The organism is Candidatus Amarolinea dominans (assembly GCA_016719785.1).
Classification (GTDB): Bacteria; Chloroflexota; Anaerolineae; order SSC4; family Amarolineaceae; genus Amarolinea; species Amarolinea dominans.
In genome coordinates this window covers 1-57,671 of record JADJYJ010000008.1, presented here as the reverse complement: position 1 = coordinate 57,671, position 57,671 = coordinate 1, and the positions used below count along the sequence as shown (strand labels likewise).

Annotated in this window: 54 protein-coding genes and 2 pseudogenes (1 of these 56 running past the window's edge); 18 read left to right on the top strand and 38 right to left on the bottom strand. The window is 59.1% G+C overall.

Annotated features, from left to right (window positions below):
* Positions 1-189, top strand: the end of a protein-coding gene (locus tag IPM84_11515; GenBank protein ID MBK9093386.1) for a glycerol-3-phosphate acyltransferase. It extends 426 nt beyond the left edge of the window; only the last 189 of its 615 coding nucleotides appear in the window; its start codon lies beyond the left edge, outside the window; its stop codon occupies positions 187-189.
* A 525-nt stretch (positions 190-714) separates the two neighbouring features.
* Here IPM84_11515 and IPM84_11510 read toward each other — a convergent pair.
* The 19 genes from IPM84_11510 to IPM84_11420 form a co-directional block, all read right to left on the bottom strand.
* Positions 715-1,011 carry a hypothetical protein gene (locus IPM84_11510; GenBank protein MBK9093385.1) on the bottom strand — a complete coding sequence of 99 codons (297 nt, stop codon included), beginning with the start codon at positions 1,009-1,011 and terminating at the stop codon, positions 715-717.
* A 166-nt stretch (positions 1,012-1,177) separates the two neighbouring features.
* Positions 1,178-2,758 (bottom strand): LuxR family transcriptional regulator, encoded by a 1,581-nt coding sequence (locus IPM84_11505; GenBank protein ID MBK9093384.1) that lies wholly within the window; start codon positions 2,756-2,758, stop codon positions 1,178-1,180.
* 49 nt (positions 2,759-2,807) lie between these two features.
* Entirely contained in the window at positions 2,808-4,376 is a 1,569-nt protein-coding gene (locus IPM84_11500) for an ABC transporter permease subunit (protein ID MBK9093383.1), read from the bottom strand.
* A complete protein-coding gene (locus IPM84_11495) occupies positions 4,373-5,242 on the bottom strand; it encodes an ABC transporter ATP-binding protein (protein MBK9093382.1) in 870 nt (289 codons plus the stop codon). The genes IPM84_11500 and IPM84_11495 overlap by 4 nt, the downstream gene beginning before the upstream one ends.
* 42 nt (positions 5,243-5,284) lie before the next feature.
* Positions 5,285-5,716, bottom strand: coding sequence for a hypothetical protein (locus IPM84_11490; GenBank protein ID MBK9093381.1), 432 nt, complete (start codon positions 5,714-5,716; stop codon positions 5,285-5,287).
* A gap of 32 nt (positions 5,717-5,748) precedes the next feature.
* Complete coding sequence (locus IPM84_11485) at positions 5,749-6,747, bottom strand: NAD(P)-dependent alcohol dehydrogenase (protein ID MBK9093380.1); 999 nt, start codon at positions 6,745-6,747, stop codon at positions 5,749-5,751.
* A 99-nt stretch (positions 6,748-6,846) separates the two neighbouring features.
* Entirely contained in the window at positions 6,847-7,020 is a 174-nt protein-coding gene (locus tag IPM84_11480; protein ID MBK9093379.1) for a hypothetical protein, read from the bottom strand.
* A gap of 32 nt (positions 7,021-7,052) precedes the next feature.
* The gene (locus IPM84_11475; protein MBK9093378.1) at positions 7,053-8,042 is read right to left on the bottom strand and encodes an NAD(P)-dependent alcohol dehydrogenase; all 990 of its coding nucleotides are present in this window, start codon (positions 8,040-8,042) and stop codon (positions 7,053-7,055) included.
* Positions 8,043-8,090: 48 nt separating this feature from the next.
* Positions 8,091-8,363: a hypothetical protein gene (locus tag IPM84_11470; protein MBK9093377.1), complete on the bottom strand. Its 273-nt coding sequence runs from the start codon at positions 8,361-8,363 to the stop codon at positions 8,091-8,093.
* Between the two features lie 88 nt (positions 8,364-8,451).
* Positions 8,452-9,186 (bottom strand): DUF4386 domain-containing protein, encoded by a 735-nt coding sequence (locus tag IPM84_11465; protein ID MBK9093376.1) that lies wholly within the window; start codon positions 9,184-9,186, stop codon positions 8,452-8,454.
* Between the two features lie 239 nt (positions 9,187-9,425).
* Positions 9,426-12,179: an AAA family ATPase gene (locus IPM84_11460; GenBank protein MBK9093375.1), complete on the bottom strand. Its 2,754-nt coding sequence runs from the start codon at positions 12,177-12,179 to the stop codon at positions 9,426-9,428.
* Between the two features lie 201 nt (positions 12,180-12,380).
* Complete coding sequence (locus IPM84_11455; GenBank protein MBK9093374.1) at positions 12,381-14,243, bottom strand: aminotransferase class V-fold PLP-dependent enzyme; 1,863 nt, start codon at positions 14,241-14,243, stop codon at positions 12,381-12,383.
* Between the two features lie 148 nt (positions 14,244-14,391).
* Complete coding sequence (locus IPM84_11450; protein ID MBK9093373.1) at positions 14,392-15,093, bottom strand: DUF4386 domain-containing protein; 702 nt, start codon at positions 15,091-15,093, stop codon at positions 14,392-14,394.
* A 113-nt stretch (positions 15,094-15,206) separates the two neighbouring features.
* Positions 15,207-15,869, bottom strand: coding sequence for a DUF4386 family protein (locus IPM84_11445; GenBank protein ID MBK9093372.1), 663 nt, complete (start codon positions 15,867-15,869; stop codon positions 15,207-15,209).
* Positions 15,870-15,899: 30 nt separating this feature from the next.
* Complete coding sequence (locus IPM84_11440) at positions 15,900-16,622, bottom strand: DUF4386 domain-containing protein (GenBank protein ID MBK9093371.1); 723 nt, start codon at positions 16,620-16,622, stop codon at positions 15,900-15,902.
* Positions 16,603-16,815, bottom strand: a complete 213-nt coding sequence (locus IPM84_11435) for a hypothetical protein (protein ID MBK9093370.1) — start codon at positions 16,813-16,815, stop codon at positions 16,603-16,605. Before IPM84_11435 ends, IPM84_11440 begins: the two co-directional genes overlap by 20 nt.
* A 58-nt stretch (positions 16,816-16,873) precedes the next feature.
* Positions 16,874-17,302, bottom strand: coding sequence for a hypothetical protein (locus tag IPM84_11430; GenBank protein ID MBK9093369.1), 429 nt, complete (start codon positions 17,300-17,302; stop codon positions 16,874-16,876).
* 45 nt (positions 17,303-17,347) lie between these two features.
* Entirely contained in the window at positions 17,348-17,644 is a 297-nt protein-coding gene (locus IPM84_11425) for a hypothetical protein (GenBank protein ID MBK9093368.1), read from the bottom strand.
* Positions 17,645-17,857: 213 nt separating this feature from the next.
* Positions 17,858-20,587, bottom strand: a complete 2,730-nt coding sequence (locus tag IPM84_11420; protein ID MBK9093367.1) for a LuxR family transcriptional regulator — start codon at positions 20,585-20,587, stop codon at positions 17,858-17,860.
* A 291-nt stretch (positions 20,588-20,878) separates the two neighbouring features.
* Here IPM84_11420 and IPM84_11415 point away from each other — a divergent pair, with 291 nt between their 5' ends.
* Together IPM84_11415 and IPM84_11410 are read left to right on the top strand one after the other, a co-directional pair.
* Entirely contained in the window at positions 20,879-21,349 is a 471-nt protein-coding gene (locus tag IPM84_11415) for a hypothetical protein (GenBank protein ID MBK9093366.1), read from the top strand.
* 169 nt (positions 21,350-21,518) lie between these two features.
* On the top strand, positions 21,519-24,215 hold the full coding sequence (locus IPM84_11410; protein ID MBK9093365.1) for a cation-transporting P-type ATPase: 2,697 nt from the start codon (positions 21,519-21,521) through the stop codon (positions 24,213-24,215).
* Between the two features lie 81 nt (positions 24,216-24,296).
* Here the strand turns inward: IPM84_11410 and IPM84_11405 are convergent, their stop codons facing one another.
* Positions 24,297-25,262, bottom strand: coding sequence for a fasciclin domain-containing protein (locus tag IPM84_11405; protein MBK9093364.1), 966 nt, complete (start codon positions 25,260-25,262; stop codon positions 24,297-24,299).
* 211 nt (positions 25,263-25,473) lie between these two features.
* On the opposite strand from IPM84_11405, the gene IPM84_11400 reads away from it, so the two are divergent.
* The 3 genes from IPM84_11400 to IPM84_11390 are packed head-to-tail and all read left to right on the top strand — an operon-like array spanning position 25,474 to position 28,398.
* Positions 25,474-26,499 (top strand): hypothetical protein, encoded by a 1,026-nt coding sequence (locus IPM84_11400; GenBank protein MBK9093363.1) that lies wholly within the window; start codon positions 25,474-25,476, stop codon positions 26,497-26,499.
* Positions 26,500-26,527: 28 nt separating this feature from the next.
* The gene (locus IPM84_11395; protein ID MBK9093362.1) at positions 26,528-27,190 is read left to right on the top strand and encodes a glycerol-3-phosphate acyltransferase; all 663 of its coding nucleotides are present in this window, start codon (positions 26,528-26,530) and stop codon (positions 27,188-27,190) included.
* 47 nt (positions 27,191-27,237) lie between these two features.
* Positions 27,238-28,398 carry a glycosyltransferase gene (locus IPM84_11390; GenBank protein MBK9093361.1) on the top strand — a complete coding sequence of 387 codons (1,161 nt, stop codon included), beginning with the start codon at positions 27,238-27,240 and terminating at the stop codon, positions 28,396-28,398.
* A gap of 42 nt (positions 28,399-28,440) precedes the next feature.
* Here the strand turns inward: IPM84_11390 and IPM84_11385 are convergent, their stop codons facing one another.
* From IPM84_11385 to IPM84_11355, 7 genes are all read right to left on the bottom strand, one after another.
* Complete coding sequence (locus IPM84_11385; protein MBK9093360.1) at positions 28,441-29,004, bottom strand: NAD(P)H-dependent oxidoreductase; 564 nt, start codon at positions 29,002-29,004, stop codon at positions 28,441-28,443.
* A gap of 417 nt (positions 29,005-29,421) precedes the next feature.
* Positions 29,422-29,709 carry a hypothetical protein gene (locus IPM84_11380; protein ID MBK9093359.1) on the bottom strand — a complete coding sequence of 96 codons (288 nt, stop codon included), beginning with the start codon at positions 29,707-29,709 and terminating at the stop codon, positions 29,422-29,424.
* Positions 29,691-29,969, bottom strand: a complete 279-nt coding sequence (locus tag IPM84_11375; GenBank protein MBK9093358.1) for a hypothetical protein — start codon at positions 29,967-29,969, stop codon at positions 29,691-29,693. Before IPM84_11375 ends, IPM84_11380 begins: the two co-directional genes overlap by 19 nt.
* Positions 29,970-29,980: 11 nt before the next feature.
* Positions 29,981-30,349: a DUF5615 family PIN-like protein gene (locus IPM84_11370; protein ID MBK9093357.1), complete on the bottom strand. Its 369-nt coding sequence runs from the start codon at positions 30,347-30,349 to the stop codon at positions 29,981-29,983.
* Positions 30,328-30,720 (bottom strand): DUF433 domain-containing protein, encoded by a 393-nt coding sequence (locus IPM84_11365; protein MBK9093356.1) that lies wholly within the window; start codon positions 30,718-30,720, stop codon positions 30,328-30,330. Before IPM84_11365 ends, IPM84_11370 begins: the two co-directional genes overlap by 22 nt.
* Before the next feature lie 51 nt (positions 30,721-30,771).
* A complete protein-coding gene (locus tag IPM84_11360; GenBank protein MBK9093355.1) occupies positions 30,772-31,431 on the bottom strand; it encodes a hypothetical protein in 660 nt (219 codons plus the stop codon).
* Between the two features lie 30 nt (positions 31,432-31,461).
* The gene (locus IPM84_11355) at positions 31,462-31,635 is read right to left on the bottom strand and encodes a hypothetical protein (protein MBK9093354.1); all 174 of its coding nucleotides are present in this window, start codon (positions 31,633-31,635) and stop codon (positions 31,462-31,464) included.
* A gap of 22 nt (positions 31,636-31,657) precedes the next feature.
* On the opposite strand from IPM84_11355, the gene IPM84_11350 reads away from it, so the two are divergent.
* From IPM84_11350 to IPM84_11340, 3 genes are all read left to right on the top strand, one after another.
* Positions 31,658-32,419, top strand: coding sequence for a hypothetical protein (locus IPM84_11350; GenBank protein MBK9093353.1), 762 nt, complete (start codon positions 31,658-31,660; stop codon positions 32,417-32,419).
* Positions 32,416-32,622, top strand: coding sequence for a hypothetical protein (locus IPM84_11345; protein ID MBK9093352.1), 207 nt, complete (start codon positions 32,416-32,418; stop codon positions 32,620-32,622). Before IPM84_11350 ends, IPM84_11345 begins: the two co-directional genes overlap by 4 nt.
* A 221-nt stretch (positions 32,623-32,843) precedes the next feature.
* Entirely contained in the window at positions 32,844-33,491 is a 648-nt protein-coding gene (locus IPM84_11340) for a GyrI-like domain-containing protein (protein MBK9093351.1), read from the top strand.
* Positions 33,492-33,624: 133 nt separating this feature from the next.
* On the opposite strand, the gene IPM84_11335 is transcribed toward IPM84_11340, so the two are convergent.
* The 7 genes from IPM84_11335 to IPM84_11305 all read right to left on the bottom strand — a co-directional run bounded on the left by IPM84_11335 (position 33,625) and on the right by IPM84_11305 (position 45,404).
* A complete protein-coding gene (locus IPM84_11335) occupies positions 33,625-37,989 on the bottom strand; it encodes a DUF11 domain-containing protein (GenBank protein ID MBK9093350.1) in 4,365 nt (1,454 codons plus the stop codon).
* Between the two features lie 278 nt (positions 37,990-38,267).
* On the bottom strand, positions 38,268-41,075 hold the full coding sequence (locus IPM84_11330) for a hypothetical protein (protein MBK9093349.1): 2,808 nt from the start codon (positions 41,073-41,075) through the stop codon (positions 38,268-38,270).
* 76 nt (positions 41,076-41,151) lie between these two features.
* Entirely contained in the window at positions 41,152-41,595 is a 444-nt protein-coding gene (locus tag IPM84_11325) for a hypothetical protein (GenBank protein MBK9093348.1), read from the bottom strand.
* Positions 41,596-41,605: 10 nt separating this feature from the next.
* Complete coding sequence (locus IPM84_11320; protein ID MBK9093347.1) at positions 41,606-42,067, bottom strand: nucleotidyltransferase domain-containing protein; 462 nt, start codon at positions 42,065-42,067, stop codon at positions 41,606-41,608.
* A gap of 110 nt (positions 42,068-42,177) precedes the next feature.
* Positions 42,178-43,824, bottom strand: a complete 1,647-nt coding sequence (locus IPM84_11315) for a right-handed parallel beta-helix repeat-containing protein (GenBank protein ID MBK9093346.1) — start codon at positions 43,822-43,824, stop codon at positions 42,178-42,180.
* Positions 43,825-43,971: 147 nt separating this feature from the next.
* The gene (locus tag IPM84_11310; protein MBK9093345.1) at positions 43,972-45,162 is read right to left on the bottom strand and encodes an ATP-binding protein; all 1,191 of its coding nucleotides are present in this window, start codon (positions 45,160-45,162) and stop codon (positions 43,972-43,974) included.
* A 68-nt stretch (positions 45,163-45,230) separates the two neighbouring features.
* On the bottom strand, positions 45,231-45,404 hold the full coding sequence (locus tag IPM84_11305; GenBank protein ID MBK9093344.1) for a hypothetical protein: 174 nt from the start codon (positions 45,402-45,404) through the stop codon (positions 45,231-45,233).
* Positions 45,405-45,516: 112 nt separating this feature from the next.
* On the opposite strand from IPM84_11305, the gene IPM84_11300 reads away from it, so the two are divergent.
* Entirely contained in the window at positions 45,517-45,678 is a 162-nt protein-coding gene (locus tag IPM84_11300) for a type II toxin-antitoxin system Phd/YefM family antitoxin (protein ID MBK9093343.1), read from the top strand.
* A 19-nt stretch (positions 45,679-45,697) separates the two neighbouring features.
* On the opposite strand, the pseudogene IPM84_11295 reads toward IPM84_11300, so the two are convergent.
* The 3 genes and pseudogenes from IPM84_11295 to IPM84_11285 form a co-directional block, all read right to left on the bottom strand.
* A pseudogene (locus IPM84_11295) lies at positions 45,698-46,499 on the bottom strand (ATP-binding protein).
* On the bottom strand, positions 46,486-47,163 hold the full coding sequence (locus IPM84_11290; GenBank protein MBK9093342.1) for a hypothetical protein: 678 nt from the start codon (positions 47,161-47,163) through the stop codon (positions 46,486-46,488). The pseudogene IPM84_11295 and the gene IPM84_11290 overlap by 14 nt, the downstream one beginning before the upstream one ends.
* Positions 47,150-47,950, bottom strand: a complete 801-nt coding sequence (locus tag IPM84_11285) for a transposase family protein (protein MBK9093341.1) — start codon at positions 47,948-47,950, stop codon at positions 47,150-47,152. Before IPM84_11285 ends, IPM84_11290 begins: the two co-directional genes overlap by 14 nt.
* Positions 47,951-48,308: 358 nt before the next feature.
* Between IPM84_11285 and IPM84_11280 the strand changes: the two genes are divergently transcribed.
* From IPM84_11280 to IPM84_11245, 8 genes and pseudogenes are all read left to right on the top strand, one after another.
* Positions 48,309-48,650, top strand: a complete 342-nt coding sequence (locus IPM84_11280; GenBank protein ID MBK9093340.1) for a nucleotidyltransferase domain-containing protein — start codon at positions 48,309-48,311, stop codon at positions 48,648-48,650.
* Positions 48,651-48,715: 65 nt separating this feature from the next.
* Positions 48,716-49,891, top strand: a complete 1,176-nt coding sequence (locus IPM84_11275; GenBank protein MBK9093339.1) for an AAA family ATPase — start codon at positions 48,716-48,718, stop codon at positions 49,889-49,891.
* A 92-nt stretch (positions 49,892-49,983) separates the two neighbouring features.
* Positions 49,984-51,720: a site-specific DNA-methyltransferase gene (locus IPM84_11270; GenBank protein ID MBK9093338.1), complete on the top strand. Its 1,737-nt coding sequence runs from the start codon at positions 49,984-49,986 to the stop codon at positions 51,718-51,720.
* A gap of 556 nt (positions 51,721-52,276) precedes the next feature.
* A complete protein-coding gene (locus tag IPM84_11265) occupies positions 52,277-52,552 on the top strand; it encodes a hypothetical protein (GenBank protein ID MBK9093337.1) in 276 nt (91 codons plus the stop codon).
* An 854-nt stretch (positions 52,553-53,406) separates the two neighbouring features.
* The gene (locus IPM84_11260) at positions 53,407-53,781 is read left to right on the top strand and encodes a GxxExxY protein (protein ID MBK9093336.1); all 375 of its coding nucleotides are present in this window, start codon (positions 53,407-53,409) and stop codon (positions 53,779-53,781) included.
* A gap of 198 nt (positions 53,782-53,979) precedes the next feature.
* Positions 53,980-56,689: pseudogene (locus IPM84_11255) on the top strand (DEAD/DEAH box helicase family protein).
* A 23-nt stretch (positions 56,690-56,712) separates the two neighbouring features.
* Entirely contained in the window at positions 56,713-56,868 is a 156-nt protein-coding gene (locus tag IPM84_11250; protein ID MBK9093335.1) for a hypothetical protein, read from the top strand.
* Positions 56,869-56,880: 12 nt separating this feature from the next.
* Entirely contained in the window at positions 56,881-57,291 is a 411-nt protein-coding gene (locus IPM84_11245) for a winged helix-turn-helix domain-containing protein (protein MBK9093334.1), read from the top strand.
* On the opposite strand, the gene IPM84_11240 is transcribed toward IPM84_11245, so the two are convergent.
* Positions 57,203-57,671, bottom strand: a 469-nt coding sequence (locus IPM84_11240) for a hypothetical protein (GenBank protein ID MBK9093333.1), incomplete at its 5' end; no start/stop codon positions are given. The genes IPM84_11245 and IPM84_11240 overlap by 89 nt on opposite strands.

Here is a 57,671-nt window from a genome sequence, read left to right as displayed (position 1 = left end):
GTGGCTACACTGACCGCGTCCGTCGGCAGCCTCGCGGCGCTGACGATCGTCCTGCTGGCCTTTCCCCGCCTGGCCCATTGGGAGCATCTAATCTACGGCTTCCTCACCGCGCTGGCCTGCGTGTGGTCGCTGCGCCCCAACATCCAGCGCCTGCTGGCTGGCACCGAACGCCGCGTGACGCGCTGGTAAGAGAGTTGATCCCGCTCCAGATCGAGAGAACCGTTGATTGCATTCATCTATCGAATACTTCCCGTGCGTTAGCGACTATGATCCGGCCCGGCTGCGGCGGCGTGCGCCAGCGCCGATCAGGCGTGCGGCCGGTTGGGCGTAATCGAGCACCGCCTGGGCCGTTCCCGTCGCGCTTCCCGAGCGGCCAATGCCGAGATGATCTTCGCGCAACCGCCCTCACGCACATACTGCGCGTGGTCGGCGACATCCTCAAACTTGCGCCCAACGATGCTGGCGCACTCAAATTCATAATCGGCGCTTGCCAGAAAGCGATCCATCTCTTCCGAACTGGCGCTGAGATCGAAACTCAGCTCCCAACGCCGAGATTTTCTTCGCTTGAGTGATCATCGTTTTGTCTCCTTGTGGTGTATTTGGGCTTTAGTGGATTTTGACCAGCACTGTGTGGTCACGCGGCGCCGGTTTGGGAACATCCGCCAACCGCAGCACTTCCGGCGGGCCGTAGCGATTGAACGATCTGGTTGAGTCTTACGACTTGACATCTGGCACGTCGGCCTGGCCCGACCCGAGCGTAGTCGGGGGCTTTGGTTTGATGGGGCAGACCGAGACTAAAGGTATGCCCAGATCACGCACTTTCTTGAGCAGGCCGTGCAGCGCAGCCTGATCAACCACCGAGCCGGTGAGGAGCGTATCGCCGTCCTCTGCCAGCGTGATGGTCAGGCCGCCAAACCACCCGGCCCAATCGGCGCCCAAATGGCCCTTGAGCCTGATCTGATAGACCACGGGCTGACCCGGATCAGTTGTTGGTTCGAGTTCGTTCGACATGACCTTGCACCTGTTGTGTCCGATGTTCGCCGGTTGAGCTGCTCGCTCAAGGCACAGGTAATATACAGGCGCCGCGGTGTTGTTGTATAGACACTTTGGTGTTGGTGGGAGGTGTTGTTTTGGATGACTGAAGGAGGAGAGTGTCGAGGGGTACGAACACTTGCGGTTACAACAAGCCCAGCTCGCGGGCGCGGGCGATGGCTTCGGTGCGGCTTTGCACCTGGAGTTTGTCGAAGATGCGGCGGTTGTGCCCTTTGACGGTGTCCAGGGCCAGGAAAAGCCGTTCGCCGATCTCCCGGTTCGAGAGTCCCCGGGTGATCAGCACCAGGATTTCCAACTCGCGACCGCTCAGCGGCTCGAATGAAGGATGAAGGATGAGGGATGAAGGATGAAATTCTTCCTGATGACCGAAGGCGGCGAGCAGTTTGTGGATATACTCCTTCACGCGAAGCGTTCCGCCCTCATCCTTCATCCTTGTCAACAGTTCCGCCATCGGCGGCCCTTCATCAATGAACAGACGGATGAAGCCGCCTGGTTCGGCCAGCGCCAGGGCCTCGGCCAGCAGTTGCGCCGCCTTGTCCTCATCGCCATGCGCATGGAGCGCGACCGTCTGCAGAACCATCGCCTTGAGCCGTTCATCCTGCCAGCCCTTTTCTTCCGTCTGCCGACGCCAGGGCTCCAGTGCCGCCAGCGCCTTGACCGCATCCCCTTGGGCCAGTAACACCCGCGCCCGGCTGATGGGGAGATCGTGCGTCTGTACGAGACGAGCGGCTGCCGCCACATCGCCCTGGCGCAGCAGCGTCAGCACTTGCGCGGCCGCAACCTCGGGCATGCGCTGCACGAAGTTGCTTTGGCGCACGGACTGCTCGGTCTCCGCCAACATGGCGGCCGCCTCGGCCACATCGCCCCGGGCCAGTTTCAAGCGGGCAAGAAACACCTCACAGATAACGAATCTGTCAACCGCGCGATCATACTGCCGCGCCAGCTGCAGACTCTGCTGTGCGTACTGCTCGGCGGTATCGAGATCGTTCCATTCGTAGTAGATGCGGGCCAGGCCAAGGAACTCTTCGCTTGCATTTGGAGGTCCCTGATCACTAAGCAGTTGCACGGAGCGTTGGTAGGTTTCGGCGGCTTGACAAAGCTGGTTTTCAGATTCCTGTATTTGGCCCAGGCCTGTTGTAGCCAATATAGTTAGGTAGATATTCCCGGACGCCTGTCTGATGGATATGGCTTCGGTATAGACCTGACGGGCCGCGGCGCGGTCCCCCTGGAGCTGGTGAGCAAACCCCAGCGTCCAGATCGCTCTGCTGCGGAAAGGCAGGTTGTCGGCGTGCAGGGTCTCCAGGGCGCGGCGCGCCTGAACGATCGTTTCCTCCGGCTGGTAGCGGAGGAGCGCCAGCGTGGCCCTGATCGCGGCAATTTGTCCGATCAGGTCGCGGGTCTTGTCATCGGGATCGGCATTTTGCATGGCTTTTTCAGCCGCTTGCAGTTTCTCTTCGACGCCGGTTGTCCGTCCAGCCATGAGCGTTGACGTGGCAGACCTTACCCACAACCTGGGCCTGACATCCAATACGGTCTTGGGCAGCGAATCCAGCCAGTCGAGAATGGCGGTCACCACGCCGAGTGAGTGCAGGGGTATGCGCCCTCCCTCGATCAGGCGTTCGGCGCGTTCGATGTCATTGGCGGCAGCCGCATGGTGGAAGGCTTCGGTCTCCAGGCCATTGGCCTCATACCATACGGTGGACATGGAACAATTATACAACGCCCCTCAAACTTCAAAAAGTATCCCCCCCAGGCTATGTTCGGATTTGCCTCGTGCGACCTATCAATGCAAGGACGATTAACACGATGGAAAATGGGATGAAGAATTCGGGACGTCCATTTCCATGAGAGCCAATGTAATCCAGCTCCAAAATTTTGTTCAAAGGGCCGAGATACCAGATGAGCATATACAGGATCTCAAAGAGTTTGCTGGTTCCGCTCCACACACCGCAGGCTAATGCCAGAGATGGGATGAAAAAAGCACCTGAAAACAATGCCAGCAAGCCAGTTGTATCACCGTCCATTGTAAGGCGGATGATCGCGCCGATGCTGACCAGCAGGGTGACGATGAATCCAGCCAGCCATTGCGCGGGGAGTTGCCTTAGCAGCGGGGAGGCGGAGGAGAATGCCATCTGCTGGACGTTATTATGAATCTCACGGTTGCCGATGGCTGACCAGATCAGGATGGGCCAGACCCATGCAATCGGAAGCACAATCTCACGCACGGTAGCGGATGGATTGACCAGGCAGGCGACGATGATCCCAGCCATGACGACATACCACCACCAGCGCTGTCCTTTGAGCAGAAGTTTTATTTCAGCCATTAAGACATTGAAGAAACTGAATCGGTTGGCGGTTTTGTTTAGAGGAGTCAGATGAACGGCAGATAATGCCTGGGATGTTGAAGCAGGTGCAGGCACCGAGTCTGATGCGGCGCGCTGCGCTTTAATCCGCCGTGGTTTTCTGCGCGAGGGATCAAACCTATCAAAGAAAAGGGCGGCGAAAAAGATCAATAAAATGGAAAGAGCAAGCAACGAGAAACGGGCTAAGATTAATTCAGTCGTCCAATGGATGCCGTTCCATGTGAATACTTTGGTTGCAGAAACAAATCCACCGCCGAGGGTAAAGTCACCGTTGTATTCGGGATAGATCGCGGTGACCGCTTTGCCCATTTCGCTTGCCAATATTCCCAGACCTGTTGGTTCAAATGCCTGGTATTGTTTGAGTGTAGGGTTTTCCATGAAAAGCGGCAGGAAGAGGATGAAAGCGAAGAAATAGACGATGTTTCCGAAGCCGCCCTGTAAAAAAGAAACTGCTTCAAATAATACTGCAAATGCCGCAACAAGCGCGATGAGCGGCATGACGATGAAGACGAAGGGTGACAGGAATGCGAACAGATTGATCTGCGTATTTTCGCCCTGCAAAAATTGAATGACAATGGCGCCCAGCGCCAACACCGTGACCATTGACATGAGGACGGCGAAGTTGCTTAACCATTTGCCGATCAAATAAAGGGAACGGGTCAGTGGTGTGGTTGCCATGATCTGCCCAACACCGGTCTCTCTGTCGCGCGCCACCGAGCCTTTGACGAGATAAAAGCCGAACCAGCCGATGAAAAAGGTCGCGATCAGCGACATCATGGCGCCGACCCACGCGGAATTAAACTCGCCGCGATACAAACCAAGTTGCAACGCCATGTTGCCAATGGCGGTTTGGTAGCCGAGGAATACCGCCAATCCCAGCATGACCAGAAAGCTATAACGGCGTACGCGTTCCAGAAAATCGGCGCGCGCTAAATAATAGATGACGTGTACGGATCTCATTTTTTGCCGCCGATGAAAAACAGATAGGCGTCTTCGAGATTTGGCGAAACATTTTGCGCGTTGGCATCAGGCTTGTCCGCGCTGACCACGCGCACCTGCACGCCGTCACTGCGGCGGATGGTTCCACTGATAATATGCTTTTGTTTGAGGGCGGTCAGGTCATCGCTGTGCACTGTCCACTCCCAAACTTTATGTTCAAGTTCATTCAATAGTTTTTCAGGCGCATCTTCGCGCAAGAGTTGACCTTTGTTGACGAGTGCGATATGTGTGGCGGTCGCTTCCACATCTGAAACAATGTGCGTGGACAAGATCACGATTCTTTCTCCCGATAGATCTGAGAGCAGATTCCTAAACCTGACTCTCTCTTCGGGGTCCAGCCCGACGGTGGGTTCGTCCACGATGAGCAATTGCGGATCGTTGAGCAAAGCCTGAGCGATGCCCACACGCTGTTTCATGCCGCCCGAATATCCGCCCAGCGGGCGTTTCGCAGCTTCGACCAGGTTCGTGAGTTGAAGCAGTTCGTCAATACGTTTCTTTGCGGTTGCAGCGTCGAGTCCTTTGATGGCAGCCATGTATTCGAGAAATTCAACTGCATTGAGATTCGGGTAGACACCGAAATCCTGCGGTAAATAGCCAAGCACGTTGCGCAAAACATCAGGAGATTTGACGACATCAGTGCCGTTCCATGTGATCGTCCCATTTGTAGGCTTTGTGATCGTGGCGAGCATGCGCATGAAAGTGGACTTGCCTGCGCCGTTTGGTCCGAGCAATCCCAAAATACCAGGTTTGATATCAAGAGAAAAATCCTTGAGTCCCCAAAAATCACGTTTGTATTGCTTGCCGAGATTCTGAACGGTAAGTTGCATTAGTGTTCTCTTGTTAAAGTTGGATGGTTTGCCTAGCTTGTATTATGTTCTGGGCGCGGTAGACTGCGGCTCTGATTTTGAAAGCGAAACCAAAATACAAGCCACGAGCAGCAAGAAGGAAATTGGACCAAACAGCATCTTTTCTCCACTGCTCAGTGAAGCCAGAATGCCCAGGAAGTTGAGGGCGGAAAACGCAGTGATCAGCCAGGACAAAACTTTGATAAGTAGCGTGATAGGCGCATCACTAACAAGTCCCGCACGGCGGCGGATGACATAGATAAAGAAGAATAGGAGAGCCGCAGATGCCAGGCTGGCAAGTCTCAAGTTCGTTGTCAAAACAGGCTCCCGCCCTCCCCAAGCCATTGTGATCGGTAGGATTCCAGAGGCAAGTAAAAGTTGCAGAATAATCGTTAGAGCGTACAACACAGTTGCGGCATTCCCTGCAATTCTCGGGGTCTTTTGGATTGGGTTCATTTTCTTTCTCCTTGTTATCAGTAGTCAAATTTCTAGATTTTGGTATTTTTGCCTATCGTAATGACGACATTTCCCTTTTTTTGCCCTGTGTCAACATACCTGTGAGCCTCAGCGGTCTGTTCCAATGGATAACGTCTATCAATCACCGATTTTATCGCCCCCGCCTCAATAAGCTCTTTGAGGAAAGCTAAATCTTCGACCTTTTGGATGGCGGCCCCAATGATCACTTTCTTGCTACTTCTCATTGAAATCCATCGTCCTCGAACGATCTGGGTCAGTCCGGGATTCCCAATGAGATAGCGGCCATTTTGCTTTAGTGATTTTATGCTGCCTGAAAAGGAACTCTTGCCCATTATGTCAAAAATAACATCATAGGTCTCTCCATTTTTAGTAAAATCCTCTCGGGTGTAATCAATAACATGGAGTGCACCAATCGAGCGCAGCATGTCCAATTTCTTCGTGCTGTCCACGCCAGTCACTTCTGCCCCAAAGTGCCTGGCCAGTTGTACTGCGAAAGTACCGATACTTCCACCTGCGCCAATAATCAGAACCTTTTGTCCATGCTGGATATTTCCTTTTCGAAGAAAATGCAATGCTTCCAGTCCCCCGGTAGGAACGGCAGCGGCTTCCTCATAAGTCATATTCACCGGTTTTTTGGCCAGCACCCCCATTTTCGTTTCTTCGGGCAGACAGATGTACTCGGCATACCCGCCAAAACTAAGCCCAGTGGATGCGAAAACTTGGTCACCTTTCTTGAACAGCCTGACATCTTTGCCGGTTGTTTCAATTTCCCCGGACAGCTCCTGTCCTAGTATGGTTATTCTCTTTGGTTTTAAGAGACCGTTATAGATTCGCACGGGAAGCCGAAATAAGACAGGGATTTTTAGGCTTCGCAGCTCACAGTCTCCTGTTGTTACGGTTGTCGCAGCGATTCTTATCAGAACTTCATTATCCCTCGGAACAGGTTTATCGCTCTCTCTGAGCTGAAGACCATCCGGTGGGCCATATTTTGTCCACATAATTGCTTTCATAAAGTATTCCTCCAGGGTTGTTTTGATTTGACGATATGAAATTTTGTTGGACAATTGATGCATTTGCCTGGCTAGGATTATTGGCACGATTGACTGAGATCAATGGCATTCCCAAATCTCGCACTTTTTTAGCAATCCATGCAACGCGGCCTGATCGATCACCGGTCCAGTCAGGAGCGTATTGCCGTCCTCTTCCAGCGTGATGGTCAGTCCCTCAAACCAGTCCGTCCATTGATGACTCAGATGTCCCTTGATCCTGATTTGATAGACCATTGGTTGACTTGGGTCAGTTTTTGGGTTGTGTTTTATTTTTCATTCCTCTGTGCCACAGTTATGACTACTTTTCCTTTGGCGTGCCCTTCTTCAAGATAGCGGATTGCGTCAGGAACCTCACTCAACGGGTAACATCTATCAATCACAGGCTTTACCTTGCCTGCTTCAAGCAGCTCTTTCATAAGAGCCAAATCGTTTTGGTTTGGTTTCGCGACTCCCATATTGCCCATTTTCTTGCTCCCAGTCATTGAAATCCATGGTCCCTGAAGCATAGCTTGGGTCATTTGAGCCATCGAACCTCCGGTCTGAACATAAATCCCCTTGGGACTTAATGCACGCCTATAATCTGAAATCGAGCGGTCTCCGTTAGCGGCAATGATCAGGTCATACAGCTGTCCGGTCTTGGTGAAATCTTCTTTGGTATAGTCAATGACATGATCTGCCCCGATCGAGCGCGCCATGTCCAAATTTCTGGTGCTGCACACGGCGGTCACTTCAGCCCCGCTCGATTTGGCAAGTTGTACTGCAAATGTACCCACACCACCAGACGCGCCATTGATCAAAACCTTTTGCCCGGGTCGAATCTGTCCGGCGTAGCGAATACCTTGCAGTGCAGTGACTGCCGCCATGGGTACCGCCGCGGCTTCCTCGAACGATAGATTGGTTGGTTTCAACGCGAATGCATTTTCACGAGCACATGCATACTCGGCAAACCCACCCCAACCACATGCGGAGATGTCTCCGAATACTTCATCACCCACCTTAAACTGCTTTACGTTACTACCAACTGCTTCGACCCGTCCCGCAATGTCAGATCCGAGTATCTCGTTTTTTGGTTTTAGAAGTCCAGAGGATAGACGGATCAGAAAAGGGTCAGCTCTTAAAAGATGGAGGTCAGCCGCATTTACAGATACTGCATATATTTTTATGAGAATTTCATTGTCTTTGGGGGTAGGTTTGGCTACCTCCTTGAGTTGAAGAACATCTGGTGATCCGTATTCTGTGTATACAATTGCTTTCATTTGATTCTCCGTTTTAGAATGTGTTCAATTCCAAGTAGCTTGTCTCTATTACTGCTTGTCCTCTGACGCATTTTTCTGGTCAGGTTTAATGCGATTGACCGAGATCAATGGCATTCCCAAATCACGCACTTTTTTTAGCAATCCATGCAAGGCAGCCTGATCTATCACCGGGCCAGTCAGGAGCGTATTGCCTTCATCTTCCAGCGTGATGGTCAGTCCCTCAAACCATTCTGTCCATTGATGACTCAAATGACCTTTGAGTCTGATCTGATAGACGATTGTTTGAATTGGATCAATGATTGGATTGCGTTTATTTGACATTCTTCTATTCCACAGTGATGACTATTTTTCCTTTACCACTCCGCACAACACGGCGGCTCGTCTCATGAGCCGCCGTGTGCAATAGCGTTTACACCGTTGCGGCGGCAAGGATGTTCTTGCCTGGCTTCACGTTCCTCACGCCAACTATGAGCAGGTATCCGAGCAGCCAGACCTCCGCGATGATCACGATGAGAATGAACGGTTGGATCTGCTTATGGAAGTCGGGGACTAGGAACGCGGTGATCAGGTGTACCAGGTAGCAGACGGTGGCCGCGACGAGAGTGACGCCCAGCGCCTTGGGGAACAGTCCCGATTTGTAGGCAAGATACCCGAGCGGCGCCAGCCACAGGCCGAAGAAAACCTGCGCGCTGAGAGTCCCGTAGTGCTGGATGTCGAGCAGGAGCAACACGAGCGCATTCGACCCAGCGGCACCGAAGGCGTCTACGTAGGAACTGTTGGTTGCGACCTGCAAGCCCTCAAACTGGAAGACCGCATTTAGGGTAGTGATGCCAGCCGAAAGAGCGACGCAGATGAGCATCGCCATCGCCACGCTTTTGTTCACGTGTTGAAGCAGGATGTAGAAGGCCATAGCTGTGAGGATGAAGAAGACCGCATTCACCAAGTGGGCGACGACGATCATGCGGACAAGTCCGGGATCCGCGAGCACGTTCGCAGCTGTGGCTGCCGCATTGCCGGCCACGTACATCTTGGGGTCTCCAAAGCCTTCGGCAAAACCGCCGAAGAGGGCGACGAGCAGGTAGAAGACGCCGGCAATTCTCGCGAGGCGCTTGGGTGAAGATGTACTTTCTGTTTTTACATTCATTTCTCTATCTCCTTTTTTGAACCATACGGATAAGTGTCAAAGTTTGGCACCAAGCATAACTGTCTGTTTGGCTTCAACTAGATACACTATACAAATGAATGTGGGGAGTTGTCATCCCCACATGTGCGGATATATGTACGGATATGTTGAAAGGGGATGTCAGGGAAACAAAAAACCCTGCCCAACGAGCGATGAAACGCTGTTTATTGGGCAGGGTTAAGAGCAATGCTATTTGATGGCTATATCAAACCCAGTTCGGCTGCCCGTTTGACAGCCGCCCGTCGATTATTAACATCAAGTTTTCTGTAAATACTCTCAGTATGTGTGCGGATCGTACTTAAGGCGATCACGAGTTGATTGGCGATCTCCGGTCCCGAAAGTTCGGTTTTGAACAAGCGGAGAACTTCCAACTCACGCTGGCTGAGCGGCTCGATCAGGGATTGAGAAGCGGGAGATGCAAGGATCGGAAATACACTTGTACTCCTCTGTCTTTGCGCTTCGAATGCCCCCAGCAGCTTGCCTGTATAGTTGGGCATGATCCCTCGTGTAGCAGCTTCGCGAAGTAGTTGAACCATGTCTGCGCCTTCATCCAAAAATATGCGGACATAGCCCTCTGGTTGTGCCAGAGTCAAGGCGCGTTCCAGCGATGCAAAAGCCAGGGATGTGTCTCCCTTCGCCTGATAAACGAGCACTTGTGTCACCAATATCTCAAGCACGCTACCCAATCTCTTTCCATCTTCTGCTGCCTTCAAAAGGCGTTCCAATAAGCTCAACACCTTAAGAATAACTTGTTCATCCCGATTGTTCTGATGCTCGGCCAGCAGAACACGTGCCAAGGTAATATGTTCGAATTCGCGCAAATAGCTAAGTTCATCATCAACCGAAAGTCCTTGTTCGCGTGCCCACTCCCTCGCTTTGGACAATCGTTCTTGCTTAAGATAAATTCTCGCCTTCAACGCCTCGATGGGACGAGTATATGGAATCAGAGACCTGACATACAGGCGTTTGGCTTCATCCAGAAGCCGAAAAGCAGCGTCCAAGTCTCCGTCATGCTCCTTCAGTCGAGCTTGGGCAAGACACCTGCGATAGGGCCAGTCCATCAAGGTGGACTGCTCACCTAATACAAGACTTTTTTGAAAGTACTGTGCGGCAGCTTCATCATCCCCCATCTCATGGTACAGCATCGCCAACCCCAAATGATGATGCGCTGTGATCCGCTGTGCCTCCTTTTCATGCTCTGAAGCAAGCTGCAATGATTGCTGATAGGTTGTTAACACTTCGCGGAGATGCCCCTGCGCAGTGAGGATGTCCGCCTTTCCAGAGGCACCAGCAATGGCAAAAATGAAATTGCCAACTTCTTGTGAACTATCGATCCAGTCGCTCATAGACTTACAAGCTGCGTCCAAATCACCATTTGTCCAGTACGTACTCCCCAGAATTGCAGCGGCTTGGGCATGTAGGAAATGGTTTTTTTCGGGAGTAAGTTTGAACACCAGTTCCGCATACTTCACCGTGGAAACGTAATCACACTGAGACTGAGCATTGTAAGCGCGGGCAAATGCGATCCTGGCAGGCAGTGTACGATATTGCTCTTCATCCACGATAACCATCTCATCCGATGGACCTTCCAGACACCGTTCTGCATCCCGCAGGCGGGATTCGCTGGCATCCACTTCACTAGCCTCCATAAACCCCCAGGCAATCTGTGTACATAGCACAGGACGAGAGCGGATCAACTCCTCGGGTAGTTGCTTCACCCAACCCAGCCAGGCAGCAGATTGAGAACTTTGATTCATACCCTGCCAGGTTGTTTCAGCCAACGCTGCTGCCCGGCTGAAATCTCTGGCCGTGATGGCATGGTGAAACGCTTCAGCCCTATCGCCATTCTTTTCAAACCATTCGCTGGCGCGCATATGGGTTTGCGCTATCTCTTCGGGTGTCTTGCTTTGTCCCAGCCGCTGGCGCAGTAAGCTTCCAAAGAGGTGATGATAACGGTACCAACGTCGTTCGTTGTCCAAGGGGATGATGAAGAGGTTAGTGTGTTCAATATACTCGAGGGTTTTTTGCCCTGAGGCAGAGGTATTGAGCAAAACAGCATCACAAAGCGGACCGCACATGCGATTGAGGATGGATGTGCACAACAGGAAGTTCTGAACACTTTCGGACTGCTGTTGCAAGACCTCTTCGACCAGGTAATCCACGATATATCGGTGATCTCCGGCGAATGCCTGGATGAATCCGGAAACATCTTGGTGACCCTGCATCGAAAGTGCAGCTAACTGCAAACCGGCAATCCAGCCTTCAGTTCGGGCTTCCAATATAGCAACCTCTTCAGCAGAGAGGTTAAGATCCATCACCTGTTTGAGAAATTCGGCAGCTTCGGATGGAGTAAAGCGCAAATCCGCGGCGCGCAGTTCGGTTAATTGGCTGCGTACGCGCAAGCGGGCCAGGGGCAGATTCGGATCCTCGCGGGTGGTGATGACCAGGTGCATCTGCGGCGGCTGGCGCTCGAGCAGGGTGGCGAGCGCCTGATCCACTGGTTTTGCTTCGATCAGGTGATAGTCGTCAAGGACGAGGATGAAATGGTCCGGGATGGCGGTGATTTCATTGAGCAGGGTCGTCAGGAGCGGCTCGATGGGCGGCGGCTGCGGAGAATCGAGCGCGGCCATCGCCCCGGCGCCGATCCCGGCAAAGAGAGTCTGCAAAGCCGCCACGAAGTAAGCCAGGAAGCGCGTGGGGTCGCTATCCCCGGCGTCCAGCGACAACCAGGCGACCCTCACCCCTTTCCCCTCTCCCAGCGGGAGAGGGGAAGGAGTGAGGGCGGCGACCCATTCGCTGACCAGCGTGGTTTTGCCAAAGCCGGCCGGGGCAGAGATGAGGGTCAGCTTGCCGTGCAGGCCCTCGTTCAGCCGCTCGATCAGGCGGGGGCGGGGGACCACTTTAGGGCGAGGTGGGGGGAAATAAAGTTTGGTGGTTAAGATGGGCGTGGACATGGATCAATTATACAACACGCCCCCCCAAACTCAAACAGCGTCGCAAACCAGGCCGCCTACGGTTGAAACCGTAGTCTGTCACAGTTCAAACCCGTTGAAACGGGTTGCCGCCCTTCGCACAGTGCGTTTCAACGCACTTGGCATACCAGACGGTGATTTCAATCACCGGTCGGAATGGCCGATGGTGTGTCAATCGACCCACTAGAGTTGCGCATAGACTCTTTGGGCCGCGGCCCTGGCGAAATCGTCCATCCTCCGCTGGATATCCGTCGTTTTCGATGCAAAGGGGTTATCTTCCGCCGCGGGTTGTCGGGCGATCTTATCCAATACGTCAATCAATGTATCGATCTCTTCGACAGTGTTCTCGATGCCCAGGCTGACGCGGGTCAGCCCCGGCAGCGCCATCTGGGGGAACAAAGTCAGCATCACCCCCTGGAACTGCTGCAGCAGTGGGGGAATATCAAGCAAGTGCTTGATCAACAGATGGGCGCAGTGGCAGCCGGAGCGGACGCCGATCCCGCCCTGTTCGGCCAGTTCCCGGGCCACCCGGCTGGCCATCCTGTTACCCAGGCTGAAGACGATCACACCACCTTTGCGGCTGAAACGGGGCGAATCCGGGGTGATGCCGAAAACCGTCAGGCCGGGGATTTGCATCAGGCCGCGCAGCGCATGCTCGGTGAGGGCCTGTTCCTCCTGCTGGATCGTATCCAGGCCGATCCGCTGCAGCAGCACCAGCGCCTTGCCCAGCGCGGCAATCCCGCCGACGTTTTCCTCCCCGGACGAACGGATCCGCTCCAGTTCAGCCGCGGAGAATTGCAGCAGCCCCTTTCTCACCACCAGCGCCCCCGTGCCGAAAGGCGCGTAGGCCTTGTGGGCAGAGAAGGCGAGATAGTCAATCCCGCAGGCTGCCATTTCGACCTCCCGGTGGGCGACCAATTGGGCCGCGTCCACCAGCAGGCGCGCGCCGTATCGGTGTACGATGCGGCTGATCTCAGCCAGATCGTTGAATACCCCCAGGACATTCGATGCGCCGCTCATTGCCACCAGGCGGATGCGCTTGTTGCCGTGCTGACCCTCCTGGTTGTAGGCGCGCAGGAGCGCTTCCAGCGCGTCTAAATCCAGGAATCCTTCGTCGTTCACCGGGAACCGGATGAGTGCAACGCCGGGGAGCCTGCGCCACGGCAGCTCGTTCGAATTGTGTTCCAGGATCGTGTTCACCACGACCGGCCTGATCCCGTCTTGGGATTCACCCCCCAGGCTTTCGGCGGCCAGGTTGATGGCCTCGGTGGTGTTGGATGTAAAAATCACGTCGTAGTCTGCCGGGGGCGCGCCCAGCACCCCGGCGCAGATGGACTTGACCTCCCGGACGATCTCCCGCTGCACCTGCTCCGGCTGGCGCCAGGCCTGGCAGACCGCATCCCGGATGGGTTCGAAGGTGGGCGTGCTGGCGCCATTGTCCAGGTTGATGAAGGGCTTGGCGCCTTCCAGCGTCGGGACGGGAACCCTTTGGCCGATCAGGGTCGGCCGGAGTGCAGCCAGCAGCTCCCGCCCGGAGAACTTTTCCAGCTCGTCGTGATACAGGATGTCAGCCGCCGTCCGCTGTTCGGCGTCCGCTTCAAGAAATGCGTCCTTGCCGAACTGCCGGATCAACTGCAGCGCCCTGGCAAACACAATGACATTGACGATGGCAGGTGTGCCGGCCTCGAATTTGTCCGCCCCCCTGGCCCAGATGACCCGGTTGGGAAAGACCAGCCGGGCCGTCCCGCCGCCGGGCTGAAAGGGCGCGCCTGCGGGGAGCGCATTCCGTGCGACAGCCAATGCTCGCAGACCCAGGGGCAGGCCGATGTCCCGGCTGGACACGGTGCGGCAACCCCTCCGCCCGAGCTGCGCCTGGAGCAGCTCCGCCCGCCTGGGAGAACAAAAGACGACGGTGTGACGGGCCTTGTCCAGCCCCACATCATCCAGGACAATCTCGCGGGCCTGCTCGTACAAGTGCGTGGAGGTCAGCGAGTTATGCCCGCTGCCGCGGTGGACGTTGGAGTAGGTCTCCAGCGCCGCCTGCATGCCGCGCCCCAGCTCGGCAAAGGCTTCATTGTGCCTGGCCCCCTCCTCGGGTTGAAGAACTTCCAGCGGTTCGGAGGTTGTGCCTGCCATCGTTTTCATAAGAGTCTCATCCCTTTCGGTTGGCGGTCACCAGGACCTGCTCCGGACATCAGCCGGCCTCGTTTGCGGCCGGTTTCTGCTCTTTGGCGCCCTTGATCAGCAGCCACAACGTCAGCCCAAATTCCGCAATGAAGCCCAGCGGCCAACTGATATAAGTGATTGCCGCGAAGCCCGGGAAGAGGAAAAACTGAAGAGCAGTCATCAGCCAGAAAGCGCAATGCAACATCAACACAAGGCCCAGAATCCTGGGCAGGAAGCCCGACTTGAAAACCAGGTAACCCAGCGGAAAGAGCCAGGCGCCATAGAAGATTTGGGCGATCATGAACCCATTCTTGTACAGAACCAGGGATAACATAGCCAGCGCCGGCAGTTGCTCGGCCGGGAATACTTTCAGGTAATCAGCGCCGCCCAAGAGCAGCTGGCTGGCAAGCAGGAACAGATCGCTGAAACACTGGATGGCAACACCGGTCAGGTTCAACAACAGGAACAGCAAGGCGATGTTCTCGTTGACCCGCTTCAGCAGCACGTACAAAGCCCAGGCTGTCAGCAGAAAAAGTACGGCCGCAACCAGATCGGTCATGATGCCGATACGGAATTGCCCTGCCGACGCCGCGATATTCCTGGCGGTTGTCGCGGCATCTCCGAGTACAATCAGCCTGGAACGCCCAATCACATCTGCGAGGATGTGAAACACCATGTAAATCAGATACAGCAATCCAGCCATTCTTGCGGACTTATTGACGGAATTCATTTCTTGCCTCCTCCGAACAGGGCATAGCCCGATAGGCCGCTGCCCACTACGTATAGAACACTCTGAACCACTGAGGGTTGGCAACTGTCGAACAGTTGCCAACCCTGTCACTTTTACGCCGTCCGGCCTGGCTTGCTGCGCAGCAGCACGATCCCCAGCCAGACGTACCAGATGATCTGACTCAAGCCAAAAACTCCGATCAGCGCGTCGGTCAACCCTGGGATCAGCGAGAGGATGCCCACCGCGCCCACCAACAAGCCGAGCATATTCAAGCCCCTGGGCAGCCCGCCAGACCGCAGCGCGGCCACGCTGACCAGCAGCGCCCACAGCCCGCCCAGGATCTCGCCGTTGGCGTTGCCCAGCCCGCCTGCCACGGTTTCGATGGCCTGCCAGGTCAACGCAGCCTGGCCCGGGTCCGTGGCATAGAGCGCGACGACAGGGGCGATCCCGGCATTCGCGACCATGCCGCTGGCGATCAGCGAACCGGCCCAGATGATCCCGAGCGTGGTTGCCACCTGCATGAGCGCCGGTGCGCCGGCCTGCAGCCGGTCGTACAACGCCAGCGCCAGGACGATCAGGACGACGCCGAAAAACACGTACATGAGCAGGTTGGTCGAGAAGACGACCGTCTGCATTTCAACGAGCAGGTCCACCTTTTGGGCCGGGTCGGTGATGCTGGGATAGTCCAGCACGGCGATGAAGAGCGCCATTCCGATCAGGTAGGCGACTGCCAGGTACAGGGCGGCAAAACCGCCAGATTTCTGCAAGGTTTTCATGTTTCTCTCCTTTTGTTGAATCTATCTGAATTATGACTGCGTGGCGGACAAGGCGGCAACCGCAGATGGATTGAATCCTTTCACGATCAGCCAGACGCCCAGGAACAACTCGTTCAAGAGCATCGGCAACCCGGTAATCACGCCGAGCGCCGCGCCCAGATCCGGCATGAACCAGCCGAGTACGGTGTTGATGAGCACCAGGGCCGCCGCGATCAATCCCCAGATGGCGATGAACCCAGGAATCAGCCGGGTGCGGAGCAGCATGATGTACAGCAGCACGGCGCTAAAGCTGAAGATGAGGTTGAGCATCTGGAACGCCCAGAAACGCGTGGCAAGCAGCAAGGCCCCCAGCGCCGGCAGATCAGAGGCCGCAGCTCCCGCCTGGCCCGGATCTCCAGCGAGCGTCAACAGCGCGAGCGGGCTGACGTCGGCCAGGATCTGGGTGATGAACTCAACCACCCGGAACCCGACATACGCCAGCGCCAGGCTGGCAAAGCGCTGCTTCAGGATCGGGAACAGGAGCACGGCGATGCCGACATAGGCCAGGCCGTTGGCGAAGCAGAGAAGCACGCCCAGCGCCACCTGCGCACGCCCAGCGGCGATCAGGCTGAGATAATCGGGCGCGCCCAAGATCGCTTCCACCAGCACGATGGCGCCGAGGATGAAGGTGACGTTGGAAAACAGGAACGCTGACCCCACCAGTGTTGCGGTCCTTCTGCCTGTTCCACGGGGACTATCGTTGACCGTATTCATCGCTGGTCTCCTTTCGAGACTTCGTCCAAGTCAAGACGATGCCGAACATGATCGCCAAACTGAAAGCGGTTTCCCAGTCCACGGCCATCTCGCCATGCCCGAAGTAGTTCCATGCAAGTGTCACAAGCGCACCAGTCGCCAGCGCCACCGCGAACACGGTCATGAATTCGATGACCGACTGCTTGATGTTCATGATTTGTTCTCCTCTACTGACACATTGACACCTTTCTGCTGGACGCAGATCCATCCGGTCAGGCTTCAGCGTTGCGCCACGTCCAGGCATACCCGACGATCAGAAGCGTGAGCGCCATCTCCACTATGCCGAAGAGCAGATAGAAAGCCCAGGTTTCCCCGACCAGGTTCCCGATATTGACAGCCGTGTAGAGCGCCCCCAGGATGATGTTCGCCCAGCGCCCCACCCCGGGCTTCAGCGCCAGGGGCAGGAAGACCATGACGGCAGGGATCAGCATCAGGATCGCGGCTGTCAGCAGCGAGGCCTGAGTCACCGGGAAAGGCCCCATTCGTCCTGCCATCACTTCCTCCATCTGACCAGGCTTGTACAACGAAAAGTAGTCAGCATAGATGTACAAGAACATGAGAGCCGCCCACAGTGCGGAGAGCTTCATCTTCACAGATATCTTCACATCTTCCTTTTCGGTGGTCCTGTTGATCGTGTTCATTTTTTTCTCCTTGTTTTCTCCTTGATTGAACGATCTGGATGAGTCTTACGATTTGACATCTGGCACGACTGCCTGGCCTGACCCGAACGTCGTCGGGGGCTTGGGTTTGACGGGACAGACCGAGACTAAAGGTATGCCCAGATCACGCACTTTCTTGAGCAGACCGTGCAGCGCAGCCTGGTCGGCCACCGGGCCGGTGAGGAGCGTGTCGCCGTCCTCTGCCAGCGTGATGGTCAGGCCGCCAAACCACCCGGCCCAATCGGCGCCCAGATGGCCCTTGAGCCTGATCTGATAGACCACGGGCTGACCCGGATCAGTTGTTGGTTCGAGTTCGTTCGACATGACCTTGCACCTGTTGTGTCCGATGTTCGCCGGTTGAGCTGCTCGCTCAAGGCACAGGTAATATACAGGCGCCGCGGTGTTGTTGTATAGACACTTTGGTGTTGGTGGGAGGTGTTGTTTTGGGTGACTGAAGGAGGAGAATGTCGAGGAGTACGAACACGTGCAGCCAGGGCACGGTCAGAGACCGGCCCCAGCAGACTCACCGATAGCTTCTTACAACAAACCCAGCTCGCGGGCGCGGGCGATGGCTTCGGTGCGGCTTTGCACCTGCAGTTTGTCGAAGATGCGGCGGTTGTGCCCTTTGACCGTGTCCAGGGCCAGGAAAAGCCGCGCGCCGATCTCCCGGTTCGAGAGTCCCTGGGTGATCAGCACCAGGATTTCCAACTCGCGCTGGCTCAAGGGCTCAAGCATTTGCGATTTGCGATTTGCGATTTGCGATTGCGGCAGGTCCGCAGGTTGTTCAAAAGCAGCCAGGAGTTTATCTGCGTAACCGAGCAGTTCATGATCTTGGCCGTGCAGTTGCTTTTCAATCAACAATCTAAAATCGGAAATCAGCAATCGCATCGGCTCGCCTTCATCCACGAAAAGACGGATGAAGCCGCCTGGTTCGGCCAGCGCCAGGGCCTCGGCCAGCAGTTGCAGGCCCATGTCCTTTTCGCGCTGCGCGACCAGCGCCAGCGCCTCCAGCACCATCGCTCGCAGCCGTTCATCCTGCCAGCCCTTTTCTTGCATCTGCTGGCGCAATGGCGCAAGCAAAGCCAGCGCGCTGGCTGCATCTCCGTGAGCCAGAAATACCCGCGCCTGGCTGATGGGGAGATTGTGAGTCTGTACGAGATGAGCGGCCGCCGCCAGATCGCCCTGGCGCAGTAGGACAAGCGCTTGGGCGGCCGCGATTTCCGGCAGCCGCAGGATGAAGTTCTGCTGACGCGCCGATTGTTCAGTCTGGGCCAACATGGCGGCCGCGCCGGCCACATCGCCCCGGGCCAGGCTCAGGCGGGCCAGGAATACTTCGCTGATGATGAAGCGGTCAATCACGCGATCATACAGCCGCGCCAGTTGCAGGCTCTGTTGTGCGTACTGCTGGGCCGCGTCCAGGTCGTTCCATTCGTAGTGGATGCGGGCCAGACCCAGACACGCGTCGTTGGCGCTCGGTCCAGGCTGATCGCCCGCCAGCTGCAGAACACGCCGGTAGGTCTCGGCCGCCCGCTGGAGCTGGTTGTCCAATTCCTGGAGCCGCCCCATGTGGCTGGTCGCCAGGATCGTGGAAAACATGCTCATAGACGCCTGGCTGATTGATAAGGCCTCTGCTATAGCCCGGCCGGCCGCGGCGCGGTCACCCTGAAACAGATAGGCAGCGGACAGCGCCCAGTTAGCCGTAAAGCGGAAACGCAGATTCCCGGGCAGCAGATACTCCAGGGCGCGGCGCGCCTGGGTGGCCACCGCTTCCGGCTGGTAGCGGGTGATCGCCAAGGTGGCTCTGGCGCAGGCAATTTGCCCAATCAGGTCGCGGGTCTGCGGATCAGGCTCGGCGTTCTTCAGGGCGGCAGCTAAAGCTGCCTCGGCCGCTTGTAGTTTATCTTCCACGCCGGTTGTCAGGCCGGCCGTCAACGCCATCGTGGCTGACCTCACCCACAACAGGGGTCTGGCATCCAGCGCCGATTTGGGCAGGGATGCCAGCCACGCCAGGATCGCGTTCACTGCGCTGCGAAAATGCAGGGGGATCCCCCCTCCCTCCATCAGGCGCTCGGCGCGCTCGACATCATTGGCGGCAGTGGCATGTCGAAAGGCTTCAAGCCCCAGTCCATTGTCTTCATACCATTGACTGGCGCGGATGTGAGACTCGGCTATCTCGCCAGGTGTCAGGTTCTGCCCGAGGCGCTGACGAAGCAAGTCCCCGAAGAGATGGTGATAGCGGTACCAACGCCGCTCATTGTCCAGGGGGACGAGGAACAGATTGGCGCGTTCGAGATATTCCAGGGTTTCCTGCCCGGAAGCGGAGGGCGAACCCAAAACAGCATCACACAGCGGGCCGCACAGGCGATCGAGGATGGAAGTGCGCAGCAGGAAAGTCTGGACGCTTGCGGTCTGCTGTCCCAGGACTTCTTCAACCAGGTAGTCCAGCACGAAATGGTGGCTGCCGGTGAAAGATTTGATGAAGCTGGCGGTGTCCCGCTGTCCTTGCATGGAGAGCGCGGCCAGTTGCAGGCCGGCGATCCAGCCCTCGGTGCGGGTTTCCAGCGCAGCAATGTCCCCGGCCGAGAGGCTGAGGCCCATCACCCGATTGAGAAACTCGGCGGCTTCAGCGGGTGTGAAGCGCAGGTCGGCCGCGCGCAGCTCGGTCATTTGTCCCCGGGCGCGCAAGCGGGCCAGGGGAAGCTGCGGATCCTCACGGGTGGCGATGACCAGGCGCATCTGCGGCGGCTGGCGCTCGACCAAAAAGGTGAGGGCCTGATCCACCGGTTTGGAGTCAATCGTATGGTAGTCGTCCAGGACGAGGATGAAGCCTGTCCTGAGCGGAGGCGAAGGATCAGCCGGGATGGCGGCGATTTCGTTGAGCAGGATCGTCAGGAGCGGCTCGATGGGCGGCGGCTGCGGAGAATCGAGCGCGGCCATCACCCCGGCGCCGATGCCGGCAAAGAGAGTCTGCAAAGCCGCCACGAGGTAAGCCAGGAAACGCGTGGGGTCGCTATCCCCGGCGTCCAGCGACAGCCAGGCGACCCTCACCCCTGGCCCCTCTCCCGCTGGGAGAGGGGAAGGAGTGAGGGCGGCGACCCATTCGCTGACCAGCGTGGTCTTGCCAAAGCCGGCGGCGGCAGAGATGAGGGTCAGCTTGTGGCCCGCAGAGAACCCATCGCTCAGCCGCTCGATCAGGCGGGGGCGGGGGACGACTTTAGGCCGAGCTGGGGGGATATAGAGTTTAGTGGCTAAGATGGGCGTGGACATGGGTCAATCATCAAACAAACACTTAAAACCCCAGGGAGCCATTTTGCTTTAGTCAAATATCCAGTATAATAAAATTATACATCGTTTCGCCGGTTTGTAAAGCAGGGTTCGACAGGCAACGCTGCGGGGAGCCGCGGCCTGCGGTGAGCGGAGAGGTCTTCTGTGATACGTTGCAATTCGTAAGGAGTTGTTCAACATGAGGCTATTGGTACATATCGTCTACGATAAAATCGCATGCGTCACATGAAGAACATGGAGAATGTGGAGAATATAGAGAATATGGAGAACCCGATGAACACAGAAAACAAGAACCTTCGGCCCGCACAGCCCAGTCTGGGACAGGGGACATCCCGGACGGTACAGACGGTCTTGCGGATCCTGTTGGGCGCATTCCTGGTCTTTGCCGGGACCAGTCATCTCACGACGGCGCGGGCCGAGTTCCTGGCCCAGGTGCCGATCTGGCTGCCGGTGAATGCCGATCTGGTCGTCATCCTGTCCGGGATTGCAGAAATCACGCTGGGGTTAGCCCTGATCGCCCTGTTCAAACAGCGTGTGCTCGTCGGCCTGGCCACCGCGGCGTTCTTCGTGCTGATCTTCCCGGGTAACATCTCGCAGTACGTCAACCGGATTGACGCCTTCGGGCTGAACACCGAACAGGCCCGCTTCACGCGCCTGTTCTTCCAGCCGGTGCTGGTGCTCTGGGCGCTGTGGACCACCGGCGCCTGGCGGGCGTTGGTCATAAGAAAAGCAAAGTCCGCATAGGAATGAGAATTTTTTAACTGTCCAGTTCCGAGCAAATTCTGAGCATACAGACAGCACCAAAGCGGACACTTATTTAATTCTCATTCCATAGGACGCAACTATCTTCACATCAGGAGCCTTACAACGCCGCCATGTATATCCCTCAATAATGGCCGGAGGAGGAGTTGCCATGCAAACACTATTGGGCCACCACTGGCATCATCTGCCGGCCGACGAAGTACGGCTGCTTCTGGAAACTGATCCGGTGAAAGGGCTGGACACCTTCGAGGTTCGGCATCGCCAGGAGCGGTTTGGGCCGAACGTGCTGACGCCGCAAAAGGGGGCCAGCCCGCTGGTGCGCTTTCTACGCCAGTTCAACAACCCCCTGATCCTGATTCTGCTGGCGTCGAGCGTTATCACCGCGGTACTGAAGGACCCCTTGGACGCCGCCGTGATTTTCGGCGTGGTCTTCATCAACGCCGTGATCGGCTACGCCCAAGAGGCGCGGGCCGAACAGGCCATCGAGGCGTTGGCACAGACGATCTCCACCGAGGCAACCGTGATCCGCGGGGGCAAGACGCTGCGCGTCAACGCGGCCGAGCTGGTCCCTGGCGACCTGGTCACGCTACTTTCGGGCGCCAAGGTGCCAGCCGATCTGCGGCTGATCCGCTCGCGCGACCTCCAGGTAGCCGAAGCTGCGCTCACTGGCGAGTCCGCGCCCGTGGAGAAGGCGGCCGACGCGCACTTGGAGCCAGACACGCTCCTGGCCGAACGGCGCAACATGGCCTACGCGTCCACGCTCGTCACCTACGGACAGGCCACCGGCATCGTCGCCGCCATCGGTGATAACACGGAGGTTGGCCGCATCTCCCGCCTGCTGTCCGAAGCGCAGGAGCTGCAAACTCCGCTCACCCGCAAGATCGCAGGGTTCAGCAAGATCGTCCTCTACGCGATCCTCGTGCTGGCCGCGGCCACCTTTGGCATTGGGGTGCTGCGGGGCCAGCCAGCCGGTGAGACGTTCTACGCCGCCATTGCCCTGGTGGTCGCGATGATCCCCGAAGGCCTGCCCGCTGCGCTCACCGTCACCCTGGCGATCGGGGTCAGTCGTATGGCGCGGCGCCGCGCCATCATCCGCAAGCTGCCTGCCGTGGAAACGCTGGGCAGCACCACCGTCATCTGCTCCGACAAGACTGGCACGCTGACGCAGAACCAGATGACCGTGACCGAGATTTACGCAGGGGATACGTTCTACACCGTCAGCGGCGCCGGTTATGCGCCCACGGGGGAGATCAGCCCCGTGGGCGACTCGATGGCGCTGCGTGAGATCTTGACCGCGGGGCTGCTGTGCAACGACAGCGCGTTGGCCGAGAGCGAAGGCCGCTGGACCGCGCAGGGTGATCCGACCGAAGCCGCGCTGATCACCGCCGCGCTGAAGGGCGGTCTGACGCTGGCTCAGCGCGAGGCCCCGCGCGTCGACGCAATCCCGTTCGAGTCGCAACACCAGTACATGGCGACCCTCCATGATCTCGGCGCTGACCGCCGCATGCTCTACGTCAAGGGTTCGATCGAGGCGATCCTGGCGCGCAGCGGGGTCAGCCTCGACCCGGCGGGCCTGCCGGTTGCGCTCGACAGGGACGCGGTGCATGCTGCGGCCGACCGGATGGCCGCGGATGGCCTGCGCGTGTTGGCGTTCGCCCGTCGCGAGTTCTCGCTCGCCCAGGTCGCCCTCTCGCATGAAGACCTGTGCTGCAATTTGACCTTCCTGGGCCTGCAAGGGATGATTGATCCGCCGCGGCAGGAGGCGATCCAGGCTGTTGCGGCCGCGCAGACCGCGGGCATCCGCGTCAAGATGATCACCGGCGATCACGCGTTGACCGCAGGGACCATTGCGCGGCAAATCGGCCTCACAGGTGCGGCCGGGAGGGTGCTCACCGGCAAGGAGCTGGCCGAGCTGTCCGATGAGCAGTTGATCGCCGCGGCCGACGAGACATCCGTGTTCGCCCGCGTCAGCCCGGAGCAGAAGCTGCGGCTGGTGGACGCGCTGCAGGCCCGCGGACACGTAGTCGCAATGACCGGCGACGGGGTCAACGATGCGCCCGCGCTCAAGCAGGCCAACATCGGCGTGGCGATGGGCATCACCGGCACCGATGTCTCGAAAGAGGCCGCGGACATGGTCCTGACCGACGACAACTTCGCCACCATTGCGGCCGCCATCGAGGAAGGGCGCACGGTCTTCGATAATCTGACCAAGATGATCGCCTGGACGCTGCCCACCAACCTGGGCCAAGGACTGGTAATCCTGGCGGCCATCGTCCTGGGTGTCACCTTGCCGATCCTGCCGATCCAAATTCTGTGGATCAACATGATGACCGCTGTGCTGCTGGGTCTGACGTTGGCGATGGAGCGGGGTGAACCGGACATCATGCGCCGGCCGCCGCGCGATCCCGGTGCGCCCATCCTGACGCGGGTGCTCGTCTGGCGCGTCGTGCTGGTGGGCCTGCTGATCCTGGTGGCCGCGTTTGGACTTTTCGAGCTGGAGCTGGGCCTGGGGGTTGATATCGCGGTCGCGCGTACTGTGGCGGTCAACGCTGTGGTCATCATCGAAATCTTCTACCTGTTCAACAGCCGCTCGCTGACGCAATCGCCGTTCCGTATCGGGTTTTTCTCCAACCGTTGGGTGTTGGCTGGTGCGGCCGCGATGACCCTGGCGCAGCTCGCCTTCACCTACCTGCCGCCGTTCAATCGCGTTTTTGCCAGCGCGCCGATCAGCCCGGCCGACTGGGGCCGTATCGTGGCTTTCGGCGTGGCGGGTTACCTGGTTATCGAAGCCGAGAAGTGGCTGCGACGGTCCAAGAGCAAAATGGTGATGAGATCCAACCGAGGGTAGAATAGCAGGAGCGAGTCAGCCATACGACTGACTCGCCCCTGATTTTTTCGCTGCATCCTGAACGGCTACAACAGGAAGATGTTACTTGGCTGGCGGCAGGAGGACCAGGTCAATCACATGGATGACGCCATTACTGGTCTTTACATCGGCAATCACGACCGTCGCATCGTTGATCATGACCTTGCCACCCTCAACCTTGATGGTGATCGGCTTGCCCAGCACGGTATTGGCCGAGGTCAGCTTGGCGGCATCGGCAGCCATGACATTGCCGGCGACCACGTGGTAGAGCAGGATGTCTTTCAGCTTGGCCGGCTCTTTGAGCAGCCCTTCGACGGTGCCCGCAGGCAACTTGGCGAATGCTTCATCGGTGGGGGCGAAGACGGTGAACGGCCCCTCGCCCTTCAGGGTCTCGACCAGACCGGCAGCTTGAACCGCAGCCACCAGCGTCTTGAAGCGATCATCGGCCACAGCCGTGTCAACAATGTCCTTGGTGGTCGGCTCTGCAGCCTCGGGGGCTGGCGGCAGGAGGACCAGGTCAATCACATGGATGACGCCATTACTGGTCTTTACATCGGCAATCACGACCGTCGCATCGTTGATCATGACCTTGCCACCCTCAACCTTGATGGTGATCGGCTTGCCCAGCACGGTATTGGCCGAGGTCAGCTTGGCGGCATCGGCAGCCATGACATTGCCGGCGACCACGTGGTAGAGCAGGATGTCTTTCAGCTTGGCCGGCTCTTTGAGCAGCCCTTCGACGGTGCCCGCAGGCAACTTGGCGAATGCTTCATCGGTGGGGGCGAAGACGGTGAACGGCCCCTCGCCCTTCAGGGTCTCGACCAGACCGGCAGCTTGAACCGCAGCCACCAGCGTCTTGAAGCGACCATCGGCCACAGCCGTGTCAACAATGTCCTTAGCAGCCGGAGCGGGCATGGCCGTGGGCGGCGCCTTAGTCGGTTCCTGCGGTTGAGTTGCAGGAGCCGGAGCACAAGCCACGACTGACAGGGCTACAATGAGAAGTACCAACAGCAGACTGACGTTTTTCATTTCTTTTCCAATCCTTTTCTAACTTGATGTTGTGTCACATGCTTACTCAAACACTACACAAACCTTATACAACGTATCTCGCCATCTCATCTGTAGGATAGACTCCATTTGCCGCATCGAATTGATTAATGATTGCCTTAGACATCTTTTTGACAAACCATAGATATCGTGACATACTAGACGATCGAGGTACATTTGAGGAGCAGCGATCATGCCTGACCTGCGCAGCATCTGGCGGCCGGCGCTCTATCACGGCCGCGGCAAGCAGCCGCCCTTCTTCGAGGGCTGGTATTTCAAGCTGGTGGATGCCAGTGAGCAGCACCGTTACGCGGTCATCCCTGGCGTCTTCATCGGCCGCGAGCCGGGCGCGTCCCACGCGTTCGTGCAGACGCTGGACGGCGCGACGGGCAGGACCGCCTATCATCGCTACCCGTTCGAGGCGTTCCAGGCTGCGCGGGACGAGTTCGACATCCGGGTTGGCCCGAATCGCTTCCGCGCCGATCGCATCGAGCTGGACATTGATCGGCCCGAAGGCCGGATGGCCGGCGAACTGCGCTTTGCGGGCGGTGCGCCCTGGCCGGTCACGCTGACCTCACCGGGCATCATGGGCCCCTACACCTTCGCGCCTTTCATGGAGTGCTACCACGGCGTCCTCAGCTTCGATCACAGCATCGCCGGCTCGCTGTCCATAGATGGCGCGGCGCGCGACTTCACCGGCGGCCGCGGGTACATCGAAAAGGACTGGGGCCAGGCGTTTCCGAAGGCCTGGATCTGGATGCAGAGCAACCATTTCGGCGAGGCCGCAGTCGGCGCGTGCCTGACGGCATCAGTGGCGATCATCCCCTGGCTGCGCGGCGCGTTCCCCGGCTTCATCGTCGGGCTGCGGCACGGCGGCCAGCTCTACCGCTTTGCTACCTACACCGGCGCGGTGATCGAGCGCCTCGACCTGGCCGACACGCACGTCACCTGGCACATGACCGGCCGCACGGGGCCGCGCCACACCCCCCATCGCCTGGAGATCGTGGCCTGGCGCGCTGAGGGCGGGCTGCTGCACTCGCCCGAGCGCGTGGTGATGTTACAGCGGGTGCTGGAGAGCCTGACCGCGCGCATTGACGTGCGGCTGCTGGCGCTGACGGGCGGACAGGAAGGGGTCATCTTCGAGAGGACCGGACGCCATGCCGGCCTGGAGATCGTCGGCCCCATCCAGGAGATTCAGAAGCTGGCACGATTAGTCTGATCTGGGACTTCCAGGACGCCTTGTCCCGTTGACTGACCCCGGGGTCGGACATTATCCAACAACCAACATGATCTCTCTCACCTGGACTCTCATCGGCTTTCTGCTCGGCTCGCTGCCCATTTCGGTATGGCTGGGCAAGTTGGTGCTGCGCACCGACATCCGCGACTACGGCGATGGGAACCCCGGTGGAACCAACGTGTTGCGCGCCGGCGGCCGCGGTCTGGGCCTGCTGGCGATCATCCTCGACATGCTCAAAGGGGCCATCCCCGTGTCGCTGGCCCATTACGTCTTCAAGGTGGATAGCTGGCCGTTGATACCCGTGGTGCTGGCGCCGATCCTCGGACACGCGTTCTCGCCGCTTCTTGGTTGGCGCGGCGGCAAGGCCCTGGCGAGCACGTTAGGCGTCTGGGCGGCGCTGACTGTGCCGTTCGGCCCGTTCGTCATGGGCGGCTCCGTCTTCGTCTTCAACAATCTGTTGAATACCTCCGGCTGGGCGGTGATGGCTGCGCTGCTGGCGCTCTTGGGTTTCCTCCTGGCGCCCGCATTACACTGGCGCAGCCCCGGTCTCACCGCCGGCCTGACGCTCCCGCTATTTGTCGCGTGGGCCGGCACGGTGGCGATCATCGCCTGGACGCACCGCGCCGACCTGCGGCAGCGGCCCCAGCTACGCATTCGGCGGACACGGCGTTGACCTCCGTCCTCATGGTGTGACTGCAAGACCCCGCGTCTGGAGGGAGTATGGGCTCTTTTTGGGCCTATCATCAGTTCATCATCGCTGCCTTTGCTGCCTGCCTTGTGCTGATCGCTCTCAGCAACTGGCGACTGCTGCGGCGAGCCGGGGACTGGGCGCCGCCTACCGCGTGGCCCCGCGTTTCAGTGTTGGTGCCGGCGCGCAATGAAGATGTCAACATAGGCGACTGTGTGCGCTCGCTGCTGGCTCAGGATTACCCGGACTGCGAGGTGATTGTGTTGGATGATCAATCATGCGATCGTACGGGTGAAATCCTGGCTGAGCTGGCCTCCCAGGATCGCCGGCTGCGGGTCATTCCGGGCCTGGCGTTGCCCGAAGGCTGGCTGGGCAAGCATTGGGCCTGCCAGCAGCTTGCTGAGTCGGCGACCGGCGACCTGCTCTTCTTCACTGATGCCGACACGCGCCATGAACCACAGTCCTTGCGGCACGGGATCGCTGCCCTGATGGCCGAACAGGCCGATCTGCTGACAGCCTGTCCTCGCCAGGAAGTCGTGACCTGGGCTGAGAAACTCGTGGTGCCGTTCTTCCCCTGGAGCATCCTTTCCTTTTTGCCGTTGGCGCTGGCCTACCGTGTACGCACGCACGCCTTCTGTGCCGCGAACGGACAATACATGCTCTTCCGGCGCGCGGCCTACGATCAGATCGGCGGCTATGCGGCCGTGCGTACTGACGCCGTAGACGATATCGCACTGGCTCGGCAGATCAAGGCCCACGGTCTGAGCTGGCGCATGGCCCTTGCTACACAAGACGTCCGCTGCCGCATGTACCGGAACTCCGCGCAGGTCTTCGAGGGCTTCACCAAAAATCTGTTCGCAGGCTTCGGCTATCGGATGCTGCCGTTTGTGCTGGTTTGGCTCTGGATCGGCATCGTCTTCCTTCAGCCACCCATTGTGCTCGTGCTGATCGCAGCCGGCCTGCTGCACTCAACCTACTCGGCGGTGATGGCAGCGGCAGGAATCTTCCTTGCTGTGCTCTTGTGGGGCATATCGAACGCACGCTTCGGTTTTCCCCTGTACCTCGCGCTCTTTTATCCTGTCACCACCGTGCTGGTGCTCTTCATCGCCGCGAGGTCAATGGCCCTTGCGGTGCGCGGCCGCTCCACCTGGAAAGGACGCACCATGGTGCGGGCGCGCATACGCTGGTGGTAAGGAACAAGAAGGAACAAAAAGGAACAAACTTGTCTCGTGGCGTCAGGCCGGGGATACGCGTTGCGTCCACCTGGCCAGGGCGGCGAGCAAATCTTGCAGGAAGCCGCGCGCCGCGGCGTCCACCAATCGCCCTTCGGCGTCGAAAGCCTGCTCGGCGCGCGCCACCAGCACCTCCGGCTTGCCCAGTGGCAGGGCGCCAACGTGCGTCAGCACCTGGCGCAGATGCAATTGGGCTCGCACCGTGCCGAAGTTCCCCGTGCTGACGCCCATGATAGCCACCGGCTTGCCAGCCAATGGTTGCTTCGGCGGACGGGACGCCCAATCAATGGCGTTCTTGAGGGCGCCGCTGATCGAGCTGTTGTACTCAGGCGTGGCGATGAGCAGCGCATCGGCCTGCGCCAGGCGGGTGCGTAACTCGACCACCGCTTCAGGAAACGGCTTCTCGGCATCCTGATTGAACAGCGGCAGAGGCGCGAGATCGAAGATCTCCAGCGTCATCCCTGGCGGCATCAATTCGGCGGCCGCCCGCAGGAGGGCCGTGTTGTACGAGGCCCTGCGCAGGCTGCCGGAGATACCCAAAACGTGAAGCGAATCAGAAGTTGTCATCGAGGTCCTTCCATCGTGGACTTGTTGTGCCTCAATCGTGATACTCATTTTGACCTCACTCACAGCGCCCGCGTATCCTTTCTGCTCGACTCTATTCTATCACGATTTAGATTTCGCAGCGATGCTCCTGGCGTAGAAGGGATGGCGCCAATCAAAGCATGGAAGCATGGAAGCCTGAAAGCGGCAAGGTCATCGTTTTGGGGAGAGATCTGAGATCGGAGATTGAGTTTTGTGGAGGGGGGAGTTTTCCGGTGGGGGGCGAGATCTGAGAAAGGAGACCGGAGATTGGGTTTTGTGGAAGGGGAGAGTTTTCCGATCCCCAGTCTCCAATCTCCAGTCTCCAGTCTCCAATCTCCGGTCTCTACTCTCCGGTCTCTACTCTCCGGTCTCTACTCTCCGGTCTCTACTCTCCGGTCTCTACTCTCCCCTCCCCACTCCCCGCCGCCGTATGACCACGGCGGCCAGGGCCAGCAGACCGGCCAGCGCCAGCCAGCCCAGCGGCGAGGTGAGCGGGCCGGCCGTCAGGTTGGTCAGGGTGACGTTGGCGGGTGTCGCCTCCAGCGTGAAGCGCACGAGCGACGGGTCGTGATCGGTGGCGCGGGCCGCGGGCGGGAACTCGGCGTTGGCATGCACCACATCGAACAGGGCAAACCCGGCCTCGTTGGGGGTCAGCAGGTGATTGCTTATCAGAATGTGATCGAGCACCTGGGAGTTGCCGTCGTAGACATAGCTGTACTGCTCAGCCGTCGGCAGTCCCTGATCAGATCGGTCAGCACACCGCCCTTGAGGATTGCCAGCGGCGTGGAGAACTGAAAGTCGTTGAAGTCGCCGAGCGCCACGATGTTGGCGCTGGGGTCGAGAGCCAGGATGGCGTCTACGAAGTCGTTGACGATCTGCGCCTGCTGGTTGCGCTGGATCTCGGAGACCGCCACCGGCAGCGAGGCGCCGTTGGCGGATGTATTCATGGTTGTCCTCATTACCTTTCGGCAAACTCGGCCAAGTTCTTGTAGTTGTTCTTCATCTCATCGGCAGTAATGGAGTTCAGCAGCCGAAGGACCCGATGGAGCAGTTCTCCAACTGGCAGTTGCTCGGAAACGATGATGCCGAAGTGGTCATGGCCCGTCCACCACCATTCCTGGTAGAGAGGCTCGAAGTCCTTGCTGTTGTATGTCAGAATCGCGCGGCCCTGTCCCGCGGCATAGACCAGTTGCTCCACATCCGGCGATTCGAACTTGCCCATCTCCTGAGTCGAGATGGCGTCGAAGCCGCGTTCCTGCAGCAACCTGGCGAGTTTCGGCGTAACGTCAGCGTCCGTATACAGGGCTACGAAGATCTGCTCGGCCATACGCGTTCTCTCGCGGCGCGGTTTTCAATGATGTACTGCTCGATTTCTCCGCGATGGTCGTGGTAGTAGCCGAGCGCGTCATAGACCTGGGCCAGTTTCAACTGTCCTTCATATTCCTCAACGATCTGCTCTGGTGTCAGACTGTGTCGGGTCAGGGCCACGATCGTCTGGACAGTAACACCCGTCCCGCGGATCACAGGTTCACCGCCCTTGACGCCCTGGATTCGAGCAACGTAGGGATGATCAGTAGATAGGGCAGGCAGATTTGGCCTGGCGGCTAACCACTCGACTTTCTGTGTCAACGCCTCGACTGCCTGCCTTAGCCATGTCAACTCGTTGTGGACTTGTTGTGCCTCGATCATGATACTCATTTTGACCTCACTCACAGCGCCCGCGTATCATTTCTGCTCGACTCTATTCTATCACGATTTAGATTTCGCGCAACCACACCTGCATGGCTCCCGCCGCGCGATTGGTCCAGGCATAATACGGAATGGCTGTGAGCGCGGGGGTCTGGCGCGGCGCGGGGTCCGCCGGCTTCGCCGTCCGATAGAGATGACCGGGCCGGCCGTCAGGTTGGTCAGGGTGACGTTGGCGGGCGTCGCCTCCAGGGTGAAGCGCACGAGCGACGGGTCGTGATCGGTGGCGCGGGCAGCGGGCGGGAACTCCGCGTTGGCATGCACCACATCGAACAGGGCGAACCCGGTCTCGAAGGGAGCCAGCAGGTGATTGCTGATCAGAATATGATCGAGCACCTGGGCGTTGCCGTCGTAGACGTAGCTGTACTGCTCAGCGGTCGGCAGTCCCGTGATCAGATCGGTCAGCACACCGCCCTTGAGGATTGCCAGCGGCGTGGAGAACTGAAAGTCGTTGAAGTCGCCGAGCGCCACGATATTGGCGTTGGGGTCGAGAGCCAGGATGGCGTCTACGAAGTCGTTGACGATCTGCGCCTGCTGGTTGCGCTGGATCTCGGAGACCAGCACCGGCGGCTGGGCAAAGCTAAACAGCGGGTCGTCGCCGCTCTTCGAGTTGAAGTGATTGGCGATCAGGAACAGGGTGTGCCCGATTTCAGGTTGGCACAATGCTGTATTCGATGGTAGAATTACATCATGTTACATCGGCATCTCACCCATCAGCAATTCACCCTGGCCGCCATTGACGACGTGATCGCGCGCGGCAAGCGGCGGGACTGGGCCGAACTGCGTCGGGCCGCTCTCGATGACCGCACTGTGCTGGAAAAAATACTGCGGGTGTGCCAGCCGCAAGTCGCTGATCCATATGCGCAACGTTATCATTTCTGGAGACAATATGCCGAGCGATATCTTGCCTGATTGGGAGCAAGTCCTCGCTTCTGCCGCGCATTTGCAGCGCATCTTGCCAGGCGCTGTGCTGGTCGGCGGAAGCGCCGCGTCGGTGTACGCGCAGCATCGCCTGTCTACCGATGCCGATCACGTGCTGACCGATCTCCGGCAGCGCTTCGACCAGGTGCTGGCCGAACTGGAATCGGTCGCTGGCTGGAAGACGGCCCGCGTCAAGCGGCCGATCCAGATTCTCGGCAACCTGGATGGTATCGAAACCGGCGTGAGGCAATTGATCCGAAGTGAGCCGTTGGAAACGACCCGGATCGAGTATCGGGGCGAGAAGATCACCCTGCCGACGGAAGCCGAAATGCTGCGGATCAAGGCTGTACTGATCCTGCGCCGCAATGCCACGCGCGATTATCTCGATTTTGTCGCGTTGGCCGATCACATGGGCGTGGAGAAAATGATCGAGGCCCTGCGGCCTTTCGATGCGCTTTATCCTCAGCCAAACGAAGAATCGGCCTTGCAGCAGTTACAGATTCAGCTCGCCAATCCGCTGCCGTATGACCTCGAAGAACTCAACCTGAGCGAGTACAAGAATCTCGATGCGCGCTGGCATGAATGGCAGGCCGTCAAAGCCGTGTGCGCCGACTGCGCGACTCAGATTTTCGATCATATCGTTGGTCAAGAGCCGTCCCAGACTCCCAGCTTACCTCAATTGGTCCCTTCTGCGGTCAAATACACCCCCGACACGCCTTTCGAGGCATGACACCCTCCTGGTTTATCCCCTATCGCCACGAGCACCTGGCTTACGACGATGCCGGCCACGGGCTGGCTCTGCCCAACCTGCCGACGACCGCCATCAACAGCGGGACGATCCTGCTCGGTGGCACGCCGCAAGCCACGGCCGCAGCAAACGCAGACGCGTGGGCGAAAGTGTTGGAATTCCTGAAGCTGGATTCGAGGCTTTAGCCGGTTTCTCTGGACTCCGAGCACGACCGGCTAATCCCATAAGGAGGCTTCGCACAGCCTCGATTCCGGATTGCCAGGGCCGAATCTTCTTCAACTCACCACAAAAGCGAGTAGGAGCGATGACTGCACATAGGACCACTCTGATCAAACGCCACCCGCTGGCTACGTTCTGGGCGCCGTGGCACAATACGGCCAGATGGCGCCCCAGGAGGTAATTCACCATGACGATGCTAGACTTGCGCCAGCAGTGGAAACATCTGTACGCGCCATCCGCCAACAAGGTCGTGTTGGTGGATGTGCCGGAGCTTAAGTTCCTGATGATTGACGGCCGCATCGAGCCGGGGCAGGCGCCGGGCACGTCCCCGGGCTTCGAGGCGGCGGCGGGCGCGCTCTACAGCACAGCCTACACCCTCAAGTTCATGTCGAAGCTGCGCAAAGAGGACCCGATTGACTACCCGGTGATGGCATTGGAAGGGCTATGGTGGGTGGAGGGCGAAGAATTCGACATCTCCACCGCCTGGGAGGCCTTCACGGACCGGTGGGTCTACACGCTGATGATCATGCAGCCCGACCACATCACGCCAGCCATGTTCGCCGAGGCGGTGGCGCAGGCGGCCAGGAAGCGGCCCAACCCCGCGCTCGCCCGGCTGCGGCTGGAGTCGTTTCGCGAGGGCCTCTGCGTGCAGACCATGCACATCGGCCCCTACGCCACGGAACCGGCGACCGTCGAGCGGATGCACCGGTGGGCCGCTGAGAACGGCTATCGCATGACCGGCAAACACCACGAGATCTACCTGGGCGATCCGCGCCGCACCGACCCGGCGAAGCTGAAGACGGTGCTGCGGCATGGGGTCAGGGAGGAGATCTGAGATCGGAGACCGGAGATTGGGTTTTGTGGAAGGGGGAGTTTTCCGATCCCCAGTCTCCAATCTCCAGTCTCCGGTCTCTACTCTCCGGTCTCTACTCTCCGGTCTCTACTCTCCGGTCTCTACTCTCCGGTCTCTACTCTCCCCTCTCCACTCCCCGCCGCCGCATGACCACCGCGGCCAGGGCCAGCAGACCGGCCAGCGCCAGCCAGCCCAGCGGCGAGGTGAGCGGGCCGGCCGTCAGGTTGGTCAGGGTGACGTTGGCGGGCGTCGCCTCCAGGGTGAAGCGCACGAGCGACGGATCGTGATCGGTGGCGCGGGCCGCGGGCGGGAACTCCGCGTTGGCATGCACCACATCGAACAGGGCAAACCCGGCCTCGTTGGGGGTCAGCAGGTGATTGCTGATCAGAATGTGATCGAGCACCTGGGAGTTGCCGTCGTAGACGTAGCTGTACTGCTCAGCCGTCGGCAGTCCCGTGATCAGATCGGTCAGCACACCGCCCTTGAGGATTGCCAGCGGCGTGGAGAACTGGAAGTCGTTGAAGTCGCCGAGCGCCACGATGTTGGCGCTGGGGTCGAGAGCCAGGATGGCGTCTACGAAGTCGTTGACGATCTGCGCCTGCTGGTTGCGCTGAATTTCAGAGACCAGCACCGGCGGTTGGGCAAAGCCAAACAGCGGGTCGTCGCCGCTCTTCGAGTTGAAGTGATTGACGATCAGGAACAGGGTGTGCCCGTTGAAGGTGAACTCCGCGGCCAGCGGTTTGCGGCTCGAATTGAAGGCCGCGCTGGTCGGGTCAATACGGCCCGGGCTGTAGTTCAACTGCACGCCCGAACCGCCCATGACTGCGCCGTTGGCCGTGGTGGAGGTGGCGCCGGGCCGATCCACGAACGCGATGCCGCGGTCGGCGCGGAAGAGGAAGCCGACGCGGATATTGCCGCCCGGCTCGCCGCCGTCTTGATCGTCCACCGGATCCACGTTGCGGAAGTCATAGGTGGGGCCGCCGGCGGTCTGAATGGCGCTGATGAGCAAGCCCCAGGTGACGCTGGCCTCCACCACACTGGTGTTGGCCGGGCCGTCGCTGTCCTGCACTTCTTCCACGGCCAGGATGTCCGGTGCGGCCAGATTGGTGACGATCTGGTTGGCCAGCGCGGCGAACTTGGCCGGCGGGTCGGTCGGGTCCAGGTTCTCCACGTTGAAGGTCGCCAGGGTGATCTGATCGTCCGTGCGCGTGATGGTGGTGGATTCGGGCGTCAGGCCGCCGCTCACCGGGCTGGGCAGCGGCGCGGTGTTCAACAGCTTGAAGTTGCCGAAGCCGTAATCAAGCACGCCCACGATCGCGCCGGGGAAGGAGTCACCCACGAGGACATCGGGCGGATTGGGCGTGATGACATCGTCCAGAATCACGCGCTCGGGGTTGAAGTCATTGGCCTGAATGACGATGCCGCCGCGTGGCGTGCGCAGACTCGCGCCCGCGCCGCCGTCCACCAACACCGCGATCTCGCCGAAGGCCGTGGTTGCCCCCACCGCCACCGCGTCGTTGACCTGCACCAACATGCCTTCCAACGCTTCGTAGAAGTCAATGCCATCATTGTCCGGGTCGAAGACGCCATCGGTCTCGACGTTGCTGGCGTCATCCTCGATGATCTGCGTGGGCGGCTGGCGACCGCCGCTGCCGATGATGATCGCCGCGGGCAGGGGATTGCCGCTGCTCTGCACGGTCACGGTCGGGTTGATGAGCCGCGTGATGGTCAGGTTGTTGGTGTCGGGCCGGAACTCTTCGACCTTGCCGTTCACCAGCACAGACTGGCCGACCAGCACCGTGGGCGCGCTGCCGGTGCGCACGAAGATGCCCTCGGAAGTGGCCGGATCGGAGTCCTCCATGATGACCGGCTCTTGCAGGTTGAAGCCGTCGCTGCGCAGTGCGGTGACGATGCCAGAGACGCCGCTCACCGTGCGCCCGTTGAGCAGCGAGAGATGGCGACCGCCCTGAATCGCGCTGATGTGCATGGCGCTGTCAACGACAGTCGCCAGCGGCGCGCCGTAAGTCGGCGTCACGAAGTTGGTGGCGCTGATGCTGTAGCTGCTGTTGATCACGGTCGTCACGCTGGCCGTGGCGGTCACGGCAAAGCGCACGTTGACGGTGCTCAAGTAGGCCAGGCTGGCGACGTTCCAGGTGACAACGCCGCCGCTTTCACTGCCGCCATCCAGCGCGTAGGCGAAGGTGGTTGCAGCCGGCACAGTATCCTGGATGACCAGGCCGGTCAGTGGGTAACCCAACTCGTTCTTGACCGTGACGGTGTAGGTGAAGAGGCCGCCCGGCGCCACCAGCACCGGCGCGTTCTTGGAAATGGTCGGTTTGTCCACATCCAGACCGATGTCCGGGTTGTAGCGCGGCTGCAGCTTGTAGTTGCTGAAGGAGAACCAGCCGACGCCACGGATAAAGTGGTAGCGATCGGTCGCGGCGGGGACATAGGTCATGTCGCCGTCCTTGTTGCCCAGGTCATCGGCGCGGGTGACGCCGCTGCCATCATCGAACGACCATTCGCCGCTGCCCAGGGCCGGGTTGACCACGGCTGCGTCGTGGAATTCGATGAGCACGCTTTCCCACTGCTCCGCGCTGGCCGCGGTAATCAGGCTGCCGGTGGTGGTGGCCGCCGGGACGGGCACAGGGTTGCCGCTGCTGATGATCTGGAACGCGTTGGCGCCCGCGCCCATGTCCATCTCGGTCATGTTGAAGTATTCTTTGATCAGGCCGAGGACGCGCACGTGCGTGCCTGCGGGCGCCGCGGGGATGCCGGCCGACTTGAAGATCTGCAAGCCACTCCAGGGCCCGCCGCCCGGCATTTCGATGACCATGGTGCGGTTGGGGCTGATGTTGTCAATCTCACCCGGCTCCGCGGTGACGATGCCCTCGGTCCACACGGTCTGGTTGGTGTATGGCGAATCGCCATTCAGCGCCGGGTTGGGCACGAACTGAATGTCATAGATGGAAACCAGACGGTACATGCCGGTGGTTGCCTGGTCGCTGTTGCCGGCCTGGTTATCGCCCGGCGTGGTGGTGCTGGCGGTCATCTGGTTGATCAGATTGGTGGCGTTGGCGATACCGGCATCGGTTGCCGCCGTCACATGGAAGGTGCGGCTGCCCGCCGCGGCCAGGGTGCCCAGGTTCCAGACATAGACGCCTGCGCTCGGATTGGTGGGCGTCACGCCGCTATCGTCCGACACGTAAGTCGTGCTGATGGGCAGAGTGTCAGTCACCGTGACGTTGGCCGCGTCGGCCGAGCCTTGATTGTTGACGATCAGGGTGTAGGTGAGGGACTCACCGATCACGCCGACGGCCGGGGCCTGCTTGTCAACCACCAACTCAGGCGCGCCGACCGTGGTTTCCCAGCTACTGCTGTTGTTGCCCGCCGGGTCGCCCGCAGTCGTCGTGGTGATTTCCATCGTATTGGTCACCGTGCCGGTGCCTGCGGTGGTAACATGCAGGGCGATGGTGACGCCCGCGCCCGCGGCAATGTCGCCCGCGTCCCAGGCCAGGCTGGGCGGCGTGCTGTCGGTCAGGGTGACGGCGGTCGAGCTGCTGAAGCTGACGTAGCCAAAGCCGGCGGGCAGGGTATCGCTGATGGTCACGCCGGCCGCGGCGCCGGTGCCAATGTTGTTGGCCTGCAGGTCGTAGACGATCTCCTCGCCGGGCGCGGCCGCGGCCGGACCGGTCTTGACTGCGGCCAGGTCCGGGTTGGTGGCCGGCGGGCCGGCCGTGACGGAGAAGTCGTCCACGCCCACCCATTCATCGCTGCCGACCGCGTTGGAAGTGATGACGCGCAACTGCACCTGCGGTTGATTATCTGCCGCGGCGGGCAGCATCACGTTGATGGGCGTCACCAGGGTGGCCAGGCTGGGGCCGGTGGTGGCATCGGCCACGAACGCGGCCGGCACGTTGGTGAAATCGCCGCTGGTACCGACGCGATAGTGCAGCGCAACCGGCTGAATCGCGTTGTCAATGGACCCATCCACGTCGCGCAGATTGTACTGCACCTGGATGCTGCTGAGGCCCGTCGTGTTGATGTGGAAGAGCAGGAAGGGCGCGTCCGCCGTGCCGGAGCCTTGCAGGGCCACAACCGGGTTGGCGATTTCGAATTCAGCCACCCCACCACTGGTCAAGGTGCTAGGGTTGGTCTGGTTGGCAATCACATCAATCGCGGTGAAGGTGGTGTCGGTGATGATGGTCTGCGGGTCAACCGCGGTCGGCGAGGAGCTTGGCAGGTAATCGCCCAGGTAGCCAAGCACGCCGGGCACGGCCGACCAGTCATCGTTGACGGTGATGAGGCTGGTGTTGCTCCAGTCCTGCGCGAAAGGCAGGGTCTGGTAGGTGTTGTTCGCGGGGGCGACATTTGCTGTCTCCAGCGGCAGGGCGGCTGCCGTGGGGAGAGTGGGGAGCACGAAGGCGGTGAGCAGGAGGAGTGACAGGATCACACGCAGACTTCGTCGTCGAAGGGTCATGGCTGATGCTTTCCTTTCTTCTGGCTATTCTCTTCTGGCTATTCTCTTCTCTAATCTCGATTCTCTTACACGATTCTCAGTGGCCGTGTTTGGCAGGTGTGACCACAGCAGAAAGCTGTGGCCGTCCACCTCTCCAGGTACGCCACCGGGACCATTTTACCACCAAAGGGCGCAATTGGTCTAGTCATACTGCAAGCGGGCACGAATTGCGCCTGACCCCTTAGGCGGAAGGGTGAAGTCTATTCCCGCTTGCAGTATATCAAATCGAAAATCGAATCTTATGCCTGGCAGCTCCATCCCCAGCGGCGGGTGACGAGCATCACATCCACGATATCCACATCGCCGTCCTGGTCCATGTCCAGGGTGGGGTTGACCGTGCCCCAGGCGGAGGCGACCGCCTGCAGGTCGAGCAGGTCTACGACGCCGTCACGGTTGACGTCCTCCACGTAGCTGACGCAGACCTGGCCGGTATGGCCGAGGCCGTCGGTGTAGGTAAACAGGCCGACGTCGCTCATCTGGCGCTCGTAGATGCGCCCCGGCGCCATCATACCGCCGTCCCAGCCCAGGGTGTTGCTGATGGGATTGAGCGCGCTCAGGGGGTGCAGGCTTGGATTTTCGTTCTGCTGCATCAACACTTCGGGCGGGGCCAGCCCGTCTATCTCGGCCAGCCACTGCACCGCGCTGCCCACCGTCAGCGTGACCGTCTGCGGCTGTGGCCCGGCGGCCGCCAACAGCACAGCGCTCAGCGGCGTCTGCGGCAGCGGCGTGTAGGGCACATTGACATGCACGATCTCGTCCACCACCTCGATGACGGGGCTGCGCCAGGGCTGATACCCCGCCTTGCCATCCACCTGCAGGTAGTAGAAGCCGGGCGGGGTGAAGAAGGCGAAGTAGCCATCAGCGCCGGTCACTTGCGGGTTGACCTGGTCGTTGTACAGGTGCGCCGGCCACGGCACCCAGCCGCCCCACGCGGTGTTCGACACGTAAGCCGTCACGGTGACGCCGGCGACCGCGTGCAGGGTGGGTGTGATCGGATCGAAGCCTTGCGTCACGTCGAACACGTAGCCGTCCGGGTCAATCAGGATGCGGCCTGAGGACGAAACCAGGTTGGCACCGCACTGCGCCCAGAAGACCACGGTGTGCGCACCGCCGGTGACCGCAAAGATGAAATCGGGATAGGCGCCGGTCGGGTCGTAGCGCACGCCGTCGGCGATCATCCAAACGCTGGTGGGCGGCGCGGTGGTGCCGGAGGCGGGCGGGCAGTTGCAGGCGCGCAGATGCATCGTCGTGTTCCAGAAGCCGTAGATGCCGGGCATGCGCCAACCCTGCGTCGAGTATTGCCCGCTGTTGTCCCGGAAGTAGAAGGTCAGGTGTTGTCCTGCCAGCGGGCCAACCGTGGGCGTGCCCTCCCAGATCGAGTGCTGCGGACACCAGAAACTCAGGGGCGGTTCGAGGGTGATGGCCGAGCTGACGGGGCTGCACTGCCCGCCGGCCGTGCAGGCCTGGGCGCTGAGGAGGATCGGCGCCGCGCCGCTGTAGGTTTGGGTGGCCGAGAACAGACCCGTGGCATCGGCCTGCACCTGCAAGACGGGGTTGCCGTCAAGCAGCAAGTGGACGGTCATGTTGGGCTGCACTTGCCCGTGTATCTCGTAATCGCCGGCGCACATCTCACCGCTGCCAGGGGACACGAGCAACGGCACAACGATGGGCACCTGCGTGACGGTCAGCGCAGACAGATCGTAGGGGCCGGCGTGCAGCGCTGCCGTGTTCGTCAGCACATCGCCGGACTGCGGGTTGTCATCACGCGTGCTGATCTCGATCTGACCGGCTTCGCCGCGCGCCACCGGCTGCTGCGTCTGCCAGGTCAGCGTCTGCCCGGCCTGCCCAAAGCTCATCGCCGGATAGTGAATCTCGCTCTGAAAGGTCAGCGTCGCGGGCAGGGTGTCGGAGATGGAAACGATGAGCGGCGGCGGGTTGACCAGGATGCTGCCGTAGTAGTAGCGCAGCAGGTAGCGCTGGATCATGCTGCCGGTTGGGATGCCGCCGGGCTGCGGCGGCGCGACCGTCCACTGGGGAGGTAAGGCAATTTTATCGAAGGTGAACACGTTGTCGCGGTGAAAGGTGTAGACCTGGTTGCCGCTGTAGTCCGTGATAAACAGGCTGGCGCCATCGGAGGAGATGTCAATCCCCGCCCATGAGAGTCCGGTAAAGCCGGTCATCATCTCACTGACATCACCAATCGCCTCGCCGGCGCTGAGGTGTACCCGCAGCACCTTGTCCGTTGCGGCGTCAAGCACCAGCAGATCGCCATTCAGTGGGTCAACGACAATGCCGACCGGTTCGGCGATGGGGGCATTGGTTGCGATCAGGGTCAGGACAGGACCGGCATCCAACCGATAAATGGCGCCATCGGCCGCGCCTTTCGCGTCAACGAAGTAGACAGATGAATCACTGATCGCAATGTCCACGGGATCAACCAGGGCGCCGCCGCCGTCTGGGTCCGTGTAGATCTGCACCTCGCCTTCGGCCGTTGCCGGCGACCAGCGCCAGATTTCATCGCTGCCTGCATTGCCGCGATCAACGACCAGGGCCTGACCCGGGCTGACGATGGGGCCGGTGTAGCCGGCCGGTGCGATGGCCATGCCCACCGGGTCATCGTCGCCGCTGTGAAAACCGCTCACCCACGTGCTGCGCGTCGTGCTGCCGAAGGCGCTGCGATAGATGTTGCCGCCGTAGTCTTCCGAGAGGAAGATGTCGCCATCGGTTGGGTCAATGACGGCCGCGGCCGGGCGATCCGCGGTCACGATTTGAGTCAGCGTGCCGTCCGCGTTGATGCGGTTCAGGCTGCCGCCGCTCCCCGGGCGCCTGGTATAGTAGAGCAGCCCGTCCAGAGGGTTGTAGTGGGCAGCCATCGGATTGGCGGCGCTGACCGTTCGGATCAGCGTCCAGCCATCCTCCACGATGGCGACATTGGGAACCTGGGGTGCGTTTATCGGGCTGGCAACGGTCGGCTGCGCCAGCAGTATCAGCGCCAGCAGGCCCAGGATCAGGCAAAACACAGGGGGGCGGTTGAATAATGGACTCATCGGAAATCACCTCCAGCGCGCGTATCTGCAGAGCGCAATGCTGCGCTCTGCCTGGGGCAATATAGCAAAGAAGCGTTTAGAAATCGTTTAATCGAGTGGTGTTTGGAACTCCGGCGTAAACAGGCAAGAGGCAATCCAGGTCGCCTCTCGGAGGCGCCGTTACCAAATATCCGGCATCCAGCGAGGTAATGTAGCGCTGATAGGCCTTGATGAGCGCCTGCTCGATCGTGGCGTGCAGCGGCGTTTCGACGGCGGGCTTGCGTTGGCCCGCGGCCAGCACCTGCTTGGCGCAGCGCTCGCACAACAGGTAGCCGATCAACACACCGCGCGGGCGATAGATGAAGGCGTTGAGCGACAACGTGTCTTCGCCCTTGAACTTCATGGCGCCCACTGCGCGTCCGCAGCCAGGACAACCATTGTCAACGTAGAACCATTGACTCTTGACAGCGCTGCCGAATTGGGCTTTGGCCAGGGCAAACATTTTGGCCAAAGCAGCATGGGCTTGATCTTCTGGGTGCATCGTGTATCCTTTATGGACATTGAGATTGGCGATGTGCATGTCGCAGGGCAGGTGGAATCACCCAGGAGCAGTTGGTGCGGCGCAGACCGAGATCTTGCCAGTGCCGAAATTGCTGGCGCCATTGCGTGAACAGGCTCTGTCCGTGCAGCGCTTTGCCGTCCCTCAGGGCTTCCAGGACGGTGACGTGTTTGTCGGCCATCATCATTTCCCATTCGGCGCGGGTGAAGGTTTGCACCTGGACTGGGGCAAGTTGTGGGCGCAGGCGCATGAGCAGGCGGAAGCGCTCGCGATAGTTGATCGGCAGATCGCCGCCGATGACGAGGACGTCAATGTCGCTGTCCTGTTTTTGGATATTGCGCGCGACCGATCCAAACAGAATGATGCAGTCTGGATGATAGACCGAGGCTACCGAATGAGCGTATTCCTCAGCCCAGATCGGCAGTTGTGCGGTGGTCAGAGTCTTCTCCAACATCAGGCGACGCCCTTTCTCACAAAGGCCAACACTAGTATAGATGACTTGATCGTATCAGAAACCGGAAATTTTGTCAACACATTGATATTTTTGGGGGTAAAAATGTCATCTCAAGTGACGGAGACCACGAGGGGAAGGTAGGAGCGCCGGAACGTGGCGGCGTCCTGACCGGTGTAGGCGCCGGGCGGGCCGCTGGCGGTGCGCGGATTGCCGGCGCGATCCGTCGCGACGGTGTTGTCCAGGTTGCCGGCCGGAACCGGCGGGGTCAGCGATGCCCAGGCGGGGAAGGCGGGAATGGCGAAGGTGGTCACGCCAAACACGCTGCCCCCGGCAACCGGTCGAAAATCGCCGTGGGCGGGATCAACCAGGGCCGGCTCGATGGTGTTGATGGCGTTGTCGGCGCGCAGTTGGTCAGCATTGCAGGTGGGGTTGCCGGCCTGGCAGGCCTCGCCGCCTTCGATGCCGAGCGGCAGATCGGCCGGGCCGTTCCAGATGAGGTTGCCGCGTATCTGCAAGTTGTCATCGGTCCTGGCCGGGGCGGGGATGTTCGAGCCGGGCGAGGGCTGGCGCGGGCCGTAGATGGCGAAATGCTGCCACTGGCTCTGCACGCCCGCGGGGTTGTAGAGGATGTTGTTGAACACGTAGAGGTTGCGGTTGGGGATCGGCTCTTCCTGGCTGTTGGCTGTGCCCCAGCCGCCCGCGCTCTGATTGGCGCTGCACCGCGCCGTGTCGCCATCGCACGTGCGCAGGCCAAAGACGAACTCCATGCCGTGGCTGCGCGTGCCCACGCGGTAGAGCGTATTGTAAGCCAGCAGGATATTGTAACCGCCGTTGACGCCAAACCCGGCGCCCTCTGTGTCATGCACCACGTTGTTGATGAATTTCAGGTCGTAGGCCTCGTAGTGCAGCCAGGGCGACACCATGTACTCGAAGCCGGTGCCCTGGCCTGCGGTGAACCCGCCGGTGCCGCAGTCGTAGATCTCATTGCCCTCGATCCGGTAATAGGCCGAGCCGCCCTTCAGGTAGATGCACCAATCATCGGCGGTGTGAATCCGATTGCCCACGATGTGGCCGTACTGCACGGCCACGAAGTCAATGGCGTTCTCATAGCTCCCGCCGATATCGCTGTCCTCGATGTAAACATCCCGCGACTGGTTGACCTTGATCGTCTCATGCGCCTGGCGATTGCCGCCGTCGAAGCGCACCCCGCGCAGGAGCAGATGGTCGCACAGTTCACAGTGAAAAACATCGCCCGCGTTGCGCACCTCCAGATCAATCCAGTACAGGTAGCGGACATCGTACACGTTGAGTGAGCCTTGCAGCCGCGCGGCCAGGGGGCCGTCGGCCGATTGGATGATGATGGGCGCGGTTTGCGTGCCATAGCGCTGTTCCCAATAGACCGGAAAATAGTCTTCAGTGTAGTCTCCGGCCACCAGCCAGATGCGGTAGCCGTTCGTCAACGGCGTTGCGGTGGGGATCTGATTCCAGGCGGCGCTGATGGTGCGCAGGGCCTGGTCGCGGCTGGCGCCGCTGTGGCTGTCAGCGCCATGAACCGGGTCAACCCAGAGATCGGTCATCAGCGCCGGCGCACCGATGTCGTAACGGCCCGCGCTGGCGGCGCTGGCGTGCGGAAGATCAGTCGAACGCACCGCGGCCGTGGGCGGCGGCGCACTGGCGCCCGGCGCGGGCGCAGAGCCGCAGGCGGAACTGGCGACAAGCAGCAGGAGCGAGAGCAGGATGAGACGGAAAGCGCGCATGGGTGAACCTCTTTTCGTGTGGATGCAGAGGTATTGTAGCGCAAAGCGGCCGCGAATCCCAAACGGCGTCATCATCTAACGCTGTTCGTTTCTGTGACGAACTGAGGACTCGTTCGGGGCTTCTGATGGTGACCTTCGTTTTACCAATTACCAACAGAAACGATACCCGTTCTCCAGGTTGACGACGAGAGATTGGGTTGGCTGGTAGCTGGCGAATGCGCGCGAGAAGCTGGCTTTGCCGGTGGTCGTAGTTTGCATCGCCCATAGTTCCTGGCGCTGAACGTTTTCCAACACCAGGTCAATTTCATACCCTTCATGAGTCCGCCAGAAGTAGGTGTTGAACGGACGGCGCGCGTACAGGTTGCGTTTCAACAGCGCAGCTACGACCAGGTTCTCGAACAGGGCGCCCCTATCGTCACGCGCATCGAACGGCGTGAAGCGATTGATGACGGCGTTGCGGATACCCAAATCCCAGAAGTAGACTTTCTGCTTTGCGTTGATTTCGCTGCGCAGGTTGCGCTCGAAGGGCGGCAGCCGAAAAACCAGGAAGTATTTTTCCAGCGTCGCAATGTACTGCTCAACGGAGTTGCGACCCATGCCAAGTTGGGATGCTAACTCGTTCAGATTGACCAGGTTGCCAATCTGGTGCGCCAGCAGCGTCATCAGTTTGATGAGCACCTGGGGAGCTTTCAGGCGCTCGAATAAGAAGATGTCTTTGTAGAGCGCACTATCCAGAATATCGCGCAGCTTGGCTTGCTTCTCCTCGACCGCAGGCCGCGTTATGATCTCTGGATAGGAACCGTAAACGGCAAACGAACGCAGCCATTCGTTCAGCGCGTCCTGCTGCGTGATGCGCTCCGGGAATGTGAAGGGGTCATCAATCTCGATACCCATCACTTCGCTCAACGTCAACGGCAGCAGCTCGATGAAGTATTTGCGGCCGGCCAGGCTGTCGGTCAGGTTCTGCAGAAGAAGCAAGGAGGAAGACGACGTCGCGATCACCTTCACATGCGGAAAGTGATCAAAAATCAATTTCAGCAGTAGATCAATTTGGGGAAAGCTCTGGATTTCATCCAGGAAGAGGAAGGCTCGGCGCTCAGGGACAAAGCCAAGCTCGGCGAAGATACGTTCCAACCGCGCGGTCGCAGGCTCACCGAAAATGGCCTGGGCCGTCGGGTCGTCCAGGGTATAGAAAATGGTTGGATGCGACGGCTGAATCTGCGCGTGCAGCTTGCGCAGGAGCGTTGTCTTCCCCACGCGTCGCGGCCCGTACAGAACCAGGATTTCCGGCGTTTCCAGCAGCGAAAGGAGCCTTTTTTCGACAATTCTGATGTACATAGGTGTATCTTATCAAACACTGGCAAATTTGTCAATAGACAGACAGTTTTAGGGGTAAAAATGTCATCTCAGGTGACGGAGACCACGAGCGGCAGGTAGGAGCGCCGGAACGCAGCAGCGCCCTGACCGGTGTAGGCGCCGGGCGGGCCGCTGGCGACGCGTGGGTTGCCGGCCGGGACCGGCGGGGTCAGCGATGCCCAGGCGGGGAAGGCGGGAATGGCGAAGGTGGTCACGCCAAACACGCTGCCGCCGGCTGACCGAGCTGCAACGCCGGCTGTACGCGGTGCGGCGTAACGGCGTCGCCGTGTTATAATTCATAGCAAACTTTGTAGTGCTATTCAAAGTGAGGCAGCTATGCATCAAATCATTGGCGTCACCGACTTGCAGCGCCGATTTCGCACCATCCTTGATGAGGTCGTCAAGAATCATGTGCCCTACGTGCTCACGCGCGGCAGCCGGCCCGAAGCGGCCATAATTGTCAAGCGACAATTAGATTTACACATCAGCGACAATTAGAATTACCCATTTTGAATGGTTAGTTTCGAATTGCCTCAACCTGGCCAGGCTGAGCCTGACCCATTTCCTGTGATTGGCGGCGGGCGGCTGCTTCCGCTCGCATACTGGTCATTTCGGACCCGAACTCGATGATCCGACTGTGATGAACCACGCGGTCGATCGCCGCGGCCGTGGTCAAGGGATCTTTGAAGATTTGATCCCACTGTGAAAACACGAGATTGGAGGTGATCACTACGCTGCGGCGCTCATAACGCTCAGCCAGAAAAGTGAATAACACTTCCATTTCTTCCCGGCTCTGCTGAACATAGCCGATGTCATCGAGGATGACCACCTGAAAGCGATCGAGCCGTTTCAGTTCCGGTTCCAGTGCATAGTCCCGTTTGGCTCGCGGTAAGCCGTCGACCAGTTTATAGGTCGGAGTGAACCAGACGCTGTAATCGTGGTGAATCCATTCGTAAGCCAACGCGGCGGCCAAATGTGTTTTCCCAGTCCGGGTTGGCCCAAAAATCAATATGTTTTCTGCCTCCTTGATGAAACCGCCCTCGATCAGGCCAGCTAATTGGCGGCGCAAGCGTAAAGGCAGCCGGGACTGCTCAAACCGGGCCAGGGTTTTGTCGGGTGGTAGGTGAGCCTCACGTAGCAAGCGCTCAACCCGACGCTGCTGGCGACCGGCTGTTTCCTGCTCTAACAGATAGAGCAGGAAACTCCTCGAGAGACCAGTCCTGCTGCTGGGCCAGGCTCAGGGCTTCCGGTACGGCCTCGGCGATGCTGGGCAGCCGCAGGCGTTTGCAGTGTTGCGCAATTGGTTCAAGCACTGTCATCGTTCACCTCCCTGAGTAGGGCATCGTACTGGGCCAGATTGACTGATGATGTCGCCAACTGGGGTATCGCTGGTGATGGAGACTTGATCAAGCGTTCAACGTCGGTGTCATCCCAGGTTTCTGGACTCTCCAGCAAACGTTTCAGTGCGGCTTCCACGTCACTTTCCAGGGGTGCGCCGCCCAATGCACGATGCGTAGGTAGATCAGGTCGGCTTTGCGCGGTGAGTGCCACTGGTTCAAGATTTCCCAGGCTTGCCGGAAAACAACGGTCGGAAACAAGGCTTCCCGGTAACGGTAATCCCGGAAAGCCGCCGGGTTTGCGTAGCAGGCTATCCACTAAGTGCCGATAGTTCAGTTGATACTGATTTTGGCCCACAAGGCGGGGCATCTTTGCCATCAGGTTTCGCCGGAAGTAGACTTCCAGGTGCCACTCATGGATGTGAACGATGACCATTTGGCCAATCAGGCTGGTCGGTACGGAGTAGGCATTGTGCTGCACCCGGATCATGCTACCCCGGCCGACTCTCACCCGGCATTCTTGATACGATTCCAGCGGAGGTACCGTCAGTGGCTTCATCACCGCTAATTCCTCGGCCAGGCGCTCCCGCCGACGTTCGTTGCGCCGGGTCATCACCTGAGCGATGAAGTGCTCATAATCTGTCACGGAGGCAAAATCCGGAGCTGCTGCGCAGTAGCAGATGCTGGCGCAACGCCTGCTTGAGCGCACCGTTGGCCGCTTCGATGTCACCGTTCTCTTCGGGGCTGCCGACATGGATGGTCCGCGGCTGCATCCCATAATGCTTCAAGAGAGCCAGGTAAGCCAGATTATACTCCCGGCCCAACTCATCGCTGGCGCTCAGTGAGTGGGTAACCGCCGACGAATTGTCGGTCTGATGGTACACCGGCACCGCGCCCAAGTTGAACAGGGTCACCTGCAAGGCGCGCTGGTACGCCAATAGTGATTCCGATTGTGCCACCACCCCCCATTCCCAGTTGGAGTAGGGTAACACGCTGTGAATCAGCACATGCTTGAAGGACTCACCGGCAATTGTCGCCCCTAACTCCGTTAGCCAGGTGCCATCCGTCTGCAGAATTTCGCCTGGTCGGTGGACCTGCGCCAAAACAGCGATCTGGGCCAGGTGTATCGCCCGCCACTCGGCTATCCGCCGTTGTAGGGTTCGCAACTGGCCTTCCTGATACTTATCTGGCTGCTGTTCGCACAACCACTCGAAAAGCGTTTTGGCTTCCAGTTCTGGAGCAGCTGCTAACATCTGCTCTACCTTCGGCCAATAGTCACTAAACGGGTCGTCTCGCGTGCGATATGCCCGTGGTTGCTGCACTTCACTGGGAAGTTGTTCCAGCTCCTCATACTTAGCAACCGTTTTTCGACTTTTAATGTTCGCTTTGACGGCCGATTGTTCTTGGGTACGGCCTTTCGTTCGTTCACGCATTGCTAGCCTCACTTGAGCATCGGTACAAGTCATCTTATCCTCCCTCTCCTTCATGATCAGAGGAAGTTTACCTGACCTGCCTGCTGCTTCCTAGTGGGCAGTTCTAATTGTCGTCAATGAGTAATTATAGTTGTCGTTGAACAGCCATAATCCCCTATGAGGACTTTGCGCAGTTCCTGGCCTGGAAGGAGCGAGATGGGCGAGGCGCGGGGTGTGCTGCGCCGCTTCGGCGGCGACTCGCAGCGGTTCCGCACAACGATGGCGGAGTTGCAGCGCCGGCTGTACGCGGAAGCGGCGTAGGGCGGCTGTATGGTATACTTCAACGAAGGTAAGGAAATGAGAAATAAATGGAGGGTATATGGCAGGGTCAGGAGTGGCCGAGCGTGCAAGGTTGGACGCTTCGCTCAAAGAGATGGTCCACCGGATTAGGGCCACCGGAAACCCTCAGAAGATCGTCTTGTTTGGCTCGCGCGCGCGCGGTGACGCACGGCCCGATAGTGACTATGATCTGCTGCTGATCGAGCCGTCGGACCAGCCGCGCTACCGCCGCGCGGCGCGCTACCGTCGCGCGCTGGTCGGCCTGGCGCCGGCCAAGGACATCCTGGTGTGGACGCCGGAGGAGGTGGCCGAGTGGCGCGAGGTGCCCAATGCGTTCATTACCGCGGCCTTGAGCGAGGGGATGGTCCTCTATGAATCCTGATTTCATCTGAACCGATCCAGTGGTACAATAGCCGCAAAGTACGCAGGAAGCAGAGAGGTGCCGCGATGTATATCAGCAGAGTGATCCTCAAAAACATCCGTGGTTTCGCAGATCTTCAATTCGATCTGACGCGCGCCGGCGGAAGCTACGCGGGGTGGACCGTGTTTACCGGCGATAACGGATCGGGGAAAAGCACGATCCTGAAGGCGATTGCTGTGGGATTGACAGGCAGGGATACGGCGCGTTCATTGCAGCCAAGTTTCCAAGGTTGGATTCGCGATGGCGCCGACGATGAGGCGGCGATCCAGCTCGAAATCGTGCGGGTCATTGACGATGATGCCACATCTGAATCTGGGCGAAACCCATCTTCCCGCTTCCCGGTCAAACTCACACTCACGAATGGCGGCAAGGAGCCAACGTTGCAAGCCGCCATTCCGCCTGGGAAGCCGCGCAACTACGCAACACCTGAGCGCACTATCTGGTCGCCTGATGCCACGGGCTGGTTCTCGTGTGGGTATGGGCCGTTTCGCCGCGTGTTCGGTGCATCGCCAGAGGCCACGCGCCAAATGGTCGCACCAACCACTGAGCGCTTCGTGACGATGTTCCAAGAGGCTGCGTCGCTGGCCGAGGTTGACCAATGGCTGCGAAATCTGAAGCACAAGGAGCTCGAGAACCGCGCGGCCGAGCGTGAGCAACTGGCGCTGCTGCTGGAGATTCTGCGGGATGATCTCCTGCCGAATCAGATCACGGTGGATCGTGTGGATTCCGATGGGCTTTGGCTCAAGGATCGCAACGGGGTACAACTGGCGTGGAGTGAGATGAGCGATGGGTACCGGGCGGCGTTGGCTCTGATCGCCGACATCATCCGGCACCTCGTCAGCGTGTACGGCGTCGAGGGCTTGACAGACAGAGGGACGGACGGCAGGATTTTCATCAGGCGCAGCGGCGTGGTGCTGATTGACGAAGTGGATGCCCATTTGCATCCGGAGTGGCAGCGCGAGATCGGCTTTTGGCTGAAACGCCACTTCCCGAATATCCAGTTCCTCGTCACGACACACAGCCCGATCATCTGCCAGGCCGCCGACCCCAACGGCCTCTTCGTCTTGCCTGAGCCGGGCAGTGGCGTCGCGCCGCGTGCCCTAACCACGGAGGAATACGAGAAGGTCATTGCATCGCGACCGGATACGATCCTGTTGACGCCGGCCTTCGGGCTGCATGCGTCGCGACCTTCCAACAGGTAGAAGAGAATTGACCACAAAGAACGCAGAGAACGCAGAGAATCTTTGTGCTCTTTGCGCTCTTTGCGGTTTTTTCGTCGTATGAGTAACTGACCATGACCCAACGTAACCAAAAACTCGAACTCACCTGGATCGGCAAGGAGAACCGGCCGCAGTTGGAGCCGCGCATCCTGCTGGAAGACCCGGAGAAGTCCTACCACGCCAGCCACCGCGTGACCGACCAGGACAGCTTCGATAACCGGCTGATCTTCGGCGACAACCTGCTGGCGCTGAAGGCGCTGGAGCAGGAGTATGCCGGCAAGATCAAGTGCATCTACATCGATCCGCCGTTCAACACCCAACAGGCCTTCGAGCACTACGATGACACGGTAGAGCACTCCATCTGGCTTAGCTTGATGCGCGATCGTCTTGAGCTTCTCAGAAGGCTCCTTGCCAGAGATGGCACGCTATTCGTTCACATTGATGACAACGAGCTCGGGTACCTCATCGTCTTGCTGGATGAGCTATTTGGTCGCGACAATCGCCTATATGTCGTGACATTCAAACAGGCGTCTGCAACGGGTCATAAAGCGATAAATCCGGGATGTGTCAACACAACCAACTTCCTTCTGATCTACGCGAAAGAAAAGTCGCACTGGACGCCCAACCGTGTTTTCACGGGTAGGGAGCGAGATGAACGCTACAGCCAGTTCATCGAGAATGTCGAAGAGCCCTACAGATTCTGGCGTATCACAACTCTAGTAAAGGCTTTTGCTGAAGCACATCACATTTTGGAGGGAGAGGCTCGAGAAATAGCCCGAACCAAACCTGGTTTACTTAATGAGTTTGTAACGACGCAGGCGCGAAGTGTGATGCAATTTGCGCGTCCCAATTATGAGGGAGTGAGTGCTGAAGCTCGAAAACTGATTGACATCTCAAAGTCCAAACCAGAGGAGATCTTCTGCCTTCAACGCAAAGGCTATTCCGATATCTATCTAAGAGGTGGCAGACGAATCCTATTCTACGCGGACAAGCTCAAAGAAATCGATGGTCAGATGGTGGCTGGTGAGCCTCTGACAACCCTATGGCAGGACATCCTCTCGAACAACATACATGCTGAAGGTGGCGTGGTCTTCCCGAAGGGCAAGAAGCCCGAAGGTCTCATCAAGCGCGTCTTGGATCTGACAACCAACCCCGGCGACTGGGTACTCGACTCTTTCGCCGGCTCGGGCACCACCGGCGCGGTGGCGCACAAGATGGGCCGGCGCTGGATCATGATCGAACTGGGCGAGCACTGCCACACACACATCATCCCGCGACTGCGCAAGGTCATTGATAGCGAGGACAAGGGCGGCGTCACCCAGGCCGTGGGCTGGCAGGGTGGCGGCGGGTTCCGCTACTTCCGGCTGGCGCCTTCGCTGCTGGAGAAGGACCGCTGGGGCAACTGGGTGATCAACAAGCAGTACAACGCGGCCATGCTCGCCGAGGCGCTGTGCAAGCTGGAAGGCTTCACTTATGCGCCCAGCGACGCGGTCTACTGGCAGCACGGCCATTCCACCGAGAGCGACTTCATCTACGTCACCACGCAGACGCTCAGCCCGGAGCAGCTCGCCCAACTGAGCGATGAGGTGGGGCCGGAGCGTTCGCTGCTGGCGCTGTGTCTGGCGTTCCGCGGTGCGGCCGATCGGTATCCCAACCTCACCGTCAAGAAGATCCCCAAGACAGTGCTGGCGGCTTGTGAATGGGGCCACGATGATTACAGCCTCAAGGTGGAAAACCTGCCTAGCGCGCCGCCCAAGCCCGCCAGACCCGCAACACCCAATCAGCCGTCGCTGTTTGGAGTTGGAGAATAACCGCAAAGGACGCAGAGAACACAGAGAAAAAAGAGGTCTTTGTGCTCTCTGTGGTCAAATACGTGCTGCAAGATGACCGCAAAGGACGCAGAGAACACAGAGAAAAAAGAGGTCTTTGCGCTCTTTGTGCTCTCTGTGGTCAAATACGTGCTGCAAGATAACCGCAAAGGACGCAGAGAACACAGAGAAAAAAGAGGTCTTTGCGCTCTTTGTGCTCTCTGTGGTCAAATACGTGCTGCAAGATAACCGCAAAGGACGCAGAGAACACAGAGAAAAAAGAGGTCTTTGCGCTCTTTGTGCTCTCTGTGGTCAAATACGTGCTGCAAGATGACCGCAAAGGATGCAGAGAACACAGAGGAAAAGAGGTCTTTGCGCTCTTTGTGCTCTCTGTGGTCAAATACGTGTTGCAAGATGACCGCAAAGGACGCAGAGAACACAGAGAAAAAGAGGTCTTTGCGCTCTTTGTGCTCTCTGTGGTCAAATACGTGCTGCAAGATGACCGCAAAGGACGCAGAGAACACAGAAAAAAGAGGTCTTTGCGCTCTTTGTGCTCTCTGTGATCAAATACGTGCTGCAAGATGACCGCAAAGGACGCAGAGAACAGAAAAAAGAGGTCTTTGCGCTCTTTGTGCTCTCTGTGATCAAATACGTGCTGCAAAATAACCGCAAAGGACGCAGAGAACGCAGAGAAAAAGAGGTCTTTGCGCTCTTTGTGCTCTCTGTGGTCAAATACGTGCTGCAAGATGACCGCAAAGGACGCAGAGAACACAGAGAAAAAAGAGGTCTTTGCGCTCTTTGTGCTCTCTGTGGTCAAATACGTGTTGCAAGATGACCGCAAAGGACGCAGAGAACACAGAGAAAAAAGAGGTCTTTGCGCTCTTTGTGCTCTCTGTGGTCAAATACGTGCTGCAAGATGACCGCAAAGGACGCAGAGAACACAGAAAAAAAAGAGGTCTTTGCGCTCTTTGTGCTCTCTGTGGTCAAATACGTGCTGCAAGATGACCGCAAAGGACGCAGAGAAAAAAGAGGTCTTTGCGCTCTTTGTGCTCTCTGCGGTCAAATACGTGCTGCAAGATGACCGCAAAGGACGCAGAGAACACAGAGAAAAAAGAGGTCTTTGCGCTCTTTGTGCTCTCTGTGGTCAAATACGTGCTGCAAGATGACCGCAAAGGACGCAGAGAACACAGAGAAAAAAGAGGTCTTTGCGCTCTTTGTGCTCTCTGTGGTCAAATACGTGCTGCAAAATGACCGCAAAGGACGCAGAGAACACAGAGAAAAAAGAGGTCTTTGCGCTCTTTGTGCTCTCTGTGGTCAAATACGTGCTGCAAGATGACCGCAAAGGACGCAGAGAACACAGAAAAAAAGAGGTCTTTGCGCTCTTTGTGCTCTCTGTGGTCAAATACGTGCTGCAAGATGACCGCAAAGGACGCAGAGAACACAGAGAAAAAAGAGGTCTTTGCGCTCTTTGTGCTCTCTGTGGTCAAATACGTGCTGCAAGATGACCGCAAAGGACGCAGAGAACACAGAGAAAAAGAGGTCTTTGCGCTCTTTGTGCTCTCTGTGGTCAAATACGTGCTGCAAGATGACCGCAAAGGACGCAGAGAACACAGAGAAAAAAGAGGTCTTTGCGCTCTTTGTGCTCTCTGCGGTCAAATCTCTATCTTCCAATCTTTCAAGGAGGGTTCTATGCAAAACATTATGGCTTTGTGCGATGAGGTGCGGGATATTGCTTATGCCATTCATGTCTATCACGGGCATGGGCATCTGGAGAAGGTATACGAAAACGCGTTGGCGCATCGGGTGCGCAAGGCAGGGCACAAGGTCGCACAGCAGCATCCGATTAAGGTCTACGACGAAGATGGCACGCTCATCGGCGACTATTTCGCCGACCTACTCATTGATGATATTCTCATCATCGAGCTGAAGACTGCAAAGGCAATCGCACCCGAGCACGAAGCGCAGATCCTGGGCTATCTCAAGTCGTCTCGGATGGAACACGGAATGCTGATCAACTTCGGTTCCTATCGTTTCCAGATTCGCAAGTACATTTGGAACGCGTAGAAAGACAGCCACAAAGAACGCAAAGAACACAGAGAAGAAAACCAAAAATGATCTTTGCGTTCTCTGTGCTCTTTGTGGTGACGCTCTGGCACGCATCGAACAGCCACAGAGAACGCAAAGCGCACAAAGAAGAAAACCAAAAATGATCTTTGCGTTCTCTGTGCTCTTTGTGGTCAATCATTCCAAGGCAGGAAGCAGATGAATCGTCATGTCAATGCTATTGCCGGTCGCCTGAGTTTGCGCCCGCCGCAACGCCGCTCGCTGGAGATCCTGGATCGCATCACCGAGATCGTGCCGCCACACAAAAGCAACGACGTCCAGGCAGCGCTGGAGGTGATCCGGGGCGAGTTCCCGTCGGTGACCGATTTCGAGCGCGAGTTCCCGTCGCTCTGCTTTGCGCTGGCCACCGGCGTGGGCAAGACCCGGCTGATGGGCGCGTTCATCAGCTATCTGCACCTGGCGCACGGCCTCAACAACTTCTTCGTGCTGGCGCCCAACCTGACGATCTACAACAAGCTGATCACCGACTTCACGCCCAACACGCCCAAGTACGTCTTCAAAGGGGATCGCCGAGTTCGCCACCAACCCGCCCTACATCATCACGGGCGATAACTACGAGGGGTCGGCCAGCACGCTCTTCGACGTGACGCTGCGCTGCAAGATCAACATCTTCAACATCTCGAAGATCAACGCCGAAGTGCGCGGCGGCAAATCCCCGCGCATCAAGCGCCTCTCCGAGTACATCGGTCAAAGCTACTTCGATTACCTGGCCGGGCTGGACGACCTGACGCTGATCATGGACGAGTCGCACCGCTACCGGGCGTCGGCCGGGGTGCGCGCCATCAACGAGCTGAAACCGGTGCTGGGGCTGGAACTGACTGCTACACCCATGATCGAAACGCCGCGGGGCGCGATTCCGTTCAAGAACGTGATCTACAGCTACCCACTGGGCGCGGCGATGGCGGATGGCTTCGTAAAAGAGCCGGCGGTGGTCACGCGCAAGAACTTCAACCCGGCCGGTATGTCCGCAGAGGCGCTCGAACGGCTGAAGTTGGAGGACGGTCTGCGGCTACACGAGAGCGTCAAAGTCGAGCTGGAAACCTACGCCCGCGAGACGGGCAACATCATCGTCAAGCCGTTCCTGCTGGTCATCGCGCGCGACACGACCCACGCCGGCCAGTTGGTGCAGTTGGTGCAGTCGGACGCCTTCTTCGAAGGCCGCTACAAAGGTCGCGTCATCCAGGTGGATTCCAGCCGCACCGGCGCGGAGGAAGATGAAATGGTGCAGCGGCTGCTGGCCGTTGAAAGCCCCGACGAACTGACCGAGATCGTGGTCCACGTCAACATGCTGAAAGAGGGCTGGGACGTGACGAACCTCTACACCATCGTGCCGCTGCGCGCCGCCAACGCCCGCATCCTCATCGAACAGTCCATTGGCCGCGGCCTGCGCCTGCCCTTCGGCAAACGCACCGGCGTGATGGCGGTAGACCGGCTCAACATCGTCGCCCACGACAGGTTCCAGGAGATCATAGATGAGGCGAACCGGCCAGGTTCTGCCCTTCACGTGCAAGTGGTGGAGCTTGATCCAGAGCAGTTGCGCCAGAGGACCGTCACCGTGGTGTCGCAATCGCAACTGGCTACCAAACTCGGCTTGCAGCCCGAACAACTCACTGCCAGCACCCAGATCCCTGAGTCCACCCCGCCGCCGGTCTTTGGGAATCCAGAGGAGCAGAAAGTCGCCCAGATCGCCTATGCGGTGATCCGCAAGCTGGAAAGCCAGCCGCAAAGCGTGCCCGGCGTGAGCTATCTGCAACGGCCCGAGATTCAGGCCCAGGTGGTGCGCGAGGTTGCCAACCAGTACCGGCCGGCTCAGTTGGCGCTGGAGGGGATCACGCCGCCGCCCGACATCGCGGCGGTCGTGGCCAGGACCTCCGACCTGGTGATTCAGCAGACTATTGACATCCCGCGCATCCTCGTGGTGCCGCAGGGTGAGGTGCGCTCAGGCTTCGCGCCCTTCACGCTGGCGTTGGATGCGCTGCGCTACCCGCCGGTTTCGGAAGAACTGTGGATCCAGCACCTGGGCACGAATCAACTGGAGATCCTGACGTTGGGGAAGGGTGGCGCCCAGGAAGCGCGGCTTGAGGACACCGTGGTCAGCGGCCTGGTGGATTTCGATGACGTCTCCTACGATGATCATGCCGACTTGCTCTATGACCTGGCCGTACAAGTGATCGGCCACTTCCAGACATACCTCTCGGAAGATGAGACACGCAAAGTGCTGCGCTGCTATCAAAGGCCCATCGCGCAATTCGTCCATGCGCAGATGGATGCGCGTTACTGGGAGGAGGCTGCCGGCTACGAGGTCGTAATCAGCAAGGGGTTCAATGAGCTAAAGCCCAGCGCGTACACGGCCTCAGCGTCCGACCCGGTGCTGAATTTCCGCCAGTCACCGGCCGACAAGAGCAACATGTCGAAGTACTTGTTCGGCGGGTTCGCACGCTGCCTCTATCCGGTGCAGAAGTTTCAATCGGACCCGGAGCGGGTTCTGGCGGTCATCCTGGAGCGGGAAGCGTTGAAGTGGTTCAGGCCGGCGAAGGGACAATTCCAGATCTACTATAGGCAGGGCGCCGATCACCTGGAATACCAGCCGGACTTCGTCGCTGAGACTGAAACCGTGATTTACATGCTGGAACCCAAGGCCAGAAACGCGCTGAACGATGCCGACGTCCTGGTCAAGCGCGACGCGGCAGTGAACTGGTGTCAGATGGCGAGCGATCATGCCAAGAGCTACGGCGGCAAGCGGTGGGAGTATGTGCTGATTCCCCATGACGTGATCGCTGAGAATATGACGCTTGCTCTGCTCGCCTCGGCCTATGCAGCATCTACAATCCGGCTGCCGAGCGCCTGACATTGCGGAGGGTGAACATCGCTATGTATCAAGACATCCCTTCGGTCAAGGGCTGGCGCGCCGACCAGATTCTCAACGTGTTGTTTAGCCTTTCCGAGCTGCGCGACCCGGAAACCGAACGTAACTGGTGTCTGCCGGTTGCGGATGACGGACCAGAGACACAACTGCCCGTAATTTAGAGGATTACCACCATGACCTATCTCGACGCTGCGTACAGCATCCTCCATGCTGCGGGCCGGCCGCTGCGCTTTGAGGAGATCACCGAGGCCGCGCTGGGACGGAAGCTGATCTCGCCCCAGGGGCTGACGCCCGAAGCGACGATGGCCTCACGGCTGTACATTGACTCGCTGCAGGAGGATTCACGCTTCGTGCGCGCCAGCAGTCCGGACGGCATGATCTCGCCGGCGCAGATTCCAGGCACGGCGCTGTGGATCGAGACGAATCAGAGCGCGAAGTCGGTGGTGCAGGTGATCGGGAAACTACTGGCGGCGCTGGGACATGCTCCCGATCAGTTTACGGTGAACCGGGCCATGCCACCTCGAATAGAGTCCCGATCGGTTTCAACTCGAAACGCAGAGCCATATCTTCATCGGGATCGGTGATGAAGATGGGGCGCCGGCCGCGCTGGCTCTCGATGAGGTCGTTCACATCCGGCCCCGCGGCAGCGGACAGATCGGGCCAGCGCTGCACCAGGTGACGGCGGTACCGGTCGAAGTTCCACGGGGTGCGCTCAACGATTGCCACATCGGGTCGTTCTCCCAACCCGTCCTGCGCATACCACAGCGCGAGCGCGTGCTCATCGCCGTCAGCAATCAGCAGGGCGTCGGAACGCGCCGCGGCCAGTGCAGCCAGCGCATACTGACGGGCCTCGGTGTCGCGGCTGAGGTCCACATTGGCCCAGTTGTGCCAGAGCAGCGCCACAGGCAGCAGACAGAGCAGCAAATCCAGCCGTCCGCGCCGCGTCAACCATGCGACCAGGCAG

Excerpts from the sequence above, each read along its gene's own strand:
- IPM84_11510 (MBK9093385.1), bottom strand. The coding sequence starts at position 1,011 with ATGTCGAACGAACTCGAACCAACAACTGATCCGGGTCAGCCCGTGGTC.
- IPM84_11505 (MBK9093384.1), bottom strand. The coding sequence starts at position 2,758 with ATGTCCACCGTATGGTATGAGGCCAATGGCCTGGAGACCGAAGCCTTC.
- IPM84_11500 (MBK9093383.1), bottom strand. The coding sequence starts at position 4,376 with ATGAGATCCGTACACGTCATCTATTATTTAGCGCGCGCCGATTTTCTG.
- IPM84_11495 (MBK9093382.1), bottom strand. The coding sequence starts at position 5,242 with ATGCAACTTACCGTTCAGAATCTCGGCAAGCAATACAAACGTGATTTT.
- IPM84_11490 (MBK9093381.1), bottom strand. The coding sequence starts at position 5,716 with ATGAACCCAATCCAAAAGACCCCGAGAATTGCAGGGAATGCCGCAACT.
- IPM84_11485 (MBK9093380.1), bottom strand. The coding sequence starts at position 6,747 with ATGAAAGCAATTATGTGGACAAAATATGGCCCACCGGATGGTCTTCAG.
- IPM84_11480 (MBK9093379.1), bottom strand. The coding sequence starts at position 7,020 with ATGGTCTATCAAATCAGGATCAAGGGACATCTGAGTCATCAATGGACG.
- IPM84_11475 (MBK9093378.1), bottom strand. The coding sequence starts at position 8,042 with ATGAAAGCAATTGTATACACAGAATACGGATCACCAGATGTTCTTCAA.
- IPM84_11470 (MBK9093377.1), bottom strand. The coding sequence starts at position 8,363 with ATGTCAAATAAACGCAATCCAATCATTGATCCAATTCAAACAATCGTC.
- IPM84_11465 (MBK9093376.1), bottom strand. The coding sequence starts at position 9,186 with ATGAATGTAAAAACAGAAAGTACATCTTCACCCAAGCGCCTCGCGAGA.
- IPM84_11460 (MBK9093375.1), bottom strand. The coding sequence starts at position 12,179 with ATGTCCACGCCCATCTTAACCACCAAACTTTATTTCCCCCCACCTCGC.
- IPM84_11455 (MBK9093374.1), bottom strand. The coding sequence starts at position 14,243 with ATGCAGGCGGCGCTGGAGACCTACTCCAACGTCCACCGCGGCAGCGGG.
- IPM84_11450 (MBK9093373.1), bottom strand. The coding sequence starts at position 15,093 with ATGAATTCCGTCAATAAGTCCGCAAGAATGGCTGGATTGCTGTATCTG.
- IPM84_11445 (MBK9093372.1), bottom strand. The coding sequence starts at position 15,869 with ATGAAAACCTTGCAGAAATCTGGCGGTTTTGCCGCCCTGTACCTGGCA.
- IPM84_11440 (MBK9093371.1), bottom strand. The coding sequence starts at position 16,622 with ATGAATACGGTCAACGATAGTCCCCGTGGAACAGGCAGAAGGACCGCA.
- IPM84_11435 (MBK9093370.1), bottom strand. The coding sequence starts at position 16,815 with ATGAACATCAAGCAGTCGGTCATCGAATTCATGACCGTGTTCGCGGTG.
- IPM84_11430 (MBK9093369.1), bottom strand. The coding sequence starts at position 17,302 with ATGAACACGATCAACAGGACCACCGAAAAGGAAGATGTGAAGATATCT.
- IPM84_11425 (MBK9093368.1), bottom strand. The coding sequence starts at position 17,644 with ATGTCGAACGAACTCGAACCAACAACTGATCCGGGTCAGCCCGTGGTC.
- IPM84_11420 (MBK9093367.1), bottom strand. The coding sequence starts at position 20,587 with ATGTCCACGCCCATCTTAGCCACTAAACTCTATATCCCCCCAGCTCGG.
- IPM84_11415 (MBK9093366.1), top strand. The coding sequence starts at position 20,879 with ATGAACACAGAAAACAAGAACCTTCGGCCCGCACAGCCCAGTCTGGGA.
- IPM84_11410 (MBK9093365.1), top strand. The coding sequence starts at position 21,519 with ATGCAAACACTATTGGGCCACCACTGGCATCATCTGCCGGCCGACGAA.
- IPM84_11405 (MBK9093364.1), bottom strand. The coding sequence starts at position 25,262 with ATGAAAAACGTCAGTCTGCTGTTGGTACTTCTCATTGTAGCCCTGTCA.
- IPM84_11400 (MBK9093363.1), top strand. The coding sequence starts at position 25,474 with ATGCCTGACCTGCGCAGCATCTGGCGGCCGGCGCTCTATCACGGCCGC.
- IPM84_11390 (MBK9093361.1), top strand. The coding sequence starts at position 27,238 with ATGGGCTCTTTTTGGGCCTATCATCAGTTCATCATCGCTGCCTTTGCT.
- IPM84_11385 (MBK9093360.1), bottom strand. The coding sequence starts at position 29,004 with ATGACAACTTCTGATTCGCTTCACGTTTTGGGTATCTCCGGCAGCCTG.
- IPM84_11375 (MBK9093358.1), bottom strand. The coding sequence starts at position 29,969 with ATGAATACATCCGCCAACGGCGCCTCGCTGCCGGTGGCGGTCTCCGAG.
- IPM84_11370 (MBK9093357.1), bottom strand. The coding sequence starts at position 30,349 with ATGGCCGAGCAGATCTTCGTAGCCCTGTATACGGACGCTGACGTTACG.
- IPM84_11365 (MBK9093356.1), bottom strand. The coding sequence starts at position 30,720 with ATGAGTATCATGATCGAGGCACAACAAGTCCACAACGAGTTGACATGG.
- IPM84_11350 (MBK9093353.1), top strand. The coding sequence starts at position 31,658 with ATGCCGAGCGATATCTTGCCTGATTGGGAGCAAGTCCTCGCTTCTGCC.
- IPM84_11345 (MBK9093352.1), top strand. The coding sequence starts at position 32,416 with ATGACACCCTCCTGGTTTATCCCCTATCGCCACGAGCACCTGGCTTAC.
- IPM84_11340 (MBK9093351.1), top strand. The coding sequence starts at position 32,844 with ATGACGATGCTAGACTTGCGCCAGCAGTGGAAACATCTGTACGCGCCA.
- IPM84_11335 (MBK9093350.1), bottom strand. The coding sequence starts at position 37,989 with ATGACCCTTCGACGACGAAGTCTGCGTGTGATCCTGTCACTCCTCCTG.
- IPM84_11330 (MBK9093349.1), bottom strand. The coding sequence starts at position 41,075 with ATGAGTCCATTATTCAACCGCCCCCCTGTGTTTTGCCTGATCCTGGGC.
- IPM84_11325 (MBK9093348.1), bottom strand. The coding sequence starts at position 41,595 with ATGCACCCAGAAGATCAAGCCCATGCTGCTTTGGCCAAAATGTTTGCC.
- IPM84_11320 (MBK9093347.1), bottom strand. The coding sequence starts at position 42,067 with ATGTTGGAGAAGACTCTGACCACCGCACAACTGCCGATCTGGGCTGAG.
- IPM84_11315 (MBK9093346.1), bottom strand. The coding sequence starts at position 43,824 with ATGCGCGCTTTCCGTCTCATCCTGCTCTCGCTCCTGCTGCTTGTCGCC.
- IPM84_11310 (MBK9093345.1), bottom strand. The coding sequence starts at position 45,162 with ATGTACATCAGAATTGTCGAAAAAAGGCTCCTTTCGCTGCTGGAAACG.
- IPM84_11300 (MBK9093343.1), top strand. The coding sequence starts at position 45,517 with ATGCATCAAATCATTGGCGTCACCGACTTGCAGCGCCGATTTCGCACC.
- IPM84_11285 (MBK9093341.1), bottom strand. The coding sequence starts at position 47,950 with ATGCGTGAACGAACGAAAGGCCGTACCCAAGAACAATCGGCCGTCAAA.
- IPM84_11280 (MBK9093340.1), top strand. The coding sequence starts at position 48,309 with ATGGCAGGGTCAGGAGTGGCCGAGCGTGCAAGGTTGGACGCTTCGCTC.
- IPM84_11275 (MBK9093339.1), top strand. The coding sequence starts at position 48,716 with ATGTATATCAGCAGAGTGATCCTCAAAAACATCCGTGGTTTCGCAGAT.
- IPM84_11270 (MBK9093338.1), top strand. The coding sequence starts at position 49,984 with ATGACCCAACGTAACCAAAAACTCGAACTCACCTGGATCGGCAAGGAG.
- IPM84_11260 (MBK9093336.1), top strand. The coding sequence starts at position 53,407 with ATGCAAAACATTATGGCTTTGTGCGATGAGGTGCGGGATATTGCTTAT.
- IPM84_11250 (MBK9093335.1), top strand. The coding sequence starts at position 56,713 with ATGTATCAAGACATCCCTTCGGTCAAGGGCTGGCGCGCCGACCAGATT.
- IPM84_11245 (MBK9093334.1), top strand. The coding sequence starts at position 56,881 with ATGACCTATCTCGACGCTGCGTACAGCATCCTCCATGCTGCGGGCCGG.